Below are 57671 nucleotides of genomic sequence, written 5' to 3'. Positions count from 1 at the left end.
GGCCTCGCGCAGCACGCGGGCGTGGGTGTGTACGTGGTCGTGGCCGGCGAACAGCAGCGTCACCCGGCCGGCCAGGGCGCGACGGCGCAGCTCCGCCACGGCTGCGGCCGCCTCGGGCCGCTCGGCGAGTTCGGCGCGGTAGGCGTCGACGAACCGCGGCCAGTCCAGCTCGCCGGAATGGAATGCCTTGCGCAGCGTCGTCGTGGGGGTGGCGTCCTTCGCCCAGTCGTCCAGCGCGGCCCGCTGCTTGCTCACTCCCCGCGGCCACAGCCGGTCCACGAGCACCCGCAGGCCGTCGTCGGGCGCCGGAGTCTCACGCACCCCCTTCAGGACGACGGCGTCGGAACAGGGCAGGGCGGCGGACGGGACGACGGGGCCGGAGGCGGGGCACATGGCACCACCGTAGGCGTCCACGGCCCTGCCGTCACCGGGCCGGGTGACTCGTGGCCGCGGTCGACAGCCCCGGTCGGGCAGTGCCTGACATACGACTCCTCGTCACACGTACGCGTTATGGAGATATTCGACGTCCCGACACGGGGAAACCTCCAAAACGCGTACGTGAGAGGCGAACGCGTACGTGCGATGGAGCTCGGCCCGATTCGCGCCGGGACGGGACACCGCTGGAAGCCGCAACGGCGGTGAAGAAACTCCGAGTCGAGCCACAACTCATCGAACTGTGCGTCCGGAGTTAGGCACTGCCCGCCACCTTGCCAGTGGGACCGCAGGGGACTCGCAGCTGCACATCGTGGGATGGAGGCCGGCGGGCCGTAGGGCTCCGCCAACCAGCCGCTCACGGTCGTGTCCGTGAGCGAACCACATCCACGACCTACAGACGAGGGAGAACAAGCATGACTGTGCGAATCGGAATCAACGGCTTCGGTCGGATCGGCCGCACCTACCTAAGGGCCGCCCTGGCCAACCACGCCGACATCGAGGTGGTCGCAGTCAACGATCTCACCGACGCCGCCACGCTGGGCGTCCTGCTCGAATGGGACTCCGTCAGCGGCCGCCTGGACGATGTCCACGTCGACGGCGACGCGCTCGTGGTGGGCGGCCGCCGCATCGCGGTCTTCTCCGAGCCCGACCCCGCAGGTATCCCGTGGGACAGCGTGGGGGCCGATGTGGTCATTGAGTCCACCGGATTCTTCACGGACGCAGCCAAGGCCGCTGCGCATCTGGAGGGCGGCGCGAAGAAGGTCATCGTCTCGGCTCCCGCGAAGGGCGACGTCCCCACCTTCGTCCTCGGCGTCAACGACCGTGAACTCGACGTCAATGCTGCCGACGTCTTCTCCAACGGCTCGTGCACCACGAACTCGCTGGCACCGCTGGCGAAAATCCTCAACGATCTGGTGGGCATTGAAACCGGCCTCATGACCACGATCCACGCCTACACCGGCGACCAGCGCCTGCACGACGCACCGCATCGCGACCTGCGCCGTGCCCGTGCCGCGGCCGAGTCGATCATCCCGACCTCGTCGGGAGCGGCCCGCGCCATCGGGGCCGTCATTCCCGAACTCGAAGGCCGCCTGACCGGGGCCGCGCTGCGTGTGCCGGTTCCCGTTGGCTCAATAACCGACCTGACCGTCGTCGCCCGCCGGACGGCGACCGTCGAGGAGATCAATGCGGCCTTCCGGGAGGCAGCGACCAACGGGCCGCTCGCCGGGTATCTGCAGTACTCCGAGGCACCCATCGTCTCCCGCGACATCGTCGGCAACCCGCATTCGTTGATCTTCGACGCCCCGCTGACCGCGGTCAGCGGCAACGAGGTGAAGGTCTTCGGCTGGTACGACAACGAGTGGGGCTTCTCGAACCGGCTCGTCGAGTTCTCCTACATGGTCGGCTCGCAGCTGGCCGCCTGACGTAAGACTTCTCGTCACACGTACGCGTTTTGGAGATATTCAACATCCCGACACGGGGAAACCTCCAGAACGCGTACGTGAGAGGCGAACGCGTACGTGAGATGGAGCGCCGCTGCCGCGGCGGGGCCAAGCCGCATCCGGAAGGCTCAGAGCCGGGAGCCGGCCACGGCGAAGGTGTCGCACTGCTCCAGGGAGCCCGACTCCATGCCGGTGGTGAACCAGCGCACCCGCTGCTCGGAGGAGCCGTGCGTCCAGGTGTCGGAGTTGACGGTCCCGCTGGAGCGCTGCTGAATGTGGTCGTCCCCCACCGACTCGGCGGCGTTGATGGCGGTGGCGATTTCGGCCTGGGTGGGTTCGACCAGGAAGGCGGTGCCCGTGTCGGGATCCACCGTCGAAGCGGCATAGTGCACCCACACGCCCGCATAGCAGTCGGCCTGCAACTCGGTGCGCACCGAGTCGGAGTCCGCGCCCGTGCCCGAGCGGTCCGTGGAACCCATGACGCCCAGCAGGTTCTGGATGTGGTGGCCGAACTCGTGGGCGACGATGTACTCCTCCGCCAGCGGCGTGTCCTGGGCGCCCAGTGTGGACTCCATGTCGGAGAAGAAACTCATGTCCAGGTACACGTTGGAGTCACCCGGGCAGTAGAAGGGGCCGACGGCGCTGGTGGCCGAGCCGCACGCCGTCGACACCGACTGCCCGTCCCACAGGATGAAGCCCGGCTCGGCATAGGCGGTGCCGGCCTGGCCGGGCAGCTGCTCATCCCACACCGCGTCCAGCGACTCCGCGGTGGCGATCATGCGGCACTGGGTGTACTGGTTGGCGGCCTGACCACTGGTGCACACGGAGGTGTCGATGGTGGAGGAGGTGGAGGTGCCGGAGGCCGCGTCCTGCCCGCCCAGCAGACCGGACAGGTCCACTCCGGTCACCTGCGAAAGCAGGAAGACCGCCAATACGGCCAGCACGGAGCCGCCCCCAATGACGGCGCCACGGCCACCGGAGCGCGTCTGCACCCGGTTGGGATCGAGCTTGATGTTGCGGTTGAATGACACGGAACCCACCTCATTGCCGGGGCGTCGCTGCGCTGATTGTTTGCGGTCTGCGCCCAAGGCTAGCGGACACGGCGGATCCCGGTGACGCATCGGTGCGCCGTCGCCCCCACCACGAGTACCCTGGAGCCGTGCTGTACGACCTGCTGTACAAGACCGTCTTCGCCCGCATCGACCCCGAGACCATCCACGACGTCTGCATGGAGGCGATCGAGGCCACCAGCAAGGTGCCGCTTGTGCGCGACGTCGTCCGGCAAGCCGTGGGGCGGCGCCCCGCCTTCCCCGTGCCGTCCGCGAACCAGGGCGGCCCATTCGTCCGCCCAGTCCCCGGGATCCTCGGCCTGGCCGCCGGCATGGACAAGGAGGGACAGGCCGTGGAGGGCATGGACATGCTCGGCTTCGGCTTTGTGGAGGTGGGTACCTTCACCGCCCGTCCTCAGCCCGGCAACGACAAGCCGCGCATGTGGCGTTACCCGACCATCCGCGCCGTACGCAACCGCATGGGCTTCAACAACTCCGGTGCCGACGAGGCCGCCGCGCGGCTGCGGCATTTGCGCTCCACCGTGCGGGGCCGCTCCATCGTCGTCGGCGCCAACATCGGTAAGACCAAGACCACGCCGCTGGAGCAGGCCGCGGATGACTACGCCTACTCCGCCTCGAAGGTCGCACGCTGGGTCGACTACCTGGTCGTCAACGTCTCCAGTCCCAACACCCCCGGGCTGCGCAGCCTGCAAGAGGTCGAGTCGCTGCGGCCGATCCTCACCGCCGTGCGCGAGGCCGCCGACGCCGCCGCTCACAGGCACGTGCCGCTACTGGTCAAGATCGCCCCCGACCTGGCCGACGAGGACATCGACGCCGTCGCGGACCTGGTCCTTGACATGAAGCTGGACGGGGTCGTCGCCACCAACACCACTATCGACCACGACCTGGGGGAGGGCGGCCTGTCCGGGGCGCCCCTGCTGCCGCGCTCACTACAGGTGGTGCGTCGTCTGCGCAACCGGATGGGGGAGGGCCCCACGATCATCGGCGTCGGCGGGATCTCCTCCATCATGGACGCCGAACTCATGCTCGACGCCGGCGCCGACCTGCTGCAGGCCTACACGGCGTTCATCTACAACGGCCCGGCCTGGCCCGGCCGCATCAACCGCGCCCTGGCGACCAGCCCGCGTCACCTGCGCTGACCCCGTCTCGCTCCCATCACCGAGGTCGGCTGATCTTACGTACCCAGATCGGTGGAAGATACGCACCGAGACCGGTCGAAATGGTGCGTGCCATCCGACCGGTCTCGGCTATTCGGGTACTTGGTTGACCAAACAGCGTGCGTCAGGCCGGACGCTGCTCGGGGGAGCGGGTCAGGGCCGGATCGCGCTCGACGACGTCGCCCAGAGCCGCATCGATTGCGGCCATGACGTCGTCGCCCAGCTTCACACCGGAGGCCTTGACGTTCTCGACCAGCTGCTCCGGCCGCGAGGCGCCCACCAGCGCCGCGGAGATGAAGTCGTGCTGGAGCACCCAGGCGATGGCCAGCTGCGGCATGGACAGCCCGGCGTCGTCGGCAATCGGCTTCAGCTGCTGCACCGCGGTGAGCACGTCGTCGCGCATCCAGCGGCTGATCATCTCCTTGCCGCCCTTCTCGTCGGTGGCGCGCGAGCCGGCAGGCGGCTGCTGCCCGGGCAGGTACTTGCCGGACAGGACCCCCTCGGCCATCGGCGACCAGACGATCTGGCCCATGCCGAGCTCAGTCGAGGTCGGCACGACCTTGTCCTCGATGACGCGCCACAGGGCGGAGTACTGCGGCTGGTTGGACACCAGTCGGAAGCCCATCTGGGTGGCGAGCTCCTGGCCGGCCCGGATCTGCTCAGCGGTCCACTCCGAGACGCCGATGTACAGGGCCTTGCCGGCGCGCACCACGTCCGCGAAGGCCTGCATGGTCTCCTCCAGCGGCGTGGCGTAGTCGTAGCGGTGCGCCTGGTAGAGGTCGACGTAGTCCATGCCCAGGCGGCGCAACGAACCGTCGATGCCCTCCATGATGTGCTTGCGGGACAGGCCGACGTCGTTGGGGCCCTTGGGGCCGACGGGCCAGTACACCTTGGTGAAGATCTCCAGGGATTCGCGCCGCTGCCCCTTCAGCGCCTGGCCCAGCACCTCCTCCGCGACGGTGTTCGCGTACACGTCCGCGGTGTCGAAGCTGGTGATGCCCAGGTCGAGTGCCGTGTGCACGCAGTCAATGGCGGTGTCGGCCTCCACCTGGGAGCCGTGGGTGAGCCAGTTGCCGTAGGTGATTTCGGTGATCTTGAGTCCGGAGCTGCCGAGATGACGATATGCGACCATGACACCAGCCTAGACCGGTAAGTACCTCCATGGAACAATCCCGCGCGATCTGCGGGACGTCATATCAACCGACCTCGGCACGTAACATCAACCGACCTCGGCACGTAACATCAACCGACCTCGGCGAGGGGGGGAGGGGCGCTCGGCCACTCAGGCGCTTATTCGCTCATTCGGGGTACTGGCGGCGCGCCACCTGGGGGGCGGGCTGGCGCCAGCGCCGCAGGTTGAAGCAGCGGGAGAAGATGTACCAGAAAATGTGCCCCTGCGACTGGACCTTCTCCTGGCCGAACTTGGCGTACAGCCGCCGCCGCAGCAGCCGCCAGCAGATCACGGCGTCGATCATCGCGATGAACAGGAACAGGTAGACCGCCAGCATGAAGTAATAGCTGAGCAGCGTGTTCCGCGAGGAGAAGCCGATGAACACGATGATCAGCAGGAAGCTGAAGGGGATGAACAGCTCACCCAGCGAGTAGCGGGCGTCGATGTAGTCGCGGATATAACGCTTGATCGGACCCTTGTCGCGGGCGGGCAGGTAGCGCTCGTCGCCGGTCTGCATGGCCTGGCGCTGGCGCTCCCAGGCCGCATCCTGCCTGGCGCGGGCCTCCCGCTTGGCCGCCTTGCGGTCCGCGGGCACGATCGGGTGCACGTTGCGGGCCTGCGCATCCTTGCGCTTGGGGGTGGGGCGGCCCTTCTTACCGGAGGTCTTGGCGGGGGCGGCCGTGGCGGCCTCGGCGGCGTCGCCGGACCGGTCGCGCTTGATGAACGGCAGCTTCTCTAACAGACTCACGGGCCACAGGTTAGCGGCTCAACCGCGCTACCCTGCAACTCATGATCAATGCCGACGCCGTTTCCGCCGCCGTCCACGACTCCTTCGACCGGGTTGTCCGCGACCTGACCGAATTGGTGGCCATCCCCTCCGTCTCCGCATCCGGGCACGACCCCGCCCAGGTGGAGCGCTCCGCGGAGCACGTGGCTGCCCTGCTGCGCGACGCCGGCCTGGAGGCCCGCATCACCTCGGTGCCCGGCCCCGACGGCCCCGGTCGTCCGGCGGTGCTGGCCCACCGGGACGGCCCGGTCGGCTCCCCGCGCGTGCTGCTGTACGCCCACCACGATGTGCAGCCGGTCGGCGACCCCTCCAAGTGGCGCCAGTCCGACCCCTTCACCGCAGAGCGGCGCGGCGAGCGGCTGTACGGGCGGGGCACCGCCGACGACGGCGCCGGTGTCATCTCCCTGGTGCACGCCCTGCGGTTGGCGTCCGAGCTGAACGACGGCCAGCTGCCCTGCTCGGTGACCGTGTTCATCGAGGGGGAGGAGGAAGTCGGGTCGCCGTCCTTCGAGGCGTTCCTGGACGCCTACCGCGAGCAGCTGGAGGCCGACGTGATCGTGGTGGCCGACTCCTCCAACTGGCGGGTGGGGGTGCCCGCACTGACCACCTCCCTGCGTGGGGTGATCCAGGTGGATGTGCGTCTGGACGTGCTCGACCACGCCCTCCACTCCGGCCAGTACGGCGGTCCGATCATCGACGCCGTTACCGCCATGTGCCGGCTGGTGGCGACCCTGCACGACGACGCCGGCGATGTGGCCGTGCCCGGTCTCGTCTCCCGGCCCGTGGCGGCCGGCGCTCCGGACTACTCCGACGCCGACTTCCGCGCCGACGCCGGCGTGCTGGATGGCGTGAGGCTGGCGGGCAGCGGTGAACTGACCGCCCGGCTGTGGACCAAGCCGGCGCTGTCCGTCATCGGCATGGACGTGACGCCGCTGCGGGTGGCGGGCAACGTGCTCGCCCCCTCCTGCACCGCTCGACTCTCGATGCGCATCGCCCCCGGGCAGGACCCGGCCGCCGCACTGGCGGCCCTGAGCACTCATCTGGAGACCCATGCGCCCTTCGGGGCGCGGGTGACGGTCAGTGCGGGCGAGATGGGCCCCGCCTTCGACGGTGGTGCCGACAGCCCGGCTGCCCGCGCCGCCCACTGGGCGCTGACCGAGGCCTTCGGCACCGAGGCGGTCAACATCGGCCAGGGTGGCTCCATCCCCTTCATCGCCACGCTGAAGCAGACCTTCCCGGACGCCCAGGTACTGGTCACCGGCATTGAGGACCCGGACACGCGCGCCCACAGCGAGGACGAGTCCATGCACCTGGGCGACCTCGAGCGCATCGTCGCCGCGGATGTCCTGCTGCTCGCGCGCCTCGGCGGCGTGGCGGCCGCCGACTGACCTCGCGCAGGCGGACACGTATATGCGCGTACTTCTGGCGCCCGGCCCCATGTACCCCGAGCCGGGCGGTGTCCCGCTGGTGACCCCGGAAACCGGCCTGGCTGCGCCCGCCGTCGCCGACGCACTCGCCTCCGGTTGGGCGGGCGAGCGCCCCGACGACGTCCTCACGCTGCTGCCGCTTCCCGACGGCGGCCCCGGCACGGCCCAGGCGATCTCCGCCGCGGCGGTCATCTCCCGAGCGGTGCTGCACGCCCGTGGGCCGCTGGGACAAGTCCGCGAGGTGGACCTGCTGCGCCTGCGGCCGGCGGTCGCGCCCCGCGCGGGCGCGACGGGAGCCACCTGGCTGCTGGACGCCGCTCGGCTGGTCGGTCTGCCGTCCGGCCGCGATGAGGCGGCCCGCGAGGCCGAGGCCGGGACGACGCTGGGGCTCGGACAGGCGCTGGCCGCGGCCCTCGGTGCTACCGCTCCCGGTGACACGCTGATCGTGACCCTGGCATCCACAGCCGTCCACGACGGCGGAGCGGGCGTGCTGGACGGCATGGGCGGACTGGAAGCCGCCCGGGGACTCTGCGACGGACGTGAGCTGCTGCTCGCCCTGGCCGACGACACGCCGCTGGGGGGTGTGTCCGGTGCCGGCCAGAGCCTGACCGACCTAACCAGCCTGCCGAGCGCGCGTGCGCAGGCGCTGAACCGGCGGGCCTGCGCCGCGGCGTCGCAGATCGCGGCCCGGGCCGCCGTGCCCCGGCCGGACTCGCTCCCGGTGGTCGGCGGCGAGCCCACGCAGGCACAGTTGCTATCGACCACCGCCCGGGGCACGGGGGCCGGCGGGGGAGCGGCGCTGGTGTTGCGGGCCCTCGGCGCCCGCGCCCTGCCCGGCCCTCGCGTCTTGGCGCTGCTGCTGGGGCTGGAGGATTCCGTGGCCGGGCAGGATCTGGTGGTGACCGCCACCGGCGAGGCCTACGACGTCGTCGCCGACTCCGTGACGGCGGTGGTCGGTGAGGCGGCTGGGGCCTGGGCCCTGCCGACAGTGCTGGTGGCGGGCCGGTTGGCCGTGCCGCGCGGTGAACTCGCGGAGGCGGGCATCGTGTCGGCGTACTCGCTTGAACAGCCGCGCACAGTGGAAGACCAGGCGTGGAATGCCGGCGGGGCGGTGGCAGTGGGCGCGCGGTTGGAGGCGATCGGCGCGCGGCTGGCCCGCACCTGGTCCCGCTGAGAGCCTCGCACCGACCTCGGCACGTAACTACCACCGACCTCGGCACGTAACTACCACCGACCTCGGCGGGATTTGGGGCCGGGGGGAAGAGATCAGGAGACCATGGTGTGCGGGGCGGGGGCCGTGGAGCCGCGCACAATCAGGTCGGGCTTGAACAGGAGTTCCGTGTCGGCCGGATGCTCGCCGGCGATGGCGGACAGCAGTGTGGTTACCGCCGCCCGGCAGATCGCGGCCACCGGCTGACGCACCGTGGTCAGCGGCGGATTCATCATGGGAATCAGCGGGGAGTCGTCGTAGCCGATGACGGACACGTCCTGCGGGACGTGCTTGCCGGCGGCGCGCACCCCGGAGATGACGCCGAGCGCCATAATGTCCGACCCGCAGATGATGCCGGTGCAGTCCTGCTCCAACAGCCTGCCTGCGGCGCTGGCACCGCCCTCATAGGTGTACAGCGTCTCCACGATGCGCAGGGGCTGGTCGGGCAGGTTGGCGCGCATGCCGTCCTCGTAGCCGGCGGTCTTGCGCTGTGCGGGCACCATTCGCCCGGGGCCGGTCGCCAGACCGATGCGGGTGTGCCCCAGGCTGGCCAGGTGGTCTACCGCCATGCGGGCCGCGGCCCGATCATCGGTGGCGAATCCGGGCACCTTGATGGTGGATGCGTTGCCGTTGACGGTTACCAGGGGCACGCCCCGGTCCCGCAGCCGCTGGTAGCGGGTGACGTCGCCACCGGTGTCGGAGTGGCGGCCGGAGACGAAGATGATGCCGGCCACGCCCCGGTCCACGAGCATCTCAATGTACTCGTCCTCGCTGGTGCCACCCGGCGTCTGGGTGCACAGCAGCGGGGTGTGCCCGCTGGGGGCGAGCAACTGCTCGATCTCCTGGGCGTACAGGGGGAAGATCGGGTTGGTGAGCTCGGGGACGATCAGCCCCACCAGTCCCTTCGAGGTCTGGCGGAGTGACTCCGGGCGTTCGTAGCCGAGCAGGTCGAGGGCGACGAGCACCTGACGCCGGGTCGCTTCGGCTACGTTCGACTTGCCGTTGAGAACCCGTGACACGGTCGCCGTCGAGACGCCCGCCTGCTCGGCGATGTCGGCGAGGGTGATGCGCTGTTGCACGATGCCCATCCTAAAGGGAAACCAACTGATACTGCCGCCACGCGGCGGTACTTGGTACGGGTTGAGACGAGCCATGCATACCGCGCCTAGTGCGTGCAGATCTTATCGGTGCGGGGAAGCGCCGCTTTCAGCGTGACGACGGCTGAACCGGGCCCGGTGGCGTTCACGGTCAAGTGGCCGTCCGCGCCGCCGATCACGGTGACGTCGACGCCGTCCATCGCATGCACGTCGTCCACCGCCCCGGCGGGCAGGCACGCCAGCGGCAGGTCCATCTCGGCACCGGCCGCCCGGGCCAGCGCCACCAGCACGTCGCCATCCGGGTGAGTGCGCAGCCACACCAGCAAGTCGTCGTCGGCGTACACCCAGCGCATGCCGCCGCGGCGCAGCGCCGGCAGCTCATGCCGCAGTCGGCTCAACTGCCGGTAGCGCCCCAGGGTGACGCGGTCCACAGGGCCCCAAGCGCCGTCGGGGCCGAGCTCGTCGGTGGGGTCGGCGCCCGGCGGGGCGGTCCACGGCATGGTGGTGCGGGAGTGCTCGCCGGTGCGGCCCGTGGCTCCGAGCTCATCGCCGGAGAACACCGTCGGTACGCCCGGTGCGGTGAACAGGGCCGTGGCCGCCACCAGTTGTGCCTCCCGGGAGCCGACGACGGTGCGGATGCGCGGCGTGTCGTGCGAGCCCAGCAGGTTCATGGAGTGGGTGATGGAGGTGGCCGGCATGTGCGCGGTGTACTCGCGCACCCCCTGGGAGATCGTCCCGCCGGGAAGGCGCGGAATCCCGGTGGGGATACCCAGCCAGTTCAGGCCGTCGGCCGGGTCGGGGTGGGACAGCCAGGACCACAGCGGCCGGGTGAACCCGTGATAGTTCATGGTGCCCTGCCAGCCGGCCCCGGTCAGGTCGCCGGAGGCGTCGTGCCCGTGCTCGGCCACCAGCCACAGCTGGCGTCCGGTGTCGGCCTGCACCTGTCGCATGGTGGCGCGCATGTCCGCCGCGGCCTGGTGGGCCAGGTCGACCATGCCGGCGCGGCCCGTCATATTCGCCACGTCCGTGCGCCAGCCGTCCGCGTTGTAGGGCGGGCGCAGCCAGTGCGCCGTCACCGACTCGGGGCCACGCACCAGCCGGTCGCGCATCGCCTCGCTGCGGTGGTCGAGCTTGGGCATAGACTCCACATTCATCCAGCTGACGTACTGGTCGGGGTAGTGATTGAACGAGTAGAAGCCGGCCTCGGGGGAGTCCGCATCGGTGATGGCCCGCCGGAACCAGTCGTGGGTGACGCCCGTGTGGTTGGTGGTCAGGTCCAGCACCAGCCGCATGTCGCGGTCGTGCAGGGCCTGAGTCAGCCGGGCCAGCGCCGCGTCGCCGCCGAGCAACGCGTCCACATGGTCGAAGCTGGTGGAGTCGTAGCGGTGGACGGAGCCGGCCGGGAAGACCGGAGTCAGGTAGACGGTGTTGACGCCCAGCTCTTGCAGGTAGTCCAGATGATCGACGATTCCATCCAGATCGCCGCCGTACCAGGCCGCTCCGCTGGGGTCTCCCGCGACCGGCGGCTCGTCGAGCCACGCGTGTGCCTGCGCCCAGGCGGGGGCGGTGCGCTCACGCGGCGGGGTATGGGCGGAGAAGCGGTCCGGGAAGATCTGGTAGCACACGGCGTCGAGCACCCAGTCGGGCGCGTCGTCGTCGGCCAGGACCCGGAAGTCCGTGGCGTCGGGGACGTCGTGGTCGGCCAGGCCGGCGGCGTGGAACCAGACGTAGGGGCGGTCGGAGTCCGGCGTCAGCAGCAGGAACCGGTAGTGGTTGGTGGGGTTGACGAGCCGGACGGTCGCCTCCCACCAGGCCCCGGCATCGGTGCGAGCCACCAGCTGGGCGGCGGACAGGGCCGGCTCGCCGTCGACCACCTGGCGCAGGATGATGCGCTCGGGTTGCCAGGGGGCGGGCACCCACAGTCTGGCGGTGAGTTCGGCGCCGGGACGGCGCGTGCCCAGCAGGTAGGCGGGCCCGGTGTCATGATGGGGCTGGTTCAGATAGTGCGTGGTGTTAAGACAGGTCATCGATCGGTTCTTGGTATGGCTATTACGGTCGGGGTCAGCCCTTGACGGCGCCGGCGGTGGCGCCGCCGACGATGTACTTCTGCAGGTACTGGAACAGGGCGATTACCGGCACCATCGTCATGACCGAGCCGGCGGCGAAGATGCCGAGGTTGTTGGAGCGGTCGCCGGAGAGCATGCCGTACAGGCCGACGGCGAGGGTCTTCTTGGAGTCGTCGGTCAGGAAGATCGAGCCCAGCAGGAACTCGGAGATGATGCCGACGAAGGCCAGCAGGAAGGTGGTCGCCAGGATCGGCTTCAGGGAGGGCAGCAGAATGCGGTAGAAGACCTGCCAGTGGGTGCAGCCGTCGAGGATGGCGGCCTCGTCGAGCTCCTTGGGAATGGTGTCGAAGGTGCCCTTGATCAGCCACACCTGGCCCAGGGCGCCGCCCATCAGCGCCAGGCAGTATCCCAGCAGCGTGTTCAGGCCGATGCTGGGCAGCACGTCGCCGATGCCGGAGATCATGTTGTAGATGGCGATCATCGACAGGGTGGTGGGGAACATCATGATCAGCAGCAGCGCCAGCAGGCCGCCGCGGCGCCCCTTGAAACGGAAGCGGCTGAAGGCGTAAGCGGCCAGCACGGAGAAGAAGATCTGTGCCGCGGCCACGACCGCGCACACGATCATGGTGTTCAGGTACCAGCGGGTGAACGGCCCCTTGTCGCCGCCCAGCAGTGTCTGGTAGTTAACCAGGCTTACCCGGGTGGGGATCAGCGAGGTGGAGGCCACGGTGCCCAGGGGGTTGAGCGAGGCGGAGATGACGTACAAGATCGGGAAGGCGGCGAACACGAGCGCCAGCACGCCGACGACGTGACGCCAGCCGATCTCGCGGAACCACCGGCTGAAAGGCATCCGGTTCTGTTTCGGTGCCGCCTCGGGGGCGCCGGCGGGGCGGGGGGCCGCAGAAGTAGCGGCGGTTTTTGCTTCAGTCATTTTCAATCAGTCCCTTCCGGCGCTTTCAGTTGATGTCCTCGAGGCGGCGGGTGGCGGTGAATTGCGCCGCGGCCAGGACGCCGGTGATGACGAACAGGACGACGGAGACAGCGGAGGCGAAGCCGTAGTCGGCCCCCGACCCGCCGAAGGCGATGCGGTAGACCATCGAGATGAGGATGTCGGTGCCGCCGCGCGTGTACTCGCCGGCGGCAAAGGGTCCGCCCTCGGTGAGCAGCTGGATGGCGTTGAAGTTGTTGAAGTTGAAGGCGAAGGTGCTCACCAGCAGCGGCGCCACCGAGACCAGCAGCAGCGGGGTGATCACTCGGGTGGTGGTCTGCCAGCCGGAGGCGCCGTCGATACGGGCGGCCTCCTTCAGGTCGTCGGGGATCGACTGAAGGGCGCCGGTGCACACGATGAACATGTAGGGGAAGCCCATCCACAAGTTGGTCAGTAGCACGGCCACCTTCGCCCAGTTCGGGTCGCCCAACCAGTTGATGTGCAGATTTAGCATCTCGTTGATCAGGCCGAAGTCGCGGTTGTAGAAGTTGGACCAGATCAGCAGCGAGATGAAGCCGGGCACCGCATAGGGCAGCAGCAGGAAGGAGCGGTACAGCTTCTTGCCGCGAATGCGGTCGTCGTTGAGGGTGAGCGCCAGGAAGTAGCCGAGCAGGAAGGTCAGCAGCATGGAGCCGCCGGCGAAGACCAGGGTCCAGGCGAAGGCGCCGCCCAGCTGCTTGAGCAGGCTCTGGTTGCCGAATAGGCGCTGGAAGTTGGCCAGGCCGATGTTCTGCTTCCAGGACTGGGCGAGCTTGTCGCCGTTGGCGTTGACGAAGTAGTCGGAGTTGCCGACCTTCTGCACCGTGTAGACGTCTCCCGTCTGGACATTCGTGATGGAGTCGGCTGCTTCGTCGTACACCATCGTCTTGGTGCCCTCGAAGGCGGAGCGCACGCCCTGAACCTTGATGGCACTGGTGTCAGAGACCGACAGGGTCAGGTTGGAGATGGTGTCGTAGGCGGTGTTGATCTGCTTGCCGGTAAGGATGGTGTAGCCGTCGGCGGCGGTGACGAAGCCGTCGGTGACCGTCAGGTCCACGTCGGTGGCGGGCTGGACCGTCTCGCCGTCGGCCCCGTAAAGCACCTCGTCGGTTTCTTCGTCCACCAGGAACAGGGTGAAGGGGCCCTCCTCGGCACTGCCGGTGGTCGCTACCGACAGGTTGTACAGCGGAGAGTCGGCGGCCTGGACCACGGAGTTGTTGGTGATGGTGGTGATGGCGTCTTCCTTGGTGCCGCGGAAGCCGTCACCGAAGTTCGTGAAGGCGGTTTGGATCGTCATCACGATCGGGACGATCAGGAATACCGCCAGGAAGAAGGTGCCGGGGAAGAAGTATTTGCCCGGGATGAACCGGTGAGTGGAGTACAGCACGAAGATGGCGACGGTGGCCGTCACCACGATGAACAGCCATAGCCACATGTGCGCGGCGATGAGCAGCGGCACCAGGTAGGCGGCCAGGGCCAGGGCAGCACCGAGGACGAGCACTCGTCCGAGCACGGAGCGGATCGTCGTGGTCCGCTCCCGCGCCGTGCGCCGGGAGGATTCGGGTTGGTCCGCGCCTGTGGCGGCGTGGGCGCCGCCTTTGTGGGCGGTTGGGGACGTCATCGTCGAAGGACCTTTCACAATGCTGAAAGAGGTTGAAAAGACAGGCGTGAAAACGGATATGAAGAAAACAGGCAGAGCGAGTGTCCGGCCGACTTGGGGGAGCGGCCGGGGCGGGTCAGGGGGCCGGCGGGCGACGGCTGGGAGGCGCGGTCGCGGTCATGGGTGAGGGCCGGCGGCTCAGCCGCCGGCCCTCACCCGCCGTTTACAGTCCGAGCGTGGAGCGGATCTCGTCTCCGGCGCTGGTCATGGTGGACTCGGGGTCCGAACCACCGACGATGTTGGCCTCGGCCATACCCAGCGGGCCCCAGATGGCGGACATCTCGGGGATGGCCGGCATCGGGTCGGCATTCTCCGCGAACTCCATGAACTTGACCATGTTGGCGTCGCTCGACTCCAGCTTGCTGGCCAGGTCCTCTTGGACCGGCGGCAGCGGGTTGATGGCGTACATGGCCTCCGCGATGGTGGAGTCCTTGGCGACGTCGGCCACGAAGGTCTCCGCGAAGGCCTTGTTGGCGCCGCCGGCGGCCACGTAGAAGGCGTTGACGCCGGCGAAGGGGCGGGCGTCGTCCATGCCCTCGAAGCCGGGGATCTTGGACAGCTCGAAGTTGATGCCGGCGGTGTTGATGTCGCCCAGTGCCCAAGGGCCGGAGATCAGGTAGGCGGCCTTGCCCTCGGTGAACAGGGAGATGGCGTTGTCGCCGGTGACGGAGGTCGCCAGCACACCCTGCTCGCCCAGTCCGCCGATCTTCTCGGCGGCGGCGATGGAGCCCTCGCCGCCGACGCCGACGTCGGTGGCGTCCAGGGAGCCGTCGCTCTTGGTGCCGAACAGGTAGCCGCCACCGGAGGTGTACAGCGGTTCCATGTGGTAGGCGTCGCCGGACTCGCCCACGGGCAGGGAGAGCACGACGTCGGCGCCGGAGGCCTGTCCGGCCTCGACGAGCTCCTCGATGGTGGCGGGCTCGGTGACGTCGGTGAGGTCCTTGTTGACGAACAGGCCCAGCGTCTCCACGCAGTAGGGCACGCCGTAGTACTGGCCGTCATAGGTCACGGCGTCCAGGGCGACCTGGCTGTAGTTGGACTCGGCGGCGGAGTCGAGAGTGATGGGGGAGATGGAGCCGTTCTGCACCAGGTTGCCGATCCAGTCGTGTGCGGCCACGACCACGTCCGGGCCGTTGCCGGCCTGGTTGGCGGCGATGAAGTTGCCCTGGAGGTCATCGGCGACGATCTGCACCGCCACGGTGATGCCCTGATCATCTCCCCACTGCTGGGCGACGTCCTTGAGGGCGCCCGCCTTGACCTCGTCGGTCCAGATGACCAGGTCGGCGTTTGCGTCGCGGACGACCTGCTCGTCGGTGGAGCCGTCGGTGGCCTCGTCTGGGGCCTCGGAGGTGGCGGTGGCGGTGGAGGTGTCGTCGGAGCCACAAGCGGCAGCGGCGGCGAGGGTGGTGGCGATAGCGGTCATAGAGAGGAACGACCGGCGATTGAGGGACACCGTGATTCTCCTTCGAATCGGATGGGAACTGACGGTTGACGGCAAAAAATGTAACGCGCCTGTGCAAGCCATGCAAGGAGAAGGGGGTCTTGCTGCAAAGTTGTTGCAGAAAAGTGCCCTAGGCAACAGTCGCCGCGGCCGCCCAGACCGTCGTCGCCGGGGGGCACGACCAGGTTGTCGCCGTCTTGCCCGAGCTGCGCGGAGGACAACAGCACCTCGGCGTGCTCCGGCAACAAGAGCGCCCGTGAGGAGGTGTTGACCAGCACCAGCACGTCCCGCGTCAGCGCCGTCAGCACGTCCCGTGGAGACCAGTCCAGGCCCTGCACGAAGGCGAAGGGCGCCGCTGCAAGATGGTGCTCGTGGCGTACATAGGTGGCATGGCGAACGGTGGCCAGCGGTGAGCCGAACTGGGTGCCCTGAGAAGCGGCCTGTGTCTGCACCAACTCGGCCAGCGCCAGCGGGTCGGTGGGCTTGTCTGCGTCGGGCAGACCGATCTCATCACCCTGGCGCAGGTAGACGGAGCCGGGCAGCGCCAGTACCAACGCCTGCAGTGCCAGCGCACGCCGCCGCAGCTCCGGGTCGGGCGCGGTCTCGAACCAGCGGCTGCCGTCACCGGGGTTGGCCCGATCCACCAGCCGGTAGCCGGGTAGGAAGCGCCACACGGGGGCGGCTCCGAAGCGGTCGTGCTCACGCAGGGAATGAGTGATGGCGTCGGTGAGCGACTGGGGGTCCCAGCGCGAGAGCATGAGCCGGTCGTCGCGCAGGTGGTGCAGCCAGTCGTCCTGGAGGTGATGGCGCAGTGCGTCGGGATAGCTGGCGGAAACGTCCGCCCCCAGCGTCCCATCGGGCACGTGCTGCGCCAGCAGGGACTGCATCAGTGTGAAATAGTCGCTGAGCCGTTGCAGGTCCGACTGGTCCCACACCTCGGGCGGGATGATTGTGCCCAGATCCACACCGTCGGCGCCGGCGGCAAGGAAGCAGCCGGCCCTTTCCACCAGGCCTTCGAAACCGCGTTCCTCGCCGACCAGAATCGGATTGGCCTCATGGGCGTGGGGGCCGGTCACCGGCCCCAGTGCGCCGGAGATGCGCACGATTACGCGTAGACCCTGCTCGTGGGCGCGTTCGGCGAAGCGGCGGAACTCGGCGATGTCGGTGCTGGTAGCCAGACGGGAAGGGCGTATCAGTATGGCCCCGAAGCCGAGGGAGACGACATGCTCGCAGACATTGCCCAGATCGCCCAGCTGCTCAGCCCCGAGTTCGGGGGAGGCGACCTCGTATACGAGCGTGTCGCGCCACCACTCGACCGGGCCGGCGTATGCGCGGTGGATGAGCGTCGTCGTGGTGCTCACGGCAACTGGCTCCCTTCCGCCGGGTTGTGCCCCGGACCTGCGGGCTGACCCGGGCCCGCACGGGCACGGGCGCTGCCCGATGACAAGACATCCTGCTAAGCCATTCGGCTAGAGCGTGACTCATAGTAACCCGCCGTCAGGAACGCCGCTGCCACAAGTGCTGCGATACGTTGGACTCATGTCCATCTCACATCCGCACTCACCGGCCGCCGCCGCGCCGGAGGCAGGCGGCGTCATGGGCGAGGACACCGGTGACCTGGTGGGCTACGACGCCGACGATGTGGCGCGCTTCTTGCCCGAGCCGCCCAAGAATCCGCAGCGCACGCCCTTCGAGCGCGATCGCGCCCGGGTGCTGCACTCCTCCGCCCTGCGCCGCCTGGGCGCCAAGACCCAGGTGCTGGGGCCCTCCGCGGACGACTTCGTGCGCACCCGGCTGACTCACTCCCTGGAGGTCGCCCAGGTGGGTCGCGCCCTGGGGCAGGCGCTGGGTTGTGATCCCGACGTCGTCGACGCGGCCTGCCTGTCCCACGACCTGGGCCACCCGCCCTATGGGCACAACGGGGAGCAGGCCCTGAACGTGGTGGCCGAGTCCATCGGCGGCTTCGAGGGCAATGCGCAGACCTTCCGCATCCTCACGCGCCTGGAGCCCAAGACCGTGGACGGCCACGGGCGCGGCGTGGGCGTGAACCTCACCCGCGCCAGCCTGGACGCGGTCGCCAAGTACCCCTGGGCCAAGGGCGAGGGGCCGGGCGGCCCCGGTGGTCGCTCCGCGGTCAAGTACTGCTGCTACGACGACGACCGCGAGATCTTCTCCTGGATGCGTGCCGGCGCCCCCGCCAACCGCCGCTGCCTGGAGGCCCAGATCATGGACTTCTCCGACGACGTCGGCTACTCCGTGCACGACGTCGAGGACGCCATCGCCCTGTTCAAGATGGACCCCGCCCGGCTCGCCGACCCCGCCGAGGTCGTCACCGTCGTCGACGCCACCCGTGCCTGGTACGGCGGGCGCATGAGCGCCGACGCGCTCGGCGCCGCCTGGGAGCGCCTGGCCGCGCAACCGTTCTGGATACACAGTTACACGGGGGCGCTGGCGGACGCGGCACAGCTGAAGAACCTCACCAGCCAGCTCATCGGCCGCTTCGTCTCCGCAGTCGCGCGCGCCACCCGGGAGGTCTTCGGGGAGGGGCCCCTGACCCGCTACGACGCCGACCTGGTCATTCCCGAAGAGACCGCCGCCGAGATCCTGGTGCTCAAGGGTGCGGCCGTGCGCTATGTGATGGCACCCCGCGAGCATGAGCCCGTCTACCTGCGCCAGCGCACCGAACTGTTCGACCTCGCCGACGCCCTGCTTGAGAGCAACGGCGAACACCTGGAGCCCATCTTCGCGGCCGCCTGGCACGAGGCAGCCGACGACGCCGGGCGCCTCCGGGCCGTGGTGGACCAGATCGCCTCCCTGACCGACACCTCCGCGCAGGCCTGGCATGCCCGCCTGTGCGGGTTGCTGTCCGCGGTGTGAGCGGTTCCCGCGGTGCAAGCCATTACTGCCCGGCCCTGGGCGGAGTCGTCCGGGCGGTGCGGAGGCGGCATCGGCCGAAGGTGTTCGCCGTCCATTCCTGTCGCACCCCTCGCCTAGGATGAGGGCATGGCGGGACTGATCAAGCGCGAGGACATCGACGCGGTGCGCGAGCGCGCCAAAATCGAGGACGTCGTCGGCGAACACGTCACGCTCAAAAGCGGGGGAGTGGGCTCCCTGAAGGGCCTGTGTCCCTTTCACGACGAGCGCACCCCCTCCTTCAACGTCCGCCCCCAGCTGGGGCTGTGGCACTGCTTCGGCTGCGGCGAGGGCGGCGACGTCATCGACTTCGTGCAGAAGATCAATCACCTGTCCTTCACGGAGGCGGTGGAGTACCTGGCCGGCCGCGTGGGCGTGCAACTGCGCTACGAGGAGGGCGGGACGGTCAAACGCGGCGTCGAGCCGGGCACTCGCCAGCGGCTGTTGGAGGCCAACCGCCTGGCCGAGTCCTGGTTCCAGGAGCAGCTGGCCACACCGGCCGCCCAGACCGGACGGGACTTCCTGACCGGTCGTGGTTTCGACCGCAACACCGCCGCCCACTTCGGGGTGGGCTACGCCCCGGAGGGCTGGGACAATCTGGCGGGCGTGCTGCGCTCCCACGGCTTCACCGAGCGGGAACTGGTGGAGTCCGGACTGTGCGGGCGCGGCAGCTCCGGGCGCATCTACGACCGCTTCCGCGACCGGCTGATGTGGCCCATTCGGGATGTCACCGGCGCCACGGTCGGCTTCGGCGGGCGGCGCCTGTCGGACGCGGACAAGACCGTCCCCAAGTACCTCAACACCCCCGAGACCGCCATCTACCACAAGGGCCAGGTCCTTTACGGCCTGGACCTGGCCAAGGCGGAGATCGCCCGCTCCCACAAGATCGTCGTCGTCGAGGGCTACACGGACGTGATGGCCGCCCACCTGTCCGGGGTGACCACGGCCGTGGCCACCTGCGGCACCGCCTTCGGCCCGGACCACGTGCGCATCGTGCGCCGCCTGCTCGGGGACGCCGCCGACCCCTCCGCCGGGGTGATCGCCGGCAACCGGACCCGCGGCGGGGAGATCATCTTCACCTTCGACGGCGACGCCGCCGGCCAGAAGGCCGCCCTGCGCGCCTATGGGGAGGACCAGCACTTCGCCGCCCAGACCTTCGTCGCCGTCGAGCCGCGCGGCCTGGATCCGTGCGACCTGCGCATGGAGGAGGGCCCGGATGCGATTCCCCGCCTGCTGAGCCGGCGCGTGCCCCTGTTCGAGTTCGTCATTCGCGCCTCCCTGGCCAACCTCAACCTGGACACCGCCGAGGGGCGCGTACAGGGCCTGCGCTCGGCCGCGCCCGTCGTCGCCGGTATCCGCGACCGGGCGCTCAAGCGCGAATACACCCGGCGCCTGGCCGGCTGGCTGGGACTGCCGGAGTCCGAGGCGGTGGGCGCCGTGCGCGCCTACGAGCGCCGCGGTGGGCACGCCGCCAACCCCGCCGGCGGGCCGGGACCGTACAGCCAGAACAGCCAGTTCGGGCCGCCCGATGAGTTCACCACAGCGGGCCCGGTCGAGCGGCCCGGCCTGCCGCCGGTGACCGATCCGGTGGAGAAGCTTGAACGGCAGGCGCTGGAGGTCATCGTGCAGGCACCACAGGTGGCGGCCCGCGTGGGTGCGGATGACATCAACGCGGTGGCCTTCTCCGTGCCGGTCCATCGCGCGGTCTTCGAGGCGATCGAAGCGGCCGGGGGAGCGGCCGAGGTGGACGGGCTCGTGCAGCAGGCGCAGGCGGCGGGACTAACGGGACCCGACGCGGTCAAGCGCGCCACCACGCACTGGCTGGAGCAGGTGCGTGCGGGTGCCATTGGGCCGATCGCCGCCGCGGTGACCGAGCTCGCCGTCGCCCCGCTTCCGCTGCCCGCCCCGCGGGGCAACCGCGAGGCCGAACCGGATCCGGACGCCGTCGAGCGCTATGCCTCGGGCGTGCTGTCCTCGCTGGCCCGCACGGGCATCAACCGGCGACTTACGGAGCTGCGCTCACGGCAACGGCGCATGAGCCCGGATGAGGACGGCTACCGGGAGCTGTTCGAGGAGATCGTCGGCCTGGAGAACCGGCGCATGCAGATGGCCCGCGGGGCCTGAACCGGTTAGGCTGCGAGCAGACCGCGAGGATCGCTCGGAGCAGGTCGGCGAGCAGTGGCCCGGCCGGCGCGGGGGTTACAGCCCGCGTTCGCGCAGCTCGCGCATGGCCTTGGCCCGGTTCTTGCGCGACAGGCGGTCCAGGTACAGGTGTCCGTCCAGGTGGTCGCATTCGTGCTGGATGCAACGTCCCATGAGCTCCTCGCCCTCGACGACCACCTTCTTGCCGTCCAGGTCGATGCCCTCGGCGCGCGCGTACCAGGCGCGCTCCGTCGGGTACCACAGGCCGGGCACCGACAGGCAGCCCTCCTCGCCGTCCTGGAACTCGTCCTTGGAGAGCTCGACGATCCGCGGGTTGAGGATGTAGCCGATCTCGCCGTCGATGTGCCAGGAGAAGGCGCGCAGGCTGACGCCGATCTGGTTGGCGGCCAGGCCCGCGCGGCCGTCCTCGTTGACGGTCTCGAGCAGGTCCTCCACCAGTGACTTGACGGAGTCGTCGATATCGGTGATCGGGTCGCACACGGTGCGCAGCACCGGGTCGCCGATAATGCGGATGTCGCGGTATGCCATGGGGCCATCCTCGCACGTTCCGGGGCGCGTCTCGCACTCGGGTGCGCGTCGCCGTCGGTGGCGGCTAGCCTGAGGGGCATGATGGCGCCGATCCGTAAAGCCTCTTCCGCCCGGCCCGCATGGCGCTCCGGCGTTGCCGCGCGCCTGCGTCGCCGCGCCGCGATCCCACCCGTTCTGGCGGCAATGGTGCCCGACGACGGCCCCCTGCTCGGGGCGGTGCCACTGGTTGCGGACGACTCCCGCTGGGCCGCGGCCACCGCCAACTACCTGACGGTTGTCGGCCACGGCGGGGTCGAACTGCGGCGGGGCTGGCATGAGGTTGAGCGCGGCCGCTGGGACGCCCAGGCCGCCACCTTCACCCTCACCTGGACGGATGCGACCCGCCGGCCGCTGGTGCTGACGGTGCCCGAGGCGGTCAGCCGCGGGGAGAAGGCCGTGGCGGTGGATGTCGCCCCGTTCGCCCGCGCGCTGCGGCAGGGGGTCGAGTCGGCCCTGGTGTACGCGGTCACCGGGCAGCTGCCGGGTGGTCGACGTGTAACCGTCAGTGTGCGCCGCGACTCGGATGGTCGCTTGTACACGGCCTCCGACCTGTCGGGCGATGACGCAGCGGCACTGGACGAGGCCGACGGCGCGGCCCTGGAGGAGCTCATCCGGCGCGCCCGCGACGGTGTGGGACTGCCCACAGACTGACTTTCCGGTGGGCTGGCGCCAGGTTGAGCGGCGGGGCCGATTCGACGTCGGCGCCCGCGGCTTGCTAAAGTTCCACCCGCGCCAAGCGCGATCCCGCGTAGCTCAATGGCAGAGCATCCGACTGTTAATCGGAGGGTTGTTGGTTCGAGTCCAACCGCGGGAGCCGAACGTCGGCCTCGCCCTCACGGGCGGGGCTTTTGTCGTCTTCAACCAGCGCGGCGTCCGCGACTGCGGCGCGTGGCTCCGTAAGGCGCTGGATCTGCTCGGAGAGTGCGGCGATCTCACCTTGTAGGTCTGCGACCTGAGCGCGCGTAGCCGCCTCCTGTTCGGCGTTCTCCTCGGTGACCAGGGAGATGATCCAGGAGGCGAGTGTGGCGGTCACCACGCCGATCAGCGCTACGCCGCCAATCATGAGCAGTATTGCGGTGGCTCGGCCGACGGTCGTGACGGGTGCGAGGTCACCGTAACCGACGGTGGTGATGGTGACCAGCGACCACCACAGCGCGTCCGGAAAGCTGGTTATGGAGGCTCCCGGTGCTCCGCGTTCGGCGTCCAATACCGCCAACGAAGCCACGAGGGAGAGCAGTGCCACGCTACCTGCCGTGTAGGCGGTGATCCGTCCTCGCAGGGCGGTCCCGGCGCTGCGCTGAAGGACGCCGACCAGGGCCAACAGCCGTACCAGCCGAAGCGGCCGCAACATGGGCAGCGCCACCATGGCGAGGTCCAGCAGGTGGTGGGTGAACCAGTGGCGACGATCGGAGGCCAGGGCGAGACGGGCACCGTAGTCCACGGCGAACACGACCCAAACGACGTTCATCACCGCCTCGGGGAGACGCCGGGCAGAACCCTGAAGGTCCGCGATCACCTCCCAGGCATAGGCGGTGAGGAAGAGGACGGCGGCGACGATGAGCGGCCACTCGGTGACGTGCTCCCACAACTGCAGACGTCGAGAAGAGTCCTTCGTTTCAGCTGGCATGCCCGTGATCGTAGAGGCAAGCGGACGGCTGATCGCCAAGCGTGCGGCGGAGGGCTGGTGTACCGGTGGGCATCCTGAGGACACCGCCGGCGCCACGGGTCGGCGGTGTGCAAGTGGCGGCCTGTCCCTGCTTGGACCGCCCACGCTCCGTTGGACCGCTGTAACCGGCGGCTACGGCGGTCCAACGGGGGGACAGGGGTCCAACTGGAGGAACGCGGTCCAACTAGGCGCATCCCTCCCTGCGCCTGCAGGACCCGCCGGCCCCTGAGCGCTTGCCCAGTAGGTACACGGTCCTGGCGATGCTGGACCACACGCCGTGATCCGCGCCCGCCGCGGCACCGGCGCGGCCTGAGACGGGTGGCACGTCTTCGGATGCGGTGATGTCGGCCCGGCGGCTGGCATTGCGCCTTCGGCTCTGGCATCATGAAGCCGCACGCCGCGTGCGTCACGCGAAGCGCCCGGATGATTCGAGAACGTTGGGGAAGACGAATCTCGGAACAACCAGGAGGCGATCCCCGTGAACGGTGCCTACACCCGCGGTGTACTTTTCGTGCACTCCGCGCCCCGCGCCCTGTGCCCGCACATCGAGTGGGCCGTGGCCGAGGTGCTGGGTAGCCGCGTCCACTTCGAGTGGACCGAACAGCCCGCCGCACCCGGGATGATGCGCGCCGAGACCAGCTGGGTCGGACGCGTCGGCACCGGCGCCCAACTCACCAGTGCCCTGCGCGGCTGGGCGAACCTCCGCTACGAGGTCACGGAGGAGGCGTCGCCCGGTTACGACGGCGGACGCTGGTCGCACACCCCCGACCTGGGTATCTTCCACGCGCAAACCGACGTGCACGGCAACGTCGTGGTTCCCGAGGACCGGGTGCGTGCCGCCCTGGCCCACGCCGACCAGCCCGCGGTCATGCGCCGCCAGCTCGACCTCGCCCTCGGGCAGGCCTGGGACGACGAACTCGAGCCCTTCCGCTACGCCGGCGCCGGTGCCCCCGTGCGCTGGCTGCACCGAGTCGGCTGAGCCTCCGCGACCGGCCGCCTTGCAGCCCCAGCGCTCCGCCCGCCACTTCTACCGACCTCGGTACGTAAGATCAACCGACCTCGGTGGTTTTGGCCACCGGTCTTGGGGCGGGCGGGCCCACCGGTCTTGGTGACTTGGGAAGCTAGGGAAGGCGGGTGAAGGCGAGCGCCACGTTGTGGCCGCCGAAGCCGAAGGACGTGCTCACGGCCGCCTCCAGCCCGTGGGCATCCCGTCCCTCCGGCCCCACCACATCCAGGCCGAGTCCCGTGATGGCTGGGTCGACGCCACCGGGCAGCAGCGTCGGCGGCAGCCGACGCTCGTACAGCGCCATCACCGTCAGCACCGCCTCCAGGCCACCCGCCCCGCCGAGCAGATGCCCGGTGGCGGACTTGGTCGCCGACACGCCCGCCCCGGGCACGGTCCGCGCCAGCACCGCCGCCTCCACCGCGTCGCCCGCGAGCGTGGAGGTGGCGTGGGCGTTGACGTGCCCGACCTGTGCGGCCTCCAGCCCGGCGCGCTGCAAGGCCAGGCGCAGCGCCCGCTCCTGCTGGGCACCGCCTGGCTCCGGGCGCACGGCGTCGTAGGCGTCGGCCGTGACCGCGCTCCCGGCCAGGACCGCCAGCGCACGCGCGCCCCGCGCGGCCGCATGCTCGGCCGCCTCCAGCACCAGCACGCCGGCCCCCTCACCCAGCACGAAGCCGTCCCGATCCGGAGCGAATGGGCGCGAGGCGCCGGCCGGGTCGTCATTGCGGGTGGACAGGGCGCGCATGGCGGCGAAGGCCGCCATCACCATCGGGTGCAGGGCGGCGTCCGTGCCGCCGGCGACGACGACGTCGGCGCGGCCCAGGGCGATCAGGTCGGCCCCGTAGGCGATCGCCTCCGCCCCAGACGCGCACGCCGATACCGGCGCGTGCACGCCGGCCTGCGCCCCCAGCTCCAGCCCCACCGCGGCGGCCGGCGCATTGGGCATGAGCGCCGGAATGGCCGTCGGCGGCACCCGCCGCGGCCCCTGCTCGCGCAGGGCGTCCCAGGTACCCATGACGGACAGCACCGGCCCGATGCCGGGCGACACGGACACCGCCAGCCGCTCGGGATCCGCCTCCGGGGCACCGGCGGCCGCCCACGCCTCGCGGGCGGCCACCAGCGCGCATTGGCTGGACCGGTCCAGCCGACGCCGCTGCCGGGCGGACAGCTGCGTGGCGGGGTCGACGGCGAGCGCTGCGGCGATCCGCACGGGCAGGTCGCCCGCCCAGTCGGATTCCAGTGCGTGCACCGCCGAGCGGCCGGCGTGCAGCGCCCGCCACGTGCCGGGCGCGTCTCCGGCCAGCGGGTTGGTGCTTCCCAGCCCGGTTACGACGACGGCGCGTGGATCGAGGGCGGATGCGGGCGACACGGGCTGCTCGGGGACGTCGAGAGGGACGGAGAGCGTCAGCGCTTCTGAGCGCCCACGAGGTCCACGAGTGCGCCAACGGTTTTCACGGTAGGAATGAGCGCGTCGTCGAGTGTGATGCCGAAGCGTTCCTCCACCTGGGTGGCGATGGTCAGCAGCCCCAGGGAGTCGATGTCGAGGTCGTCGGCGAAACGGGTCTCCGGCGAGACCAGTGTGGTGTCCACGTCGGCCTCTTCCGCGACGATTTCGGTAACGGCGGCGAGGATATCGGTGGGGGCGTCGGCCATGGCGTTCTCCTTGATGTTTTCGTGCTGATGGGCTTGGTTGTGAAGGATCGGTGGTGTTGGGGCCGGTCCGGGCGGCTAGTGCGCGTTGCCGGCGGCGAGCCGGCCGACGATCACCGCCAGGTGCAGCACCAGGCCGTCGCGGGCGTCGGTCGCGTCCCAACCGGTCTGCTTGCTGACTCGCCCCAGCCGGTAGCGGACGGTGTTGGCGTGGACGAACAGAGTACGCGCCGTCATCTCCAGGCTCCGGCCCAGTGCCAGGTAGGTGGCGACGGTCTCCTCGTAGAGCTCGCCCATCTCCCGCAGCGGTTCGGTTACCAGCGCCCGAATCTGTTCGACCGCCAGCGGGTCGCCGTCGAGTAGGCGTTCGGGCAGCAGGTCGTCGGCGCGCACCGGGTTGGGGGCCTCGGCCCAGCCGGGCAGCGCACGCAGCCCCGCCAGCGCCGAGCGCAGGGACCGGCCGGCCTGGGCGACGCCGTCGACCACCGGCCCGATCACCACCGCCCCGTCCAGTTCCGCGGCGATGCGGTCGGCGGCGGCGAGCAGCTGTGTCCGTTGCGCCGCGGCATCGGTCGGCTCATCGGCGGAATCGCCGCCGAGTACCACGATCACCGAGTCGCTGTGCACCGAGACCAGGCAGTCCTGCGCCCACTGGCGGCACTCGTGCCGCAGCCGGGAAGTGGCCAGGGCATCCAGCACCGTGCGCGCCACGATGGCGACGACGGGCCCGGTGCCGCGCCAGCCGGCGGCGCCGGCGCGGGTGGCGGCGTCGTCGGCGGAGTCGTGCAGCATCGCGTCGACCGCCACCGACTCCAGACGGGCGTCCCAGGCGCCGCGGGCCTCGGCCACGCGGGCGTACACCTTCGCCGCGGCGAAGCCGACGTCGCGGCCGAAGGTGAGTACCCGCACCCGGACGGCGTCATGCCCGGCGGCCGGGACGACGTTGGGGGCCTCCTCCTCGACGACGTCGACGACGGTGCGCACCAGATCCAGGGTCTGCTCCAGCGTCACGGCGCCGGTCAGCGCAACCGGGGCGACGTTGAAGATGCCTGAGGGGTCCACCTCCGCGCCCCGCTCACCCACCGAGTCCACGAACATGGTCACGCCCACCCGTGCCACCTTCTGAATCTGGTCGCGCGAGGCGGATGACAGCGTGTGATACCAGGGGAGGGCCGCGCTGATGCGGTCCAGGGAATGCTCGATGAGCGTGTTCTGCGCCTCCCGCAGGGCCGTGACGGCCGGGGCGCTGAGCTGGTCCATGCGCCGATGCTAGCGGCCCTTGCCGCCGGGGACGGAATGCCGGCGGACGGCGCTGCGCGGCACCCGCAGGCGCGCGGGCCGGTAAGGTCGGCAGGGTGCGGGGCAGGCGCCGTCGACTCCCCGCGGGGCACCCCGGCCGACGGCGGTGAGCGCCCCGCGGCGCGGACGGAGGAATCATGACCCCAGCCACCACAGCCACCCGTACCGAGGAGGACCTGCTGGGCACCCGGCAGGTGCCCCTGGACGCCTACTGGGGGATCCACACCCTGCGTGCCACCGAGAACTTCCGCATCTCCAAGGAGACCGTGGGGGACCAGGAGGAGTTCGTGCGCGGCATGGTGGAGGTCAAGCAGGCCTCCGCCCTAACCAACAAGGAACTGGGCACCGTCGCCGAGGACATCGCCGACGCGATCGTGTGGGCCTGCGAGCAGGTGCTGAAGGCGGGCCGCTGCCTGGACCAGTTCCCGATCGACGTCTTCCAGGGCGGCGCCGGCACCAGCGTCAACATGAACACCAACGAGGTCATCGCCAACCTCGCCCTGGAGCACCTGGGCTATGCCAAGGGCCGCTACGACATCGTCAACCCCAACGACCACGTCAACAAGTCCCAGTCCACCAACGACGCCTACCCCACCGGCTTCCGGCTGGGCATGTACCGGGCCGTCAACGCCCTGGAGATGGACCTGTGCGACCTGATCGACGCCCTGCTGGCCAAGGGCAAGGAGTTCGCCGACGTGCTCAAGATGGGGCGCACCCAGCTGCAGGACGCCGTCCCCATGAGTCTGGGTTCGGAGTTCCGCGCCTTCGCCGAGTTGTTGGACGAGGAGATCCCGCGGCTGATGAACAACTCGGCGCTGCTGCTGGAGGCCAACCTGGGGGCCACCGCGATCGGCACCGGACTGAACACCCCGCCCGGCTACCGGGAGGCGGTGGTACGCCACCTGGCGGAAGTCACCGGGCTGCGGATCACCGGCGCCCACAACCTGCTGGAGGCCACCGGCGACACCGGCGCCTACGTGTCCATGCACGCCGCCATCAAGCGCCTGGCCGTGAAGCTGTCCAAGATTTGCAACGACCTGCGGCTGCTGTCCTCCGGGCCGCGGGCGGGGCTGGCCGAGATCCGACTGCCGGAGCGGCAGGCCGGCTCCTCGATCATGCCCGCCAAGGTCAACCCGGTCATCCCCGAGGTGGTCAACCAGGTCTGCTTTAAGGTGATCGGCAACGACCTGACGGTGACGATGGCCGCGGAGGCCGGGCAGCTGCAGCTCAACGTGATGGAGCCGGTGATCGCCCAGGCCTGCTTCGAGTCCATCCGCCTGCTGCGCCACGCGCTGGTGACGCTCAAGGACCTGTGCGTGGTGGGAATTCAGGCCAACGCGGAGGTCTGCCGCCGCAACGTCATGAACTCCATCGGCATCGTCACCTATTTGAACGAGGTGATCGGCCACCACAATGGCGACCTGGTGGGTCGCGAATGCGCCCGTTCCGGACGCAACGTGCGCGAGGTCGTGCTGGAGATGGGCCTGCTTGACGAGGCCACGCTCGACGAACTGCTCAGCCCGGAGAACCTGATGCGCCCCCGCTACCGGGACGCGCACTACTACTCCGGCACCGACCCCGACGTGCGTGCCGTGGCTGAAGACTGACTGAAGGAGCTGCGGCGGCGTCGGCGAGCCGAGACTCGCCGACGCCGCCGCACGCCCCACGGGCAGCGGCTCAGGCCTCCCCGCCCTGAGCGCCGGAGCGACCCGCGGAGACGTCCTCGAGCCGGTAGCGGGCGATCGCCTGGGCGACCGCGGACCGATCCACCTGCCCCTGCTCGGCCAACGCCTGCAGCGCCTTGACGACGACGGATTCGGCGTCGATCAGATAGTGGCGGCGCGCGGCCGCGCGCGTGTCGGAGAAACCGAAGCCGTCCGCGCCGAGGGTGTGGAAGTCGCCGGGCACCCAGGCGCGGATCTGGTCGGGCACCAGGTGGTCGAAGTCGCTGGTGGCGACGAACGGCCCGGAGGCGTCCGCCAGCTTGGCGGTCACGTACGGGGTGCGCGCCGGCTGGTCCGGGTGCAGGAAGTTGTGCTGGTCGGCCTCCAGGGCCTCGCGGCGCAGCTCGTTCCAGCTGGTCACCGACCACACGCCTGCGCGTACGCCCCAGTCCTCGGCCAGCAGGCGGCGGGCCTCACGGACCCACGGCACCGCCACCCCGGAGGCGAGCAACTGCACCTCGGGCCCGTCGCCGTCGGGCGCATCGTCCAGCCGGTAGATGCCGCGCAGGATTCCCTCGACGTCGACGCCGTCCGGTTCGGCGGGCTGCACGATCGGCTCGTTGTAAACCGTCAGGTAGTACATGACGTCCCGGTTGCGGCCGGTCTCCGGCCCGTACCAGCGCTGCAGCGCGTCGCGCACAATGTGGCGGATCTCGTAGGCGTAGGCCGGGTCGTAGGAGACCACCGCCTCGTTGGTGGCGGCCAGCAGCGGGGAGTGCCCGTCCATATGCTGGGTGCCCTCACCGGTCAGCGTGGTGCGGCCGGCGGTCGCCCCGATGATGAAACCGCGGGTCAGCTGGTCGCCGGCCGCCCAGAACTGGTCGGCGGTGCGCTGGAAACCGAACATCGAGTAGAAGATGTACACGGGTATCATCGGCTCGCCGTGGGTGGCGTAACTGGTGCCGATCACCTGGAACAGGGCCGCGGAGCCGGCCTCATTGATGCCGGTGTGCATGATCTGCCCGGCAGTGGACTCCCGGTAGGACAGCATCATTTCCGCATCCACCGGCGTGTAGTGCTGTCCCTGCGTGTTGAAGATCTTGCGGGTTGGGAACAGCGACTCCAGGCCGAAGGTGCGCGACTCGTCCGGGACGATCGGCACGATGCGCCGCCCGATGTGCTCGTCCTTGATCAGTTCCTTCAACAGCCGCACGAAGGCCATGGTGCTGGCGACCTGCTGCTTGCCGGAGCCGCCCTTGAGGATGTCGTAGGAGGCCTCGTCCGGCAGCTGCAGCTGCGTGCCCGGATCGCGGCGCTCGGGCAGGAAGCCGCCCAGCTTGCGCCGTCGGTCGAGCATGTAGGCCAGCGCCGGGTCGTCGGGCTCGGGCCGGTAGTAGGGCGGCCGCTTCGGGTCGGCCTCGAGCTGGGCGTCGGTGATGGGAATGTGCAGGCGGTCGCGCAGCCCCTTGAGGTCCTCCAGGCTCAACTTCTTCATCTGGTGGGTGGCGTTGCGGCCGGCGAAGTGGGAACCCAGCAGGTAGCCCTTGACGGTGTGGGCCAGGATGACCGTGGGCTGTCCCTTGTGCTCGGTGGCGGCCTTATAGGCGGCGTACATCTTGTGGTAGTCGTTGCCGCCCCGCTGCAGCGCCCAGATCTCCTCATCGGTCCAGTTCTCCACCAGCGCGGTGGTGCGCGGGTCGCGGCCGAAGAAGTGCTCGCGCACGTAGGCGCCGTCGTTGGCCTTGAAGGTCTGATAGTCGCCGTCGAGCGTCTCCATCATCAGGTGCTCCAGGGCATGGTCCTTGTCGGCCGCGAGCAGCCGGTCCCAGCCGCGGCCCCAGATCACCTTGATGACGTTCCAGCCGGCGCCCTTGAAGCAGGCCTCCAGCTCCTGAATGATCTTGCCGTTTCCGCGCACCGGGCCGTCCAGGCGCTGGAGGTTGCAGTTGACCACGAAGGTGAGGTTGTCCAGCTGCTGGGAGGCGGCCAGCTGCAGCATGCCGCGCGATTCGGGCTCGTCCATTTCCCCGTCGCCCAGGAACGCCCAGGTGTGCTGGGAGGAGGTGTCCTTGATGCCGGCACCCTGCAGGTAGCGGTCGAACCAGGCCTGGTAGATGGCCTCCGCCGGCCCCAGGCCCATGGATACAGTCGGGTACTCCCAGAAGTCCTCCATGCGCCGCGGGTGCGGGTAGGAGGGGAGTCCGCGTCCGCCCGCCGGGCGGGAGACCTCCTGGCGGAAGCCGTCCAGGTCCGCCTCGCTCAGGCGGCCCTCCAGGAACGCGCGGGCGTAGTTGCCGGGGGAGGCGTGCCCCTGGAAGAACACGTGGTCGCCGCCCCCGGGGTGGTTCTTGCCGCGGAAGAAGTGGTTGAAGCCGACCTCGTACAGGGTGGCGGTGGAGGCGTAGGAGGAGATGTGCCCGCCGACGCCGATGCCGGGACGCTGCGCGCGGGTGACCATGACGGCGGCATTCCACCGCAGCCAGCGGCGGTAGGTGCGCTCGACGTCCTCGTCGCCCGGGTAGTAGGGCTCATCGATGACGTCGATGGTGTTGATGTACGGGGTGGTGGTCTGGGCGGGCACGCGCACGTTCTTGCGGCGCGCCTCCGCCAGCAGATTCAGCAGGATGAAGCGGGCCCGGGGGCCGCCCCGCTCTTCGATGAGGGCATCTAGCGAGTCTCGCCACTCGGCGGTCTCCTGCGGGTCATTGTCCGCGACCTTGTGCAGCAGACCGTCGATCAAGGGCGGGTTTTCGTTGGTGGGGCTCACGGAGATTCTCCTTCTTCGTATCCGCGACCAGCGGGGCTAATCTATGCGGTCCGCGTCCCGCAGCACACCCCAAATCGGGAATAAGGTCCCAGGTGAGGCGTGATGTCGAACACCTCATAATACGTGGGGATTCATAGAAGAGCGACAGCAGGCGCAAGGTAGTCGAGCCGTTCGGGCGTGTTCGCTTGCGCCGAGCGGGTCCGGTGCGATGGGCTATCCCCGTAGTCATTTCGGCGCGTCACAGCGGCAGCCGAGAAGCGGGCCATCCAGCCCAGGCACGGAATGGAGAGGACAACAGTGACGAGTACAGCGGCCGGAGCCTTCGGCTTCGCCCCCGGTCTCATCATCCAGGAGTTCGGATACGACGACGACGTCGACGAGACCCTGCGTCAGGCCGCCCAGGCGCAGACCGGTACCGAACTGGTAGACGAGGACTTTGAGGACGTCGCCGACTCCGCCATCATCTGGTGGCGCGATGACGACGGCGACATCGACGACCTGACCGACCTGCTGGTCGACGCCCAAACCAACCTCGACGGCGACGGCCTGGTTTGGGTGCTCACCCCCAAGGCGCGCACCACCGGCGCGGTCGACGCCACCGAAATCGAGGAGGCGGCCCGCACCGCCGGCATGCACGCCACCTCGGCCGCCTCCATGGGCGAGCATTGGAGTGGCATCCGCGTCTCGAGCCGGCGGCACTGAGAGCGCCGCAGCTGGCGTAGAGTATGTGCCCACGCCACCGGCAAGGGCGCCGGCGGCGCAAATGGACCTGTAGCTCAGCTGGTAGAGCAACGCGTTTACACCGCGTAGGTCGTCGGTTCGAGCCCGGCCGGGTCCACTGCTTAAGGCTCTGCAGGAGTTTCCGTGTCCCGCTTACCCCAGTCCAAGCGCTCCCTGCGGGCGGTGGGCGTCGTCGTCGGGGTGCTGGCGGCCGCGGAGGCCGTCTCCTGGGCCGCCTCTCACTGCCTGCTCGGTGAGGCCGACGACGCCGCGGTCGCGTCCGGGGGAGAGGCGGTGGTGGTGCTCGGCCACGCCGACCCCGGCCCGACCGCCGGCAGGGACAATCGTCGGCGCGTGCGGGCCGGGCTGCGCAGTCGTCGGCTGCCCGACTCCCGGCTGATCCTTTCCGGCGGGGCGGTGGCCGGAGCTGTGCCGGAGGCCGAACTCATGGCCCGATACGCCACCGACCGCCTCGGTTATGCCGGTCCGCTGGAGCTGGAGACCACCAGCCGTTCCACCTGGGAGAACATCGCCGCCGTGATCCCAATCATCGAGGACGCCGGTCGCATCATCATCGTCTCCGAGCCCGTGCATGCGCTCAAGGCCCGCCTGTTCCTACGGCGGCAGCGCCCCGACCTGGCGGCCCGCCTGGCTCGGGCGCGCGATTACCGGGCGGGGGAGGACCTGCCGCACAAGCCCGCCGTGGTGGCACTGGGCCTGGTGGACCTGGGACTGTCGGTATGGGTGCCCGGTTGGGCGTGCAACTCCGCCACCGGCCTGGCCGGGGCGCGCCGCCTGCTCGCGGGTGTTCAGCCCAGACGGTCCAGGAAGCCTCCCAGGCGATCCAGCCCCTCGGTAATCTCCTCACGCGCGGCGGCGTAGGACAGGCGCACGTGCGTCTCCGCGGTGCGCACCCCGAAGTCGCGTCCCGGCGTCAGCGCGACATGCGCCTCCTCCAGCGCCCGCATGCAGAAGTCCCAGGAGGACAGGCCCGTGTGGGAGACGTCGAAGTAGATGTAGAAGGCGCCGTCGGGCTCCACCGGCACCTCCATCCCCAGCGCGCGCAGCCGATCGAGGGTCATCCCGCGTCGCTGAACCAGCTCGACTCGGTGCTCCTCGCACAGGGCGAGCGAATCGGGGGTGAATGCCTCCAGGGCCGCGAGTTGAGCCGGCGTGGGGGCGCACAGGAAGTAGTTGACCGCCAGGTTGCGGGCCGGAGCGACCAGCTCCTCCGGCACCACCAGCCAACCCAACCGCCAGCCGGTCATCCCGAAGTACTTCGAGAAGCTGGATACCACGATCGCATCCGGGTCTGTCGCCAGCACGGTGCGGGCCGGGCGCCCCTGCGCATCCGGGTCCGCCAGGCCGAGGTAGATCTCGTCCACGATCCGCCAGGCCCCCCGCGCGCGTGCCGCCTCGCACAGCCGCCCCAACTCGTCATGGGGGATGGACGTGCCTGTGGGGTTCGACGGCGTGGCCATCTGGACGGCATTGGTGTACGGCGTCCAAGCGGTCTCCATGGACTCCAGGCTCAACTGGTAGCGGGTCTCCGGGAAGGTGGGGGCCAGCACGACGCGCCCGCCGAAGGAGTCGACCAGTTCGCGGTTGCACGGATAGCAGGGGTCGGCGATCACGACGTCGTCGCCCGGTTCGGCGGTCAAGGCGGTGGCGAGCAGCAGGGCGGAGGAGGCGCCGGAGGTGATCAGAATGCGCTCCGGGTCCACCTCCACGCCGTGGTGCTCCCGGTAGAAGCCCACGATCGCCTGGCGCAGCGCGAGCAGACCCTCGGCGGGCGTATACGGCAGGTCCTGCCCGGCTACGACGCTGAGCGCCTGGCGCACCGCCGGCGGGGCGCCGAAGCTGGGCTCACCCAGGCTGAGTTTTGCCACCGACTCGCCGCGCGCCTCGATCTCGCGAGCGCGGGCACCGATACTCATGGCGTGGAATGGCGGTGCGGAAGTGGCGCGCTGCGCGGGCTTCATGGTTCTCTTCCCGAGACGTGTGCGCCGGGCTGGGCGCGCGAAACATGACAAGCGGCGGTGTGAGGGTAGCCCCTCCTAGTAGATGACACACGGGGGCCGGGATGGGAAATGCGCCACCCGTGTCCCCTGCTAGTGTGAGCACGTCGGCCGCACGACCGACGCCGAAGTCGCCCCCCGCGCCGGGACGCCTTCTCGCGCCCCCTTAGCTCAGTGGTTAGAGCAGCGAGCTTATACCTCGTCCGTGCCTGATAAGCACATGGTCCTGGGTTCGAATCCCAGAGGGGGTACCGGATTGCAGATGCTGGCCCCTGTGGTGGAACGGTAGACACGGCGACCTTAAAAGTCGCTGCCTGAGGGCATGCGGGTTCGATCCCCGCCAGGGGCACCGGCCGCTAACCTGGCCCCATGACCGATCCTTGCGACGCCGCCGCGGCGGCCACGACCACCCGGCCTCTGACCGTCGGGGAGGTGGAGGCCCTGCTGCGCGCGGCCGCCCCACCGCAGCTGGCGGAGTCGTGGGACTCCAATCAGTTGATCTGCGGCGACCCGGACGAGCCGGTACGCAGCATCCTGCTGGCCGTCGACCCGGTCGGCGTCGTCGTCGACGAGGCCGTGGCGCGGGGTGCGGACATGATCATCACGCATCACCCCCTGTACCTGCGCGGCACCGATCATGTTTCCGCGACCGACCCGAAGGGCAAGGTCGTGCACCGCCTGGTGCGCGCCGGGATTGCGCTGGCGAACGCCCACACCACGCTGGACGCCGCCCACGGGGGCGTGGCCGCGGCGCTCGCCGACCGCGTCGGCCTGCTGGACACGCGTCCCCTGCAGCCCAACCCCGAGGACCCGACCCAGGGGATCGGGCGCGTGGGTGCGCTCCCGGCGCCCACCCGGCTGCGGGACTTCGCCGCCGTCGTCGCCGCCGCCCTGCCGGACTCCGCCCCCGGCCTGCTCGTGGGCGGTGAACTGGACGCCGTCGTCGAGACGGTTGCGGTCTCCGGCGGCGCCGGCGACTCACTGCTGGGGACGGCTCGCGCCGCCGGCGCCGACGTATTCCTGACCGCCGACCTGCGTCACCATCCGGCCAGCGAGCACCTCGAGGCCGGTCGCCCCTACCTGCTGTGCGGCACGCACTGGGCGACCGAGTGGGTCGGGCTGCCGCCGCTGGCCGCCCGGCTCGAGGCGGCGGCGCACGCGCGCGGGCATAGACTCTCCACACACGTGTCGCAGACCGTCACCGACCCGTGGGTACTGCGTCTGAGCACCGGTAGCTGAACCGGCGGCGGATGCGGCCCTGAAGAATTCGATACTCACCCCGACTGACCAGCGAAGGATCAAGCCGTGACCAGCGCCCCCCTCAGCCAGCAGCGCCTGCTCATCGACCTGCAGAGGCTCGACTCGCAGCTCGCCCGCCTCACCCACGAGCGCAAGCACCTGCCCGTGCTGGAACGTATCGAGGCCACGGTGCAGCAGTTGAAGCTCAACCGTCGGCGCGCGGTTGTAGCCGCGGCGGCCCTGGATGAGGCGCAGGCCAACGCCAAGACGCGCGAGGAGGAAGTGGACCAGGTGGTGCACCGTGCGCAGGTGCTGCGCGAGCGCCTGTCCTCCGGTGCGGCGCCGGCACGTGAACTCACCGCCATTCAGTCGGAGATCGACCAGCTGGGGCGCCGCCAGGCGGTGTTGGAGGAGGCCCAGATCGCTGCCATGGAGCAGCTGGAGGCGGCGCGCACCGAGGTTGACGCCGCCGCTGCGGAGGAGAAGGAGATCCGCGCCGGCGGACGCGAGCTGACGGCCGCCCGCGACGCCGACTTCGCCCGCCTCGACGCCGAGATCGCGGACGCCCGCGGGAAGCGGAACGACCTCGCCGCGGCGATTGGGGACGCACTGCTGGCCGAGTATGAGGCGGTGCGCAAGTCCACCGGCGGCTTGGGGGCGGTGGCCCTGCACGGTCGCCGCGTCGAAGGCGGCGGGGTTGAGATCAGCCCGCAGGAGTACGCCCGGATCGCCGCAGCACCGCAGGACCGGGTCATTCACGCCGAGGAGAACGACGTGATCGTGGTCCGCATGGAGGACTGAGCATCAGGTGCGCCGGTGCGCTACCCCATGGGCGCACCGGTCGTTTAGAATCGCCGCTGCGGACGAGCCGACCGGGCGGCCGCGGTACCGTCGGGGAACCGGCGGGTCGAGGAACGTCCGGGCTCCACAGAGCAGGGCGGTGGCTAACAGCCACCCGGGGTGACCCGCGGGACAGTGCCACAGAAAGCAAACCGCCGGCAGATGCCGGTAAGGGTGAAACGGTGGGGCAAGAGCCCACCAGCGTGACGGGTGACCGCCACGGCTAGGTAAACCCCGCCCGGAGCAAGACCGCGCAGCAGGTGCCCGCCGCAAGGCGGAAAGGGCTGCTCGCCCGAGCCTGCGGGTAGGTCGCGTGAGGCCATCGGCAACGGTGGTCCAAGATGGATGGTCGCCACCGCCAGGCCGGTAACGGCGGGCGGCAACAGAACCCGGCGTACAGGTCGGCTCGTCCGCGCTCTATTCGCGCAGGTGTTTCCGCGCGCCAACGGCGGTGCGTTCGCAGCTACGGGGAGCGAGGACTGCGGTGCGTGCAGTTCTCGCTCCCCGTATACGCCGACGGCGGCCCCGCTGGATTGCGGGGCCGCCGTCGAGGTGCAGCGGTGGGCGCGGGGCCCGTCAACTGGTCTTAGAAGGACTTGGCCTCCATGTACAGCTCGTCGGTGCCCCAGTAGCCTTCGACCGCGAATACGCCCTGCTGGGCCTTGGCGTCCTCCTCGCTGAGGATGAACATGAAGTAGCCCGTGGCACTGCCCCCGTCGCGGGGCATGTCCTGCTGGCCGAACTCGCTGTCGATGTACAGGGAGGTCGCCTCGGTGGTGTTGCCGTCCTTGACAAAGTCGACCGTCAGGTCGTACGAGTCCATCTTGCCCTTGCCGTGGTACGTGACCGTCACCGGCACCCGCATGTAGACATTGCCGTTGCCCGGGTCCTCGTAACGGTACTTGCCGGCCTCGGTCTCGACAGCGGAGGTGGCATCCCACTCGACCGAGCCGAACTCGACATCGAAGGACGCGTCCGGGTCGTCCTCATACTCACCGGCCTTGAAGGTGATCGGCCCAGCCTCCGGATCGGCCGGGTTGTCCATAGTGGTGCCGACGTCCGATGACGAACCGGAGTTGTCCGCGTCGTCACTCGTGGCGTCGTCGCTGTCGGTGTCATCCGACGTATCGTCACCGCTGGTGTCATTCGAGGTGGTGTCGCGCGAGTCGTCGCTGCTGCGGGAGGACGTCGTAGTGCCCGTGCGCGTGTCGGACTCGTCGTCGCCGCCGGTCAGCGCCACGATGAGGCCGATCACCAGCGCCAGCACGACGACGGCGATGATGGTCCAGAACCACCACTGCTTGGTCACCGGCTTGTTACCACCGGGTGCGCCGCCCTGGCCGACGTCGATCGGCTGCCAGCCGGCGGCCTGCGGGGAGGCACCCGGTGCCGGCTGCTGGTTGTGGTACGGCGTGGGGGACTGGGCGTAGTCCATGTTGGCCGCGTACGGACTGGCGCCGCCGGCGTAGTCGCCGGAAGGCGCCGACGCCGACTGGCCGGTCGGATCTGCAACCGGTGCAGATGGGCTGGAAGGGGCCTGGCCGGGAGTCAAGCCGGCCTCGGCGGGACCGGACTGCGCGGCAGAGCCGGCGGAGGCGCCGGGGGTAGAGTCCTCGACCCACAGCTGCCAGCCCTCGGGGGCCGGGCCCCAGGCGGGATCGGGCTGCCACCCCGGGGGCGGGGTAAAGCCCTCGGGGGGTGCCGGCCAGTTCGGTGGCGGGTTGAAGCGCAGAGCCATGAGTCAATACCTCCGGGAAGTGGGGATGCTGTTGTCACGCGATGCCGCGAACAACGGTCGCGGACGGATCACAAGCGTGAATGTACACGCGTACCGGCGATTGCAGGGCATCCGTCTTAGCCTGGGGGATGGGTAGCACTACCCCTGATGCGGTGGTTCAGGGGAGCGTGAGGATGTCGGCGCCGTCCTCCGTGACCACCAGCGTGTGCTCGAACTGGGCCGTGCGCGAGCGATCCTTGGTGACTACTGTCCAGCCGTCGTCCCACTGCTCCCAGTCCTCGGTCCCCAGGGTGAGCATCGGCTCAATGGTGAAGACCATACCCACCTCCATGACGTCGTCGAACCGGGGGGTGGAGTCGTAGTGGGGGATGATCAGCCCCGAGTGGAAGGCCTCGCCCACCCCGTGACCGGTGTAGTCGCGCACCACGCCGTAGTTGAAGCGTGTGGCGTACTTCTCAATGACTCGGCCAATCACATTGACCTCCCGGCCCGGCTTGACCGTCTTGATCCCGCGCTCCATGGCGATGCGGGTGCGCTCGATCAGCAGCGCCGTCTCCTCGTCCACCTCGCCGACCGGGTAGGTCGCGTTGGTGTCGCCATGAACGCCTTCGAAGTAGGCGGTCACGTCCAGGTTGATCAGGTCCCCCTCCTTGAGCACGGTCGAGTCCGGGATGCCGTGGCAGATCACCTCGTTGATGGAGGTGCAGATCGACTTGGGGAAGCCCATGTAGCCCAGGCAGGAGGGGTAGGCGTGATGGTCGCACATGTACTCGTGGGCGATCCGGTCCAGCTCGTCGGTGGTGACCCCGGGCGCGATCGCCTTGGCGGCCTCCGCCATGGCCCGCGCCGCGATTCGCCCCGCTGCCCGGATCCGCTCAACCGTTTCGGCATCCTTGACGTCCGACGCGGTTACGCGCTCCGGGCCGTCGTGGAACATGTACTCGGGGCGGGCTATGGAGGCGGGCACATGCCGCTCGGGGGTGAGAACGCCCTTGGTGAGAGTGCCGCGCGGAGCCCGGTCCGCAAGTGAGATCGTCGGTGTAGTCATGGCGTCAGCATAGGAGCCGACCGACCACGGGTACCCCACGGCCACCGCCGGGACGCGATTGACAATGGCCAATACAATGACATCAGTTCGTCGGCCCGTCCCGCGCCCCGTGTACTGCTCTGCTTCGCTACCACGGGTCGGGATCTGGGCCGTTCGCATTCGGTGCCGCCGGTCGACAAGGTAACCGGGCAGCTGACCGTGCGCGAGGAAACTACCTCCTGTGATTTCGCTCGGAAACGGAGACTGAATGAGCACTCCCGACGTTCGTGCCGCCAGTGACCAGGGGCACATCCGTGACGTCGTAGACAGTTACCTGCGCCGCCGAGGGCGGCTGCTCGAGTTGCAGACCAATGAGACCTATGCGGCGATCGCCCTCGCCGTGGCAACGATCGTCGCCCTGATCTGGGCGAATGTGGGCGACAGCTACCACCATTTCTGGCAGACATCCGCGGCTATCACGGTTGGCCCGTTCGCGGTGGATCTGACGCTGCACGAGTGGGTGGATGAGGGCCTGATGGCGGTCTTCTTCTTCATGGTCGGGTTGGATGTGCGCCGGGAACTGACACTGGGCGAGCTGCGGCTGCCGGGACGCGCGCTGCTGCCCACGGCGGCCGCGGTGGGCGGCCTGGTGGTGCCGGCGCTGATTTACCTGGCCATTATGGGTGGCTCGGACGGGGCCCACGCGTGGGGATCGGTGATCTCCACTGACACGGCCTTTGCGCTGGGGATGCTCGCCCTGGTGGGCCCCAAGCGCGCCCCGCGGCTGCGGCTGTTCCTGCTGGCCTTCGCCGTCATCGACGACATCGGCGCCCTGGCGGTCATCGCCATCTTCTACTCCGAGTCGCTGAACTTCGGCGCCCTGGCCGTCGCGGCGGTCGGACTGATCCTGGTGTGGCTGATGGCGCGTCGCGGGGTCTGGCGCGTGCCGCCCTACCTGGTGCTCGCCGTCGTCATCTGGTACGCGGTCTACCGTTCCGGCGTGCACGCCACGCTCGCGGGCGTGCTCATCGCCCTGCTCATGCCGGTGTACAACGTGCGCAGCGAGGACGTCGACGCCGCCGGGGAGTTCGCCGCCCTGTACCGGCAGGCTCCGGCGCCAGGAAGCGCCCGGATGCTGCGGGAGTCCCTGAACTACTCCATGCCGCTCAATCAGCGCTTGGCCTTCCTGCTGCCGCCCTACGTCAACTTCCTGGTGGTGCCGCTGTTCGCCCTGGCCAACGCCGGAGTGGCGCTCGGCGCCGAGACCATCGGCGCCGCCATCTCCTCCCGCATCCTGTGGGCCGTGATCGGCGGCCTGGTGATTGGCAAACTGATCGGCGTCGTCCTCGGGGCCGGGCTGGTGCTGTGGTTCGTGCCCGCCTCCCGCATGCCGGGGCTGGACCTGCCGCGGATCGTGGGCCTTGGCGCCCTGTCCGGCATGGGCTTCACCATCTCCCTGCTGGTGGCCAACATCGCGCTGGAGGACGAGACTCTGCGCGACCAGGCGCGCCTCGGAGTACTGCTCGCCTCGCTGCTGGCCCTGGTGCTGGCCGCCCTCGTCTTCCAGGTGACCGACCGGCTCTGCCCGCTGCCGGAGCCCACGGGGATGCGCCTGTGCCGCCCGCCCGCGCCGGAACACGAACTGACGTTCGGCAGCATGGACGCGCCGCATGTGCTGATCAACTACGCCGACATGGACGACGAGGACCGGTGGCGGCTGACGGAGGCACTTTATGGCCTGCAGCCGCTGATCGACTCCGGTGAGGTGCTCCTGATCCTGCGGCACAAGTTGTCCGGTCCCGGGAGCCTGCTGGCGGCGCTCGCGCTGGAGGCCGCCTCCGGAAACGACGAGCCGGGCCTCTGGGCCTTCCACGATGCCCTGGCCGGGCTGCGCGGCGGGATCACCTCCCACTCGATCACGCGTGCGGCCAGGGATGCCGGAGTCGATGCCCACGCCATGTGGGAGCGCATCGACTCCGGGGTCGATGAGGCGAAGGTCCTCGCCGATGCCAGCGACGTCGAGGGACTGACGGACGACGCGAGCCCGGTCGTCTACATCGACGGTCGGCGCTTCGAACACCTGCTCAACCGCTGGACCTTCTCCGAGGAGATCAACCGGCTGCAGCGGGCGGCGGCCGCCGGCGGGGAGAACCCGGGGGACTGAAACGTGGGCAAACCGCCGGGGCCTCCAAAATACTGGGCTCCGGTGGGTGCCGACGACCGGCCGCACCGTATGCAGAGCATTGCCATACGATTACCGCATGGCGATGATCTACTTCGTGCGGCACGGCCGTACCGTCCTGAATGAGCAGCGCCGCACCCAGGGACGCTCGGACTCGCCGCTGACTCCCGAGGGACGCGTTGGCGCTGAGATCTGCCGTGACTACCTGGCGGACGTCGGCTTCACCCGCGCCTACTTCAGCCCGCAGGGGCGCGTGCAGGAGACCGGCGGCATCCTGCTGCAGGCACACCCCGGCGTCGCCCCGGTGAACCTGACCGGCCTGCGCGAGTACAACTACGGCGTCTACGACGGTGGGCCCGATCCGGTCATGCACGCGGCCCTGCCGGCGGAGCAACACCTGCCCGCCGTCCTGACCGGCGTGCACCCCGGCGCCCCCGGCGGCATCACCGCCCGCGACTACCTCGCCGACGTCGATGGCGCCATTGCGCGGGTCCTGGCGGATATGCGCGCCGATGCGAACAACGGACATGGAGAGGGCAATGTGCTCGTCGTCTCCCACGGCATGACGCTTATGACCATCCTGGCCCGCTGGGTGGGGCCGCAGATCTACGGCATGGCCCCGATGGCCAACTGCGCAGTGACAACGGTGGAGGTGACTCCGACCGCCGTCGACGGCGCGCCGCGCTTGCTTACGTGGGCCGCGGATCCGGGGCACCAGGGAGTCACCTACCCGGCGCGGGACTTCAGTGACGCCTTCGTGGGAGTGGTGCCCGTTCCGATCGACTGGACACACCCGGAGGGGCTGGCGGCCGACGTGGCCGACGCCGTCGGGAGCGATGTTAGGGGCAATGCATGACGTTGCCGCAGGCGCTCGCCGGATTCGCGGCCATCGTGGTTGTGCTTACGCTGGTGCCCGGACTCGACACCGCGGTCGTGCTGCGGGGCGCACTCAACCATTCTCGCGGCTACGGCCTGGCGACGGTTGCGGGCATCTTCACCGGTCTGGTCATCTGGGGCGCAGCCGCCGGCGCCGGGGCGACGGCGGTGCTGGCCGCCTCCCGCACGGCTTACCGGCTCCTGTCACTGGCCGGTGCCCTGTATCTGGCTTGTATGGGCGCCAGCATGCTGCTGCGTTCCTTCCATCGGGCCTCCCGTGGGCGGCCGGCCATAGACCTGGGAACGGGTGCGGCACAGGCGGAGACCGCGTCGGCGGAAGCGCCGCTTACAACGGGTGCAGGTGCCGCTGACGCCGGCGGTGCTCCGCTGTGGCGGGGCTGGCTCACCGGGCTGGCGACCGATCTGCTCAACCCCAAGGCGGGTGTCTTCTACCTCGCCACCATTCCGCAGTTCATGGCCGTCGGGGTGCCACCACTGCTGATGGGGGTGCTGCTCGCCGCCGTGCATGGGCTGTGCTGCGTGGTGTGGATGGGCGCACTCGCCATCGGGGCGTCGTGGATTGCGCCCCGGCTGGAGTCTGGTGCCGGGGCCGCGCTGGAGCGCTGGACGGACCGGGTCACCGGCGGAGTGCTGCTCGGATTCGGTGCGAAGCTGGCCTTCGACGCCCGCGTATAAGTGCGGGCATCACCAAGGTCGGGCAGCACTTGGCGCCGGGCGCGAGCCTAGGCCTCGAAGCTCTCCGCCGCCCCCGGGAATGAGGCGTCGCGGACCGCGGCGTTGTAGTCCTGCGCGGCCTGCTGCAGCGCCTGACCGACTTGGCCGAACTGCCGCGCGAAGCGCGGCTTCCACTCCTCCATGCCGGCCATGTCGGTCCACACCAGCACCTGGCCGTCGCAGTGGACTCCGGCGCCGATACCGATCGTGGGCACCGGCACCGCCTGCGTGATGCGCGCCGCCACCGGCTCGGGCACCATCTCCAGAACCATCCCGATCACGCCGGCGTCGGCCAGCTCCGCGGCGTCGGCCAGCAGGGCCTCCTGCGCGTCATCGCCGCGGCCCTGCACGCGGAAGCCGCCGAGCTTGTTCACCGACTGGGGAGTGAAGCCGAGGTGGCCGACCACCGGGATGCCGGCGTCGGACAGTGCGCGCACCGTTGCCGCCCGGGGGCGGCCGCCCTCGAGCTTGACGGCGTTGGCGCCCACGCGCATGAGCCGCACGGCACTGGCCAGGGCCTGCTCGGGGCCGGCCTCATAGGTTCCGAAGGGCAGATCCGCCACCACCAGGGCCCGGCTGGTGCCGCGGGCCACCGAGCGAGTGGCCACCACCATCTCGTCGAGGGTGACCGGCACGGTGGAGTCGTAGCCGAGCATGACGTTGCCCAGCGAGTCGCCGACCAGCAGCATGTCGGTGCCCGCCGCATCCAGGATGCGTGCGGTTACCGCGTCGTAGGCGGTGAGCATGGTCAGCTTCTCGCCCCGCTGCTTCGCGCCCAGGAGGTGGTGCACGCGCACCTTCTTGACCTGTGAGATCTGCGGCCCCGCTGCGGCCGGGGTGGTGACCGCGGCGGCAGAGCGGTCGGCGGCGGGGGAGGCGCCTACCGTGGCGGCGTCTGCGGATGACTGGTCGGAAGCGGAAGTGCTCATATCCGGAGCCTACTCGCCGGGCGGAGCTCCTAATCCGATTCCTTGACGGCGACGATCGGCAGCGGAGCCCCGGCGGCGAGGCTGCTGTCGGTGTGACGGTTCAGGTCTGCACACTCAAACTGGCTCTTCGGGTCTTCGGGTTCGAGGGCGTGGTGTCCACGAGCCGGTCGGGAGCCTGGGGCGGGCGTGTGAGTGGACCGGTGTGTCTGCTACGCCGGTTCGGCGTTAACAACGCTACTTAACGGTCTGCTGTATACCTCGGAGCCCTTCAGCAGACCGTTAACCGGCGTTGTTAACCCCGAAGTGGCGTTGTAGACGTCGTGGATGGCGAAGTCGCATAGCAAATGGCCCCGCTTCCGGGCAGGGGGGATGGCGGCAGACAAGTCCGGCGCAGTGAACCGGCAGGCTCACTAGGTCCCTCACCCCGCAACACGCCGGTCTATAGCACCACGTCCGCGCCGATAACCCGTGAATGGTCCTGCCCAGCCGTGCCCGCCGCACCGCCGCGTGAAACCCGGCGGACTCCTTCAGCCGATAGGCTGGCCGAGGAAGCCCGCGGTAGCCGGACCCGCACACCGCACCGGTCCACACCGCCCGCGCAAGGAGGCAACGTCAGCATCATGGACAAGCAGCAGGAATACGTACTGCGCGCCATCGAGGAACGCGACATCCGCTTCATCCGCCTGTGGTTCACCGACGTGCTCGGCCAGCTGAAGTCGGTGGCGATCGCGCCGGCCGAGGTTGAGGGCGCCTTCGAGGAGGGCATCGGCTTCGACGGCTCGGCCATTGAGGGACTCACCCGCGTGTACGAGTCGGACATGCTGCTGTCCCCGGACCCCTCCACCTTCCAGATGCTGCCGTGGCGGGAGGAGGTCAACAGCGTCGCCCGCATGTTCTGCGACGTGCTCACCCCGGATGGCGAGCCTGCTCGCACCGACCCGCGCGCCGTGCTCGAACGCCAGCTGGCCCGCGTCGCCGACGCCGGCTTCACCTGCTACGTGCACCCCGAGATCGAGTTCTATCTGGTGGGTCGCGACAGTGACGGTCGCATCGTCCCCACCGACCACGCCGGCTACTTCGACCACGTGCCCGGCGGCACCGCGCACGAGTTCCGCCGCCACGCCATTCTCATGCTCGAGCAGATGGGCATTTCGGTGGAGTTCTCCCACCACGAGGGCGGACCCGGCCAGAACGAGATCGACCTGCGCTTCGCCGACGCGCTGTCCATGGCCGACAACATCATGACCTTCCGCGCCGTGGTCCAGGAGGTGGCCCTGCAGGAGGGCTGCGAGGCCACGTTCATGCCCAAGCCCTTCGTCGGCCAGCCCGGAAGCGGCATGCACACGCACTTCTCCCTGTACGAGGGCGACCACAACGCCTTCCACGACCCGTCCGGGCAGTACCAGCTGTCCGCCACCGGGCGCGCGTTCGTCGCCGGTCTGCTGCACCATGCCACCGAGATCTGCGCGGTCACCAACCAGCACGTGAACTCCTACAAGCGGTTGTGGGGCGGCGACGAGGCCCCCAGCTACGTGTGCTGGGGCCACAACAACCGCTCGGCCCTGGTGCGCGTCCCCATGCACAAGCCCGGCAAGGCCCAGTCCGCCCGCGTGGAGTTCCGGGGCATCGACTCCTCCGCCAACCCCTACCTGGCCTTCGCCGTGATTCTCGCCGCGGGCATGAAGGGCATTGAAGAGGGCTACGAGCTTCCCGCCGAGGCGGAGGACACCGTCTGGGCCCTGTCCGAGTTGGAGCGCAAGTCGCTGGGGATTGGGGCACTGCCCACCTCGCTGAAGAGCGCCGTGGCCGCCATGGCCGAATCCGACCTGGTGGCCGACACACTGGGGGAGGACGCCTTTGAGTTCTTCCGCCGCAACAAGCGTCGCGAGTACCTGGCCTACGACGCCCAGGTGACCGACTTCGAACTCAGCCAGTTCTTCCCGAGACTGTGATGACTCGTGCCCACCAACCGTGAAGCAGGGCAGCAGCATCGGAATGCGCGCCCCGACACGCCCACCGGTCGCGGCCCGGCCCTGACCGGGCACGGCCCGTGGCCCAGCACGCGCGCCCGGCTCCTGTGGGCGGGCTTCACCGAGGTGGATCGCGCCTACGGCCTGCTCACCGACCCGGCGCTGTCCCCCCTGCTGCCCGCCGTGTCCCCGGCGCCCGACGCCGACATCGGGGAACTGCCCGCCCTCGATCCGGCCCGCATAAGGCTGGTGGACGAGCTCGGCCGCACCGCCGACCCGGACCTGGCCCTGCTCGCCCTGGTCCGGCTGGCGGAGGCATGCACGGTCATCGGCGGCCCAGAAACCGCCGCCGAGCCCACTGCGGGTCCGGATACGGTGCCCGCCGACGCCGAGTCCGACGGCGTGGGCGCTCCCGCTCGCACGCTCGCGCGGCTGCTGCGCCTGGAGCCAGTGGCTGGGCACACAGACACGGGAGCCCCCGACGCTGAGGCGGACGTCGACTCCGCCGAGCAGGAACTCACCGGCCACCGCAGCCGCCTGCTGGCGGTGCTCGGCGCCTCCCAGGCGCTCGGCGACTTCCTGATCTCCCACCCCGAGCACCTGGACGCCCTCGCCCCCGCGCGTGCCTGGGACGCCCCCGGCCGCCCCGACGTCGCCACCGGCCTGCACGACGCCGTTGCCGCCGTGCTTGTAGACGCCCCCACCCCCCTTCCCGAGGCGTTTACCGGCCGCGCCATAAGCGCCTTGCGCGTGGCCTACCGCGACCGCCTGCTCGCCGTGGTCGCCGACGACCTGACCGCCGCAAGCCCACTGGCGCACCTGCCTACTGTGGGCGGGCGCATGTCAGACCTGGCCGACGCCGCCCTGGAGACCGCCCTGACCATCGCCCGCGCCGTCGTGGGACCCGCCGCCGCGGACGTGGCCATGGCGATCATCGCCATGGGCAAGACGGGCGCCCGCGAACTGAACTACATCTCCGACGTCGACGTCGTCTACGTCGTCGGCCCCGCCCACCGGGACGGCATAGAGCGTGCGGCGGACTCCGACGCCGCGGCGGACGAGGAGAACATCCTGCGGGTGGGGGCACAGATCGCCACCGAGATCGCCCGCATCACCTCCGCGTCGGGCGCCGAGCCGCCGCTGTGGCCGCTGGACACCGCGCTGCGCCCCGAGGGCAAGGACGGCGCCCTGGTGCGCACCCTGGACTCGCACCTGGCCTACTACCAGCGCTGGGCCTCCTCGTGGGAGTTCCAGGCACTGCTCAAGGCGCGCGCCTGCGCCGGCGACCGGCAGCTCGGCGCCGCCTATGAGGCCGGTGTCGCACCCCTGGTGTGGTCGGCCAGCCAGCGGGAGAACTTCGTCGACGACGCGCGCGCCATGCGCCGCCGGGTCGAGTCCGAGTCCGCACAGCCGGGTCCCGACGACCGCCGCATCAAACTCGGCCCCGGCGGCCTGCGAGACGTGGAGTTCACCGTGCAGCTGCTGCAACTGGTGCACGGCCGTGCCGACGCGCGCCTGCGCGTGCGCGGAACCCTGGATGGGCTTCAGCAGCTCTCCGCCGGCGGCTACGTGGGGCGCGCCGACGCGGCCGAGCTGGCCGACTGCTACCGGATGCTGCGGCTGCTGGAGCACCGCGCCCAACTTCTGCGCATGCGCCGTACCCACGACCTGCCGGCCGCCGACGCAGACCTGCGCCGCATCGGGCGGGGCATCGACCGCAGGCGGCTGAAGGACGCCGACGCGGTGCGCAGGCTCTTCCACCGGGTGCGCCGCCGGGTGCGGGCCCTGCACGAGGAGATCTACTACCGGCCGCTGCTCAGCGCCGCCGCCAGCCTGACCACGGAGGAACTGAGTCTCACCCCCGCCGCCGCGCGCGAACGCCTGGCGGCCTTCGGCTACCTCGACCCCGACGGCGCGTTGCACCACATCCAGGCGCTCACCGAAGGCGTCAGTCGCCGCGCCGCCATTCAGCGCCAGCTGCTGCCCGTGATCATCGGCTGGATCGGGCAGGGCCCCGACCCCGACCACGGCCTGCTGTCCTTCCGCCGCCTGTCGGAGTCCATCGGCGGCTCCCACTGGTACCTGGCCATGCTGCGGGACTCTCCGGTGGCCGCCCGCCGCCTGTGCCAGGTGCTATCCGGTGCTCGCTGGACCACCGACCGGCTCGCCGAGCGTCCGGAGTCGATCGCCTGGCTCGACGACGACGCCGAACTGGCCGCCCGCCCGCCCGGCGCGATCTGCTCCGAGACGGAACGGGTACTGCGGCGCCGCTCCTTCACCGCCACGGACCCTGCCGGCATCGAGCAGCAGGCCGCGGAGGCGATCCGCGCGGTCATGGGGGTGCGCACGCGTGAGCTGATCCGCGCCGCCCTGGCCGACTCACTCGACGGCGTGGACCCCGCTCGCACCGCCCGCATCCTCGGCGACGCCACCGACGCGGTCCTGGGGGCCGCCCTGACGGTGGCCACCGGCTTGGTGATCGCGCAGCGGGACGGGCCGGCCGCCGTCGCCGCCGGCCCCGATGCCGAGGGCGCCTGGCCCGGTGCCGCCGCCCGTCACGCGCTGATCGCTATGGGGCGCCTGGGCGGACGGGAGATCACCTACACCTCCGACGCCGATGTGCTGTTCGTACACGAGCCGCGGCCCGGCGCCGACCCGGACGTGGCCGCCGCCGAGGCGGAGGCGGTCGCGAAATGGGTCACCCGGCTGCTGGCCCAGGCGCGCCCCCACCCGCTCGAGGTGGACACCGGGCTGCGCCCCGAGGGGCGCCAGGGGCCGGTCTCCCGCTCCCTGGACTCCTACGCCGAGTACTACCAGCGCTGGGGCTCCGTGTGGGAGCGGCAGGCGCTGCTGCGCGCCCGGCCCTGCGCCGGCGATCGCGACCTGGGAGCGCGCTTCGAGGCGCTCATCGACCCGCTGCGCTGGAGCCCGGACGGGCTCGACGACGCCGGGCTGCGGGAGATCCGCCGCCTTAAGGCCCGCATGGAGGCAGAGCGGCTGCCGCGCGGCGCCGACCCCAGCCGGCACGTCAAGCTCGGCCCCGGGGGCCTGTCCGACGTCGAATGGTCCGCGCAGGTGCTGCAACTGACCCGGGCGGCGCAGGTGCCCGGACTGCGCACCACCTCCACGCTGGAGGCCCTGTCCGCCGCCACCCAGGCGGGCCTGCTCGGCGTCGATGAGGCCGGCAAGCTCACCGCCGCCTGGGTGCTGGCCTCCCGGGTGCGTGCCGCCACCGTGCTGGGAACCGGCCGCGAGGGTGCCAGCCGGGTGGAGGTACTGCCCACGGAGCCGCGCGAGATCCGCCTGGTCGGCCGGCTGCTGGGGCTGCCCGCCGGCAGGGAACGGGACCTGGAGGACATCTACCGCCGCACCGCCCGGCACGCCCGGCGTGTGGTGGAGCACGTCGTCTTCGGCGACGCCGCCCCGGCGCGGCCGGCCCCGCCCACGACCGCCGCGGGCACCCGCCCGGCGGGTCCGCGTGGGAACGGACAGGCACGCACGGGCGGCACCAGCGGCGCCGCCGGCAGCGGCGGGAGTGTCAGGCCCCGTCCCCCCAGACGCCCCCGCGGCGCCGGCCCCTACCCCTGGTCCTGAACGGTCCTGACGTCGCCCTCGGCCCGCGAGCCTGACAGTATAGGCCCGTGAAGCTTCTGCTAGTCCGACACGGCCGCACCATTGCCAACGTCGCCGGCGCCCTGGATACCGCCTTCCCCGGCAACTCCCTGGACGCCGTCGGGGTGGAGCAGGCCTCGCTGCTGCCGGGTCGCCTGGCGTCCAGCGGGGATTTGGACGCCATCTCCTCGCTGTGGGTGTCCCCGATCCAGCGGGCCCGGGAGACGATCGCTCCCATTGAGCAGGCGACCGGCCTGGCCGCCCGCATCCGCCCCGGCCTGCGCGAGGTGCTGGCCGGCGACATCGAGATGAACACCGACATCCGCTCCGTGGCCTGCTACACCGACACCACCCGCTCCTGGATGGTGGGGCGCACGGCCGCCCGCATCCCCGGCAGCCCCGAGGACGGTGCGGATACCTTCGCGCGCTTCAACGGCGTGGTGGAGGAGATCTACAACTCCACCCGCGCCGGCGGCACCGCTCTGCTGGTGGCGCACGGCACCATCCTGCGCCTGTGGACGGCGCTGGCCGCGGCGGTCGGCGGGGGTGCGGACCCCGCCTGGATTGCGGACCACCCCATGCGCAACACGGCCGTCAGCGTGGTCGAGGGCGACCCGCAGTCGGGCTGGCGGCTGGTCGACTGGGACGAGGGCACCTGGCGGGCCGACGCCGTCGGCTAGTGCGCCGGCCCGGAGGTGTCGTAGCAGCGGTTATGCCGCGCGGCCGGCTACAGCACGGAGGACAGGAAGGCCCGGGTGCGCTCCTGAGTGGGATGGTCCAGTACCTCGACCGGGTTGCCGGACTCGCACACGAGGCCGCCGTCCATGAAGACCAGCTGATCGCCGACCTCCCGGGCGAAGCCCATCTCGTGGGTGACCACCACCATGGTCATGCCGTCGGCGGCCAGGTCCTTCATCACCTGGAGCACTTCTCCGACCAGTTCCGGGTCCAGGGCGGAGGTGGGCTCGTCGAAGAGCATCAGCTCCGGGTCCATGGCGAGCGCCCGGGCGATTGCCACGCGCTGCTGCTGCCCGCCGGACAGCTGCGAGGGGTAGTGGTCAAGCCGGTCGCCCAGCCCCACCCGATCCAGTAGCTGGATGCCGCGTGCGCGGGCCTGGTCCTTGGGTACGTGACGCACGTGGACGGGCGCCTCAATGACATTCTCCAGCGCGGTCATGTGCGGGAACAGGTTGAAGCGCTGGAAGACCATGCCGATCTTGGAGCGCTGGGCGGCGCGCTGCTTGTCCGTCAGGGCGTGCAGCCGTACGGAGCCGTCGGGGCGCTGCTCCTCCCGCATGCCGATCAGCTCGCCGTCGACCCACACGCGGCCGGCGTCGATGGTCTCCAGTTCGTTGATGCACCGCAGCAGCGTGGACTTCCCGGATCCGGACGGGCCCACCAGCACGGTCACGGAGCCGGGCTCGACCATCAGGTCGATGCCCTTGAGTACGTGCAGCTCCCCGAAGAACTTGTGCAGTCCGGCGATGCGGACCTTTGGCGTACCCAGCGGGACGGGCTGGGCGGTGGTCGAGTTCGTGCTGCTCACGGGGTGACCTCCAGGAAGGGGGAGTCCTTGGTGGTGTGGGAGTCGAGGATGGCCTGCTGACGGGCTGACAGGCCGCGGCCTGTGCGGTTCCCGGCGGTGGCGGCGGACCCGTCGAAGCCGCGGCCGTAGTAGCGCTCAATGAAGTGCTGGCCGACCATCAGGATGGACGTGATGATGATGTACCACAGGGCCGCCACGATCAGCAGCGGGATCGTCTGGTAGGTGTAGGAGGCGTAGGAGTTGGTGACGAAGGTGAGGTCCAGCGTGAAGGGGACGGCCAGCACCAGCGAGGTGGTCTTGAGCATGGAGATGGTCTCGTTGCCGGTGGGCGGCACGATCACGCGCATGGCCTGCGGCAGGACGATGCGGCGCAGGATCTGCCCCCGGCTCATTCCCAGTGCGCCGGCCGCCTCGGTCTGGCCGGGATCCACGCTGGCCAGGCCGGAGCGCACGATCTCCGACAGGTAGGCGCCCTCGTTGATGCCCAGCCCCAGTACGGCGGCGACGAAAGGCGTGAACACCGCCGTGGTGCGGAAGGTGATCAGCTCCGGCCCGAAGGGAATGCCCAGGCTCAGGTACTGGTACAGGGCGGACAGCGCCCCCCAGAACACCAGCTGCGTGTAGATCGGGGTGCCGCGGAAGAACCACAGGTACGCCAGCGACACGCCGCGCAGCACCGGGTTCGACGACTGGCGCATGACCGCCGTCGTCACCGCCAGCACGATGCCGATCAGCATCGCCAGGAAGGTCAGCAGCAGCGTCCAGCCGACCGCCCGCACCACGTGCACCTCACGGAAGAAGAACCAGACCGTGCCCCAGTGGAACTTCTCATTGGTGAGCAGGGCGTGGATGAGCATCGCACCGAGGATCGCGACGATGGTGGCGCTGATCCAGGTGCCGGGCCGGGGAACCGGCTTGGGCCGGTTCAGCTGGACCGATTGGTCGGCGCCGGAGGCGGCCGCAGCAGAAGCGGGTTGGGTGGGCTGAGGGGGTCTCATGGTGGTGATCACTGCTCCACGTTCGGGTTCAGCTCGGCGGTGGTGAGTGCGGCATCCTCAATGCCCCAGGCGTCCAGGATCTCCTCCCAGGTGCCGGAGTCCATGAGGTACTGGACGGCCGCCTGGATGGCGGCGTTGAACTGCGGATCGTCCTTGGTCAGGACGATGGCCTGGGGGAGTGCATCCTCGATCTCGCCGACGGTCTCCACCCCGCCGTCGGTCAGCTCGATGGCGTAGCCGGCCACGGTCGAATCGGAGTAGACGGCGTCGATCACGTGCCCCATCAGACCGGTGGTCGCCTCCGACTGGGTCGAGTAGGAACGCACGGAGATGGCCGGCAAGCCCGCCTCGGTGCAGGCGGCGGAGTCGGCGTTCATGGCCTCCTCCTGGGCGGTGCCCGTCTGCACGCCAATGGTCAGGCCGCACAGGTTCAGGTGGTTGGAGGGGTCCACGCCCTCCGGATTGCCGGCGACCACGTTGAAGCGGGAGCCGACGTTGATGTAGGCGATCATGTCCATGGCCGACTCGCGCTCGGCGGTGACGGTGAAGGAGGAGATGCCGGCGTCGTACTTGGAGCCGACGGCGGCGATGATGGAGTCGAACTCAGCCGTGTGCGTGGTCGAGTCGACACCCAGCACGGCGGCGATGGCCTTGGTCAGATCGACGTCGTAGCCGATGGCGGTGCCGTCGGTGTCCAGGAACTCGGCGGGCGCATAGTCGGTGGAGGCGGCCACGTCGAGCACGCCGTCGGCCAGGGCGCCTTCGGGGAGCATGTCGATGATGTCCTGCTGTGCCTGGATGCCGGAGGTGTCATAGCCCGTGAAGGCGGCGGCGTCGCCGGTCTGGGTGGCCTTCCAATCGGCGGCGTCGGTACAGGCGGTCAGCGGCACCGTCGCCGTCAGCGCCAGGCACAGCCCGGCGGCGACGCGCGCGCTCAAGGTGCGTGCGGATCTCATGCGGCTCCTTCGAATCGAGGACTACGGCCGCCGCCAGGATATCCACATCAGAGCATAGATATGCAAATGGTTGGGGCGGGCCGGCACGAGAGGCCGCTCACAGGTCGTAGTACAGCTCGAACTCGTAGGGGTGGGGGCGCTGGCGCATCGGGGCGATCTCGTTGGTGCGCTTGTAGTCCACCCAGGTCTCGATCAGGTCGGGGGTGAAGACGTCGCCCTCGCCCAGGTAGTCGTGGTCGGCCTCCAGCGCCTCCAGCGCCTCATCCAGCGTGCCCGGGAGCTTGTCGATGTCGTGGTAGTCCTCGGGGGCCAGCTCGTACAGGTCCTTGTCCACGGGCTCGCGCGGCTCGATGCGGTTGCGGATGCCGTCGATGCCGGCCATGAGCGTGGCGGCGAAGGCCAGGTAGGGGTTCGCCGACGGGTCGGGCACGCGGTACTCGATCCGCTTGGCCTTGGGGGAGGAGCCGGTCACCGGGATGCGGATGCAGGCGGAGCGGTTGCGCGCCGAGTAGACCAGGTTCACCGGCGCCTCGAAGCCCGGCACCAGGCGGTGGAAGGAGTTGACCGAGGGGTTGGTGAAGGCCAGCAGGCTGGGGGCGTGACGCAGGATGCCGCCGATGTACCAGCGGGCCAGGTCGGAGAGCTGCCCGTAGCCGCGCTCGTCGAAGAACAGCGGCTTGCCGTCCTTCCACAGGGAGTGGTGCGTGTGCATGCCCGAACCGTTGTCGCCGAAGATCGGCTTGGGCATGAAGGTGGCGGTCTTGCCGTTGCGCCAGGCCTCGTTCTTGACGATGTACTTGAACTTCATCATGTCGTCGCCGGCGGCGAGCAGGGAGGCGAAGCGGTAGTTGATCTCCTGCTGCCCGGCGGTGCCGACCTCGTGGTGGGCGCGCTCGATGTCGAGGCCGGATTGAATGCAGGTGCGCACGATGCGATCGCGAATGTCGGCCATCTGGTCGTTGGGCGATACGGGGAAGTAGCCGCCCTTGAAGGCGGTCTTGTAGCCCTTGTTGCCGCCGGGCTCGTCACGGCCGGTGTTCCAGGCCGCCTCGGCGGAGTCGATCAGGTAGCGCGTGGAGGCGGGTGTGGTCTCGTACTGGATGGAGTCGAACAGGTAGAACTCGGCCTCCGCACCGATGTAGCAGGTGTCGGCGATGCCGGTGGAACGCAGGTAGTCCTCTGCCTTGGCGGCGATCGAACGGGGGTCGCGGGCGTAGACCTCGTCGGTGAAGGGATCCACGATTGAGAAGTTGATTACCAGTGTGCGCTGCTCACGGAAGGGGTCCAGGAAGGCGGTGGTGACGTCCGGGATGAGCTTCATGTCCGACTCGTGGATGGCGGTGAAGCCGCGGATGGAGGAACCGTCGAACATGAGCCCCTCGGTGAGCGCCTCATCCTTGAAGGCGGCAACCGGAATGGTGAAGTGCTGCATCACGCCGGGCAGGTCGCAGAAGCGCACATCAACCAGCTGCACATCCTCCTTCTCGATGTAGGCCAGCGCTTCCGCAGCGTCACTGAACATGTGGTCCCTCCGTCAGGGTGTGCGTGTCGTTTGCCCGAGAGTTTCCGGGCGTGGGTATGCAGGCTAGGTGGGCGTGGTGTCGTGGCGGTGCCGCGAATATGTCCGCCGTGTTTCGGCTGCATGGCCGAGCCGGTCCGCAGACGTGCGGCGCGCCGGCCTCGGGCGGGCGCGGCGGCGGTTCAGTGGCCGCGGATGGCGCGGCGGTCCGGACGAATGTTGTTCGGGTCCATGTACTTCGGGATGGGCAGGCCCTTGGAGGACAGGGACGACAGTCGCTTGGCGACCCGGTCGATCTCGGTGTTGGTCAGCTTGGTGGGCTTGGTGGGTAGGCGCCGCAACTCGCGCTCGAGGTGGATCAGGCGTGTCTGTCCCTCTGCGGTGCCCACGCTGATCACGTGCACCGGAACCGTGGACAGGATGCGCCGCAGCACCTTCTTCTCATCCTCAACCAGGCGCTGGGTACGACCCGGCGCCCCTTCGGCCACCAGCACGATGCCCGGGCGTCCCACCAGGCGCCATACGAAGTCCTGGCCCTTGGGGCTGAAGGCGACCGGATCCGACTCCACGTACCAGCCACGGCCCGCCTGATCGAGCACGGCCTTGACCGCACCGGGGTGGCCTTCGATCTGCATGTAGGAGGCACGGCGGGTGGCCAGTGAGAGAACCACCATGTCTGCCATTAGCGCCAGCAGCACGCCCATCAGCAGCCAGTACCACAGCGCCTGGCTCGTGACGGCTGACAGCACAACGGCCAGTGCCACCAGGGCAACCAGGATGCCGAGCAGGGCCCAGCCGATCCACGGATAGCTGCGCCGTGAGATCGTGTAGGAGTCTTTGACGTTCTGGGCGACCTGTGCGAGGCGCCGCTTCTTCTTCGGCTGGGCGCTCTGGGCTGTGCTCACGATCCCACCTTAGCCGACGACGGCGCACGCCGTCCCTCAGGAGGCGGCCCGGCCCACCGGGCTCGGCGCCGCCCGGTCGGCCGCGGAGCGTGGGGCGGTCCCGGCGGCGCCGGCGGCGAGCAGGGCGGCGGCCTCCTGGCGGGCCGTAGTCGGCTCGGCCAGGTCGCGCATGTTGGCGGGAATCTCCCGGCCCGTGGCACGCATCGCCCGCGCCCACAGCATCCCCGAGCGGTAGGAGGAGCGCACCATGGGGCCGCTCATGACCGCGTCGATGCCCCGGTCCTCCGCGAGCGCCGCCAGCTCGAGGAACTCCTGCGGCTTGACCCACCGGTCGACCGGATGGTGCAGCTTGGACGGGCGCAGGTACTGGGTCAGGGTCAGGATGTTGACACCGACCGAGATGAGGTCCGCGATTGCCTGCTCGATCTCCTCGCGGGTCTCGCCCATCCCCAGGATCAGATTCGATTTGGTCAGCAGTCCGGCCTGCGACGCGCGCGCGAGGACGTCCAGGCTGCCGGCGTAGGAGAAGGCGGGGCGGATCTGCTTGAAGATGCGCGGCACGGTCTCCAGGTTGTGGGCGAACACCTCCGGGCGGGAGGAGAAGACCTCCTGCAGCGACTCCGGGTGGCCCCTGAAATCGGGCACCAGCAGCTCAATGCCGCAGCCGGGAACTTGCTCATGCACCTGGCGGGCGGTCTCCGCGTACAGCCAGGCACCGCCGTCGGGCAGGTCGTCGCGGCTCACCCCGGTGACGGTGGCGTAGCGCAGGCGCATCTCCCTGATCGAAGCGGCCACCCGGGCCGGCTCGTCCGGATCGTACTCGGTGGGACGGCCGGTGGCGATGTCGCAGAAGTCGCAGCGGCGGGTGCAGATGCTTCCGCCCACGAGGAAGGACGCCTCGCGGTCGTTCCAGCACTCGTAGACGTTGGGGCAGTTGGCTTCGGCACAGACCGTGTGCAGGCCGTGGCTGCGCACCAGGCCGCGCACATCCTGGTAGGTGTCGGTCACCACGGCGCGGGTGCGCAGCCAGGCGGGCTTGCGTTCGATCGGCGTCTGGGCGTTGCGGGCCTCCACACGCAGCAGGCGGCGGCCCTCAGGGGCGACGGCGTCGGGCACTGGAACTCCTCCCGTAGGACCATTGGCGTAGGACCATCGGCCCGTAGTCTATGCGGTCCGCCCCGGTCGTCACTCATCCGCCACCCCGCGTCGCTACCGGCACGAGCAACGCGCCGCCGCACGGGTCTCATCTAGGCTGGCGAGGTGCACGGATTGGAACGCGTCGACGTCGGCTTGGGGACCCGCCTGGTGCCCTTTGACGAGGGCTGGGCGCTTCAGCGCGCCGTGCACGCCGACGTCGCCGCAGGCCGCCGTTCTGCGACGGTGCTGCTGCTCGAGCACGAGAGTGTCTACACGGTGGGGCGGCGCACGCACTCATGGGAGCGTCCGGCCGGCCCGCTGGCTGGGCCCGAGCGCGTGCCGGTGGTGGACGTAGACCGCGGCGGCAAGGTGACTTGGCACGGTCCCGGGCAATTGACCGTCTACCCGATCATCCGCCTGGTCGAGCCGATCGACGTGATCAAGTATGTGCGCGCCCTGGAGGCGGCGGTGATGGACGTATGCGCCGACTACGGCGTAACCACTATGCGCGTGGCGGGGCGCTCGGGGGTGTGGGTGCCGCCGGGCCCACAATCGGGCCACGGCGAGGCGCGTGAGCGCAAGGTCTGCGCCCTGGGGGTGCGGGTGGCGCGCGGCACCACCATGCACGGCATCGGCCTGAATGTGGACCCCGACCTGGCCGCATTCGACCTGGACCGGATCATCCCCTGCGGTATTACCGACGCCGGGGTCACCTCGCTGACAGCCGCGACCGGCATCCACTACACGGCGGCCGAACTGGCCGATCCGGTGATGGCGGCGCTGGAGACTCACCTGACCCCACTCATGGCCGACGCCTAGCCCGGAGCCGTGGCGGTGGATGTCGGCGTGGTCGCCCGCCCGGCCGGCCTCAGCGACTTCGACCGGTCTGGGCGCGTTGCCGGCGCCGGTCCTGGCGGGTGGGCGGTGGCAGGTGTGACGGGTTATCCACAGGCGACGCATTGACCCTGGCGCCGTGGCGCCGCTCCGGCGAACATGGAGGCCATGGGCACCAACCAGCACCGCAGCCGCCGGCGGGACGAGCGGGCGGAGGATCCCGACGCGCTCGCGCCGCAGCTGCAGTACGCACTGATCGAGGCGGGCC

At 69.9% G+C, this 57671-nt stretch carries 46 protein-coding genes, 4 tRNA genes and 1 other RNA gene (1 of these 51 only partly in view); 25 read left to right on the top strand and 26 right to left on the bottom strand.

The window, feature by feature from the left end:
- Positions 1 to 393 carry the 5' portion of a DUF488 domain-containing protein gene (locus BN1056_RS06665; protein ID WP_210579921.1) on the bottom strand. It extends 33 nt beyond the left edge of the window, so only the first 393 of its 426 coding nucleotides appear in the window; its start codon is at positions 391 to 393; the stop codon falls past the left edge of the window.
- Between the two features lie 455 nt (positions 394 to 848).
- Here BN1056_RS06665 and gap point away from each other — a divergent pair, with 455 nt between their 5' ends.
- The gene (gap, locus tag BN1056_RS06660; RefSeq protein ID WP_210579919.1) at positions 849 to 1859 is read left to right on the top strand and encodes a type I glyceraldehyde-3-phosphate dehydrogenase; all 1011 of its coding nucleotides are present in this window, start codon (positions 849 to 851) and stop codon (positions 1857 to 1859) included.
- A gap of 146 nt (positions 1860 to 2005) precedes the next feature.
- On the opposite strand, the gene ypfJ is transcribed toward gap, so the two are convergent.
- Positions 2006 to 2908 (bottom strand): KPN_02809 family neutral zinc metallopeptidase, encoded by a 903-nt coding sequence (ypfJ, locus tag BN1056_RS06655; RefSeq protein WP_210579917.1) that lies wholly within the window; start codon positions 2906 to 2908, stop codon positions 2006 to 2008.
- 128 nt (positions 2909 to 3036) lie between these two features.
- On the opposite strand from ypfJ, the gene BN1056_RS06650 reads away from it, so the two are divergent.
- Positions 3037 to 4086, top strand: coding sequence for a quinone-dependent dihydroorotate dehydrogenase (locus BN1056_RS06650; RefSeq protein ID WP_210579915.1), 1050 nt, complete (start codon positions 3037 to 3039; stop codon positions 4084 to 4086).
- 142 nt (positions 4087 to 4228) lie between these two features.
- Here the strand turns inward: BN1056_RS06650 and BN1056_RS06645 are convergent, their stop codons facing one another.
- Entirely contained in the window at positions 4229 to 5236 is a 1008-nt protein-coding gene (locus BN1056_RS06645) for an aldo/keto reductase family protein (protein ID WP_210579914.1), read from the bottom strand.
- Between the two features lie 166 nt (positions 5237 to 5402).
- Positions 5403 to 6023 carry a DUF3043 domain-containing protein gene (locus tag BN1056_RS06640; RefSeq protein WP_234415853.1) on the bottom strand — a complete coding sequence of 207 codons (621 nt, stop codon included), beginning with the start codon at positions 6021 to 6023 and terminating at the stop codon, positions 5403 to 5405.
- Positions 6024 to 6064: 41 nt separating this feature from the next.
- Between BN1056_RS06640 and BN1056_RS06635 the strand changes: the two genes are divergently transcribed.
- Both BN1056_RS06635 and BN1056_RS06630 read left to right on the top strand, forming a co-directional pair.
- Complete coding sequence (locus tag BN1056_RS06635) at positions 6065 to 7450, top strand: dipeptidase (protein WP_210579913.1); 1386 nt, start codon at positions 6065 to 6067, stop codon at positions 7448 to 7450.
- Between the two features lie 22 nt (positions 7451 to 7472).
- Complete coding sequence (locus BN1056_RS06630; protein WP_210579912.1) at positions 7473 to 8663, top strand: glycerate kinase; 1191 nt, start codon at positions 7473 to 7475, stop codon at positions 8661 to 8663.
- A 92-nt stretch (positions 8664 to 8755) separates the two neighbouring features.
- Here the strand turns inward: BN1056_RS06630 and BN1056_RS06625 are convergent, their stop codons facing one another.
- The 6 genes from BN1056_RS06625 to BN1056_RS06600 all read right to left on the bottom strand — a co-directional run bounded on the left by BN1056_RS06625 (position 8756) and on the right by BN1056_RS06600 (position 17291).
- Complete coding sequence (locus BN1056_RS06625; RefSeq protein WP_108967329.1) at positions 8756 to 9778, bottom strand: LacI family DNA-binding transcriptional regulator; 1023 nt, start codon at positions 9776 to 9778, stop codon at positions 8756 to 8758.
- 86 nt (positions 9779 to 9864) lie between these two features.
- Entirely contained in the window at positions 9865 to 11823 is a 1959-nt protein-coding gene (locus BN1056_RS06620) for an alpha-amylase family glycosyl hydrolase (RefSeq protein WP_210579911.1), read from the bottom strand.
- 34 nt (positions 11824 to 11857) lie between these two features.
- Positions 11858 to 12793: a sugar ABC transporter permease gene (locus BN1056_RS06615; RefSeq protein WP_210579910.1), complete on the bottom strand. Its 936-nt coding sequence runs from the start codon at positions 12791 to 12793 to the stop codon at positions 11858 to 11860.
- 25 nt (positions 12794 to 12818) lie between these two features.
- Positions 12819 to 14450, bottom strand: a complete 1632-nt coding sequence (locus BN1056_RS06610; RefSeq protein ID WP_210579909.1) for an ABC transporter permease subunit — start codon at positions 14448 to 14450, stop codon at positions 12819 to 12821.
- A gap of 202 nt (positions 14451 to 14652) precedes the next feature.
- Positions 14653 to 15942, bottom strand: coding sequence for a sugar ABC transporter substrate-binding protein (locus BN1056_RS06605; RefSeq protein ID WP_210579907.1), 1290 nt, complete (start codon positions 15940 to 15942; stop codon positions 14653 to 14655).
- The gene (locus BN1056_RS06600) at positions 15909 to 17291 is read right to left on the bottom strand and encodes an alpha-amylase family protein (RefSeq protein ID WP_342343939.1); all 1383 of its coding nucleotides are present in this window, start codon (positions 17289 to 17291) and stop codon (positions 15909 to 15911) included. Before BN1056_RS06600 ends, BN1056_RS06605 begins: the two co-directional genes overlap by 34 nt.
- Before the next feature lie 235 nt (positions 17292 to 17526).
- Here BN1056_RS06600 and BN1056_RS06595 point away from each other — a divergent pair, with 235 nt between their 5' ends.
- Together BN1056_RS06595 and dnaG are read left to right on the top strand one after the other, a co-directional pair.
- Positions 17527 to 18807 (top strand): deoxyguanosinetriphosphate triphosphohydrolase, encoded by a 1281-nt coding sequence (locus BN1056_RS06595; protein ID WP_210579972.1) that lies wholly within the window; start codon positions 17527 to 17529, stop codon positions 18805 to 18807.
- Between the two features lie 126 nt (positions 18808 to 18933).
- Positions 18934 to 20967 carry a DNA primase gene (dnaG, locus tag BN1056_RS06590; protein WP_210579906.1) on the top strand — a complete coding sequence of 678 codons (2034 nt, stop codon included), beginning with the start codon at positions 18934 to 18936 and terminating at the stop codon, positions 20965 to 20967.
- A gap of 75 nt (positions 20968 to 21042) precedes the next feature.
- On the opposite strand, the gene def is transcribed toward dnaG, so the two are convergent.
- The gene (gene def / locus BN1056_RS06585) at positions 21043 to 21534 is read right to left on the bottom strand and encodes a peptide deformylase (protein ID WP_073331741.1); all 492 of its coding nucleotides are present in this window, start codon (positions 21532 to 21534) and stop codon (positions 21043 to 21045) included.
- Between the two features lie 78 nt (positions 21535 to 21612).
- Here def and BN1056_RS06580 point away from each other — a divergent pair, with 78 nt between their 5' ends.
- A complete protein-coding gene (locus tag BN1056_RS06580) occupies positions 21613 to 22224 on the top strand; it encodes a hypothetical protein (RefSeq protein ID WP_244671559.1) in 612 nt (203 codons plus the stop codon).
- Between the two features lie 91 nt (positions 22225 to 22315).
- Positions 22316 to 22387, top strand: a tRNA-Asn gene (locus tag BN1056_RS06575).
- Here the strand turns inward: BN1056_RS06575 and BN1056_RS15005 are convergent.
- Positions 22349 to 22924 carry a potassium channel family protein gene (locus BN1056_RS15005; protein ID WP_425306112.1) on the bottom strand — a complete coding sequence of 192 codons (576 nt, stop codon included), beginning with the start codon at positions 22922 to 22924 and terminating at the stop codon, positions 22349 to 22351. The two genes, BN1056_RS06575 and BN1056_RS15005, sit on opposite strands and share 39 nt — an antisense overlap.
- A gap of 793 nt (positions 22925 to 23717) precedes the next feature.
- Between BN1056_RS15005 and BN1056_RS06565 the strand changes: the two genes are divergently transcribed.
- Positions 23718 to 24218, top strand: a complete 501-nt coding sequence (locus BN1056_RS06565; RefSeq protein ID WP_073331744.1) for a DUF3145 domain-containing protein — start codon at positions 23718 to 23720, stop codon at positions 24216 to 24218.
- 142 nt (positions 24219 to 24360) lie between these two features.
- Here the strand turns inward: BN1056_RS06565 and BN1056_RS06560 are convergent, their stop codons facing one another.
- From BN1056_RS06560 to BN1056_RS06550, 3 genes are all read right to left on the bottom strand, one after another.
- Positions 24361 to 25611: a beta-ketoacyl-[acyl-carrier-protein] synthase family protein gene (locus BN1056_RS06560; RefSeq protein WP_210579905.1), complete on the bottom strand. Its 1251-nt coding sequence runs from the start codon at positions 25609 to 25611 to the stop codon at positions 24361 to 24363.
- Positions 25612 to 25646: 35 nt separating this feature from the next.
- Entirely contained in the window at positions 25647 to 25895 is a 249-nt protein-coding gene (locus BN1056_RS06555; RefSeq protein WP_210579904.1) for an acyl carrier protein, read from the bottom strand.
- A gap of 75 nt (positions 25896 to 25970) precedes the next feature.
- The gene (locus tag BN1056_RS06550) at positions 25971 to 27152 is read right to left on the bottom strand and encodes a PucR family transcriptional regulator (protein WP_210579903.1); all 1182 of its coding nucleotides are present in this window, start codon (positions 27150 to 27152) and stop codon (positions 25971 to 25973) included.
- Positions 27153 to 27328: 176 nt separating this feature from the next.
- Here BN1056_RS06550 and aspA point away from each other — a divergent pair, with 176 nt between their 5' ends.
- Positions 27329 to 28798 carry an aspartate ammonia-lyase gene (gene aspA, locus BN1056_RS06545; protein WP_210579902.1) on the top strand — a complete coding sequence of 490 codons (1470 nt, stop codon included), beginning with the start codon at positions 27329 to 27331 and terminating at the stop codon, positions 28796 to 28798.
- Between the two features lie 70 nt (positions 28799 to 28868).
- Here aspA and aceE read toward each other — a convergent pair whose 3' ends face one another.
- Positions 28869 to 31622 carry a pyruvate dehydrogenase (acetyl-transferring), homodimeric type gene (gene aceE, locus BN1056_RS06540; protein WP_210579900.1) on the bottom strand — a complete coding sequence of 918 codons (2754 nt, stop codon included), beginning with the start codon at positions 31620 to 31622 and terminating at the stop codon, positions 28869 to 28871.
- A gap of 297 nt (positions 31623 to 31919) precedes the next feature.
- Here aceE and BN1056_RS06535 point away from each other — a divergent pair, with 297 nt between their 5' ends.
- The 3 genes from BN1056_RS06535 to BN1056_RS14965 all read left to right on the top strand — a co-directional run bounded on the left by BN1056_RS06535 (position 31920) and on the right by BN1056_RS14965 (position 33224).
- Entirely contained in the window at positions 31920 to 32324 is a 405-nt protein-coding gene (locus tag BN1056_RS06535; protein ID WP_073331760.1) for a DUF3052 domain-containing protein, read from the top strand.
- Between the two features lie 63 nt (positions 32325 to 32387).
- A tRNA-Val gene (locus BN1056_RS06530) sits at positions 32388 to 32460 on the top strand.
- 26 nt (positions 32461 to 32486) lie between these two features.
- A complete protein-coding gene (locus tag BN1056_RS14965; RefSeq protein ID WP_273042302.1) occupies positions 32487 to 33224 on the top strand; it encodes a YdcF family protein in 738 nt (245 codons plus the stop codon).
- On the opposite strand, the gene BN1056_RS06520 is transcribed toward BN1056_RS14965, so the two are convergent.
- Positions 33152 to 34324 carry an aminotransferase class I/II-fold pyridoxal phosphate-dependent enzyme gene (locus BN1056_RS06520; protein ID WP_210579898.1) on the bottom strand — a complete coding sequence of 391 codons (1173 nt, stop codon included), beginning with the start codon at positions 34322 to 34324 and terminating at the stop codon, positions 33152 to 33154. The genes BN1056_RS14965 and BN1056_RS06520 overlap by 73 nt on opposite strands.
- Positions 34325 to 34520: 196 nt before the next feature.
- Here BN1056_RS06520 and BN1056_RS06515 point away from each other — a divergent pair.
- The 5 genes from BN1056_RS06515 (at position 34521) to rnpB (ending at position 36852) form a co-directional block, all read left to right on the top strand.
- A tRNA-Ile gene (locus tag BN1056_RS06515) sits at positions 34521 to 34611 on the top strand.
- A 17-nt stretch (positions 34612 to 34628) separates the two neighbouring features.
- Positions 34629 to 34709 (top strand) — tRNA-Leu (locus BN1056_RS06510).
- A 20-nt stretch (positions 34710 to 34729) separates the two neighbouring features.
- Positions 34730 to 35599: a Nif3-like dinuclear metal center hexameric protein gene (locus BN1056_RS06505; RefSeq protein ID WP_210579896.1), complete on the top strand. Its 870-nt coding sequence runs from the start codon at positions 34730 to 34732 to the stop codon at positions 35597 to 35599.
- A gap of 66 nt (positions 35600 to 35665) precedes the next feature.
- Complete coding sequence (locus BN1056_RS06500; protein ID WP_210579894.1) at positions 35666 to 36400, top strand: zinc ribbon domain-containing protein; 735 nt, start codon at positions 35666 to 35668, stop codon at positions 36398 to 36400.
- Between the two features lie 63 nt (positions 36401 to 36463).
- Positions 36464 to 36852, top strand: an RNA gene (gene rnpB, locus BN1056_RS06495) — RNase P RNA component class A.
- 173 nt (positions 36853 to 37025) lie between these two features.
- On the opposite strand, the gene BN1056_RS06490 is transcribed toward rnpB, so the two are convergent.
- On the bottom strand, positions 37026 to 38177 hold the full coding sequence (locus BN1056_RS06490; RefSeq protein WP_210579892.1) for a hypothetical protein: 1152 nt from the start codon (positions 38175 to 38177) through the stop codon (positions 37026 to 37028).
- A gap of 157 nt (positions 38178 to 38334) precedes the next feature.
- Positions 38335 to 39225 (bottom strand): type I methionyl aminopeptidase, encoded by an 891-nt coding sequence (gene map / locus BN1056_RS06485; RefSeq protein WP_244671558.1) that lies wholly within the window; start codon positions 39223 to 39225, stop codon positions 38335 to 38337.
- A 247-nt stretch (positions 39226 to 39472) separates the two neighbouring features.
- On the opposite strand from map, the gene nhaA reads away from it, so the two are divergent.
- The 3 genes from nhaA to BN1056_RS06470 all read left to right on the top strand — a co-directional run bounded on the left by nhaA (position 39473) and on the right by BN1056_RS06470 (position 42958).
- Positions 39473 to 41368, top strand: a complete 1896-nt coding sequence (gene nhaA, locus BN1056_RS06480) for a Na+/H+ antiporter NhaA (protein ID WP_210579891.1) — start codon at positions 39473 to 39475, stop codon at positions 41366 to 41368.
- Positions 41369 to 41465: 97 nt separating this feature from the next.
- Positions 41466 to 42242, top strand: coding sequence for a histidine phosphatase family protein (locus BN1056_RS06475; RefSeq protein WP_210579889.1), 777 nt, complete (start codon positions 41466 to 41468; stop codon positions 42240 to 42242).
- Entirely contained in the window at positions 42239 to 42958 is a 720-nt protein-coding gene (locus tag BN1056_RS06470) for a LysE family translocator (RefSeq protein WP_210579887.1), read from the top strand. The genes BN1056_RS06475 and BN1056_RS06470 overlap by 4 nt, the downstream gene beginning before the upstream one ends.
- A 47-nt stretch (positions 42959 to 43005) precedes the next feature.
- Here the strand turns inward: BN1056_RS06470 and panB are convergent, their stop codons facing one another.
- Positions 43006 to 43794, bottom strand: coding sequence for a 3-methyl-2-oxobutanoate hydroxymethyltransferase (gene panB / locus BN1056_RS06465; protein WP_342343940.1), 789 nt, complete (start codon positions 43792 to 43794; stop codon positions 43006 to 43008).
- 752 nt (positions 43795 to 44546) lie between these two features.
- Between panB and BN1056_RS06460 the strand changes: the two genes are divergently transcribed.
- From BN1056_RS06460 to BN1056_RS06450, 3 genes are all read left to right on the top strand, one after another.
- Complete coding sequence (locus BN1056_RS06460; RefSeq protein WP_108967299.1) at positions 44547 to 45878, top strand: glutamine synthetase family protein; 1332 nt, start codon at positions 44547 to 44549, stop codon at positions 45876 to 45878.
- Positions 45879 to 45959: 81 nt separating this feature from the next.
- A complete protein-coding gene (locus BN1056_RS06455) occupies positions 45960 to 49490 on the top strand; it encodes a bifunctional [glutamine synthetase] adenylyltransferase/[glutamine synthetase]-adenylyl-L-tyrosine phosphorylase (RefSeq protein ID WP_210579966.1) in 3531 nt (1176 codons plus the stop codon).
- A 47-nt stretch (positions 49491 to 49537) separates the two neighbouring features.
- A complete protein-coding gene (locus BN1056_RS06450; protein ID WP_210579883.1) occupies positions 49538 to 50188 on the top strand; it encodes a histidine phosphatase family protein in 651 nt (216 codons plus the stop codon).
- Positions 50189 to 50235: 47 nt separating this feature from the next.
- Here the strand turns inward: BN1056_RS06450 and BN1056_RS06445 are convergent, their stop codons facing one another.
- The 6 genes from BN1056_RS06445 to lipA form a co-directional block, all read right to left on the bottom strand.
- On the bottom strand, positions 50236 to 51054 hold the full coding sequence (locus tag BN1056_RS06445; protein ID WP_273042312.1) for an amino acid ABC transporter ATP-binding protein: 819 nt from the start codon (positions 51052 to 51054) through the stop codon (positions 50236 to 50238).
- On the bottom strand, positions 51051 to 52052 hold the full coding sequence (locus BN1056_RS06440) for an amino acid ABC transporter permease (protein WP_210579880.1): 1002 nt from the start codon (positions 52050 to 52052) through the stop codon (positions 51051 to 51053). The genes BN1056_RS06445 and BN1056_RS06440 overlap by 4 nt, the downstream gene beginning before the upstream one ends.
- An 8-nt stretch (positions 52053 to 52060) precedes the next feature.
- Entirely contained in the window at positions 52061 to 53008 is a 948-nt protein-coding gene (locus BN1056_RS06435; RefSeq protein WP_210579878.1) for an ABC transporter substrate-binding protein, read from the bottom strand.
- A gap of 97 nt (positions 53009 to 53105) precedes the next feature.
- Entirely contained in the window at positions 53106 to 54530 is a 1425-nt protein-coding gene (gene glnA / locus BN1056_RS06430; protein ID WP_210579876.1) for a type I glutamate--ammonia ligase, read from the bottom strand.
- Positions 54531 to 54709: 179 nt separating this feature from the next.
- Positions 54710 to 55432: a DUF4191 domain-containing protein gene (locus BN1056_RS06425; protein WP_210579875.1), complete on the bottom strand. Its 723-nt coding sequence runs from the start codon at positions 55430 to 55432 to the stop codon at positions 54710 to 54712.
- 36 nt (positions 55433 to 55468) lie between these two features.
- The gene (gene lipA, locus BN1056_RS06420) at positions 55469 to 56548 is read right to left on the bottom strand and encodes a lipoyl synthase (protein WP_210579874.1); all 1080 of its coding nucleotides are present in this window, start codon (positions 56546 to 56548) and stop codon (positions 55469 to 55471) included.
- Between the two features lie 153 nt (positions 56549 to 56701).
- Here lipA and lipB point away from each other — a divergent pair, with 153 nt between their 5' ends.
- Positions 56702 to 57388 carry a lipoyl(octanoyl) transferase LipB gene (lipB, locus tag BN1056_RS06415; RefSeq protein ID WP_210579961.1) on the top strand — a complete coding sequence of 229 codons (687 nt, stop codon included), beginning with the start codon at positions 56702 to 56704 and terminating at the stop codon, positions 57386 to 57388.
- The last annotated feature ends 283 nt before the right edge of the window (positions 57389 to 57671 follow it).

The sequence above is a fragment of the Actinomyces succiniciruminis genome (genome assembly GCF_900002405.1).
Lineage (GTDB): Bacteria > Actinomycetota > Actinomycetes > Actinomycetales > Actinomycetaceae > Actinomyces > Actinomyces succiniciruminis.
Note: the sequence above shows the minus strand (reverse complement) of the source record. Positions and strands in the feature narration are given on the sequence as shown.

Coding starts and splice junctions, on each gene's coding strand:
- gap (WP_210579919.1), top strand. CDS start 849: ATGACTGTGCGAATCGGAATCAACGGCTTCGGTCGGATCGGCCGCACC.
- BN1056_RS06645 (WP_210579914.1), bottom strand. CDS start 5,236: ATGGTCGCATATCGTCATCTCGGCAGCTCCGGACTCAAGATCACCGAA.
- BN1056_RS06635 (WP_210579913.1), top strand. CDS start 6,065: ATGATCAATGCCGACGCCGTTTCCGCCGCCGTCCACGACTCCTTCGAC.
- BN1056_RS06630 (WP_210579912.1), top strand. CDS start 7,473: ATGCGCGTACTTCTGGCGCCCGGCCCCATGTACCCCGAGCCGGGCGGT.
- BN1056_RS06620 (WP_210579911.1), bottom strand. CDS start 11,823: ATGACCTGTCTTAACACCACGCACTATCTGAACCAGCCCCATCATGAC.
- BN1056_RS06615 (WP_210579910.1), bottom strand. CDS start 12,793: ATGACTGAAGCAAAAACCGCCGCTACTTCTGCGGCCCCCCGCCCCGCC.
- BN1056_RS06610 (WP_210579909.1), bottom strand. CDS start 14,450: ATGACGTCCCCAACCGCCCACAAAGGCGGCGCCCACGCCGCCACAGGC.
- BN1056_RS06595 (WP_210579972.1), top strand. CDS start 17,527: ATGGGCGAGGACACCGGTGACCTGGTGGGCTACGACGCCGACGATGTG.
- dnaG (WP_210579906.1), top strand. CDS start 18,934: ATGGCGGGACTGATCAAGCGCGAGGACATCGACGCGGTGCGCGAGCGC.
- def (WP_073331741.1), bottom strand. CDS start 21,534: ATGGCATACCGCGACATCCGCATTATCGGCGACCCGGTGCTGCGCACC.
- BN1056_RS06580 (WP_244671559.1), top strand. CDS start 21,613: ATGATGGCGCCGATCCGTAAAGCCTCTTCCGCCCGGCCCGCATGGCGC.
- BN1056_RS15005 (WP_425306112.1), bottom strand. CDS start 22,924: ATGTTGCGGCCGCTTCGGCTGGTACGGCTGTTGGCCCTGGTCGGCGTC.
- BN1056_RS06555 (WP_210579904.1), bottom strand. CDS start 25,895: ATGGCCGACGCCCCCACCGATATCCTCGCCGCCGTTACCGAAATCGTC.
- BN1056_RS06550 (WP_210579903.1), bottom strand. CDS start 27,152: ATGGACCAGCTCAGCGCCCCGGCCGTCACGGCCCTGCGGGAGGCGCAG.
- aspA (WP_210579902.1), top strand. CDS start 27,329: ATGACCCCAGCCACCACAGCCACCCGTACCGAGGAGGACCTGCTGGGC.
- BN1056_RS06520 (WP_210579898.1), bottom strand. CDS start 34,324: ATGAAGCCCGCGCAGCGCGCCACTTCCGCACCGCCATTCCACGCCATG.
- BN1056_RS06505 (WP_210579896.1), top strand. CDS start 34,730: ATGACCGATCCTTGCGACGCCGCCGCGGCGGCCACGACCACCCGGCCT.
- BN1056_RS06490 (WP_210579892.1), bottom strand. CDS start 38,177: ATGGCTCTGCGCTTCAACCCGCCACCGAACTGGCCGGCACCCCCCGAG.
- map (WP_244671558.1), bottom strand. CDS start 39,225: ATGACTACACCGACGATCTCACTTGCGGACCGGGCTCCGCGCGGCACT.
- nhaA (WP_210579891.1), top strand. CDS start 39,473: ATGAGCACTCCCGACGTTCGTGCCGCCAGTGACCAGGGGCACATCCGT.
- BN1056_RS06475 (WP_210579889.1), top strand. CDS start 41,466: ATGGCGATGATCTACTTCGTGCGGCACGGCCGTACCGTCCTGAATGAG.
- BN1056_RS06470 (WP_210579887.1), top strand. CDS start 42,239: ATGACGTTGCCGCAGGCGCTCGCCGGATTCGCGGCCATCGTGGTTGTG.
- BN1056_RS06460 (WP_108967299.1), top strand. CDS start 44,547: ATGGACAAGCAGCAGGAATACGTACTGCGCGCCATCGAGGAACGCGAC.
- BN1056_RS06440 (WP_210579880.1), bottom strand. CDS start 52,052: ATGAGACCCCCTCAGCCCACCCAACCCGCTTCTGCTGCGGCCGCCTCC.
- BN1056_RS06435 (WP_210579878.1), bottom strand. CDS start 53,008: ATGAGATCCGCACGCACCTTGAGCGCGCGCGTCGCCGCCGGGCTGTGC.
- glnA (WP_210579876.1), bottom strand. CDS start 54,530: ATGTTCAGTGACGCTGCGGAAGCGCTGGCCTACATCGAGAAGGAGGAT.